This window comes from Shimia marina, from assembly GCF_001458175.1.
Taxonomy (GTDB): domain Bacteria; phylum Pseudomonadota; class Alphaproteobacteria; order Rhodobacterales; family Rhodobacteraceae; genus Shimia; species Shimia marina.
Map to the genome: position 1 here is coordinate 144,032 of NZ_CYPW01000032.1, position 57,671 is coordinate 201,702.

The following is a 57,671-nucleotide window of genomic DNA, read 5'->3' on the forward strand; positions in this document are numbered from 1 at the left end:
TTCCCACGCTGCGTCCGTCACGCGGCGATGAAAGATAGTGGTCCGAGGCACTTGAATTAGGACGCGTTGACCGCGTCGTACCAGGCGAGCAAGTCATCGATATTTGCAGGTACTTGAGTCGCCATACCGCCTGCAAACTCTTCAAACACCTCTGCATTGAGAGGGTTGGTGCCAGCAATCACTGTTGCGCCACTGTCGAGTGCCTCTGCAAGGAGATCGCGGAAACCACGGCCTTCTGCTTCTTGTTTGCCAAACTTGTTGAGCAAGAAAACATCATAGGGTTTGTTGAGTGTCTGAGACACTTCTGTGATGGCCGTGGCCATGGCGTCAGGATCAAGGCGGCAGCCACGCGCCTCTTTGCCCAAGTCTTGAGAAATGCGAATGACAGGCCCGTCTGGAAGCACCTGCACGTCCATATCACAGCGCTTGTCGGTATCGCAGCCTGTGTTGGTCTGCACGATACCACGTGTCTTGATATCTCGTTGTTCCAGCCGTGCTGCCAACTCTGAAAGCAGCAAGTCAAGTTCACCGCGCCGGTGAGCCATGGTGTAAGCAATTTTCATCATGAGCAAAGGATAAGGGGCGTTTGGACGATTTCAAGCTGCGATACTTTGAAAGCGTGTTTATTCAATGGAGCGCGGGAGCAATCGGCTGATCAGGGAAACAAGAAAGGCCGTTGAGATGCCAAAGCAGAGGATGCCCGTCACGCCGCCAAAGGCTCCAAAGACCCGAAACTCTACAGGTAAAACAACATCGCCGTAGCCCACTGTCGTGTATGTCACCAATGAGAAATACAGCGCGTTATAGAGGTAATCAAAGGCGCCCATGTGGATGAGAACATAGGCCCAGAGCCATACCTGAATGGTGTGAGAGCTCACAATCATGGCAAAGGCTGCACCGGTCAGAAGGGCAGTGCGCATGAACCGAGTGCGCCGTTCGACCCAGTCGCCCATCTTTGCCAAGGCTTCTACCATGATTGCCAAAAAACCGACGTGAATGATCGCACAAACGCTCAAGACAATCGTGCCCCAAATCAGCTGATGATGTTGGCTAATAAAGAGGTTTTCAGGTGTCATTACAGGCTTTCTGGGTGTGGGGAGAACGCTGACATGCTCTTAAAGAGCTGGCAAGTATGTGCACCCTGTGACGTTAAGGCGCTTACATCGTTTCAACGCAGTGGCGCCGGAAGGCGCGTTTGAGCATGTCGAGCTCGGCGCGTAGCAAGTCAATTTCCGCCCGCAGGTCATCTGCCAAGGCTTCTCCCGCGATGAAGCTTACAGCGTCCAGCCGATCACCTGTGGTGCGATCTGTGATAACGATGGTTTGCACCCCATCAGACAGGCTTTCGCTGGGGATCGGAAATTTTAATTGCCACGTGTTGGCGGCCTCAGCCGGTTGAACAGAGCCCCCTTCAACGGCTTCTCCAAGATAGGTTACCTCGATCTCAGGCGTGGGGCCGGAGTCCCCCGTGTAGGTAAGGGCGCCTTCCCACATGCCTTCAAAGAGACGGATTTTTGTCAGCGTCAATGCTCTCATGGTGTGCCCCTTTCAGGCTAAAGTCAGAAATCGGCGCGGAGCCGGCGCGAAAATGTCACATCGCGGAGCACGATTTGGTTCATCTCTGGGCCTTCGAAGATGAGATCAATCCACATCTTCTCGACACGCTTTTCATTGAGATTTGAGTAAGCCAGATCAAATTCGACACGTATATCTTCGGCCTTAAGCGGCAGTTCGCGCACGATTTGCTCCGTGTTTGGGCCATGACGTATGTTCAGGCGTGCAAAAATTTCGAGTGGTTTTTCCATTTCTACAATCGTGTCCATGCGTACCACATGATCGCGACGCAGGCCCGATACGGCCTCTGGCGGCATGTCGACCACGAGCGACAGAAAAGAGCCGTCAAATCTAAAAACATCCATGCGCAATCCAAAAGGCGCGAGATCCTTTTCACGGTGATTGCGCAATTGGCGCAGAGTGAGTTCGGAAATGCGGCAGTCGTGAAACAAGGTCACTTCGTCGCCCAGCATTTCTTTATTCTCTACGGCCGCTCGGCCCTTGGTTGGAATCGGTTCGCGCCACAGTTCCGGACGCCATGACCAGTCTGTGCCATGCGGCTTTGGAAAGGCGTTGGAGCCAATGATCGGAAGAGCCAAGCGGCTTTCTGCAACCGAAATGACGGTATCGAGATGTTGGCGCAGAGCGCGTGCGCGGCGGCGCTGGTTTCGCAGGGTCGCCAGATCTTGTTTCGCAGCGTTTCTCGCGTTGCGGGCCCAGAACCGGGATACTCCCGTTTGCAAAGCGTATTGAAAAAAGCGTGTGCTCAGTGCCATTGCGCTCAAGTTATCCTGCTTAGTGTTTCTGGTTGCGGAATTGTTCGCTCACAGCTTTAGAAATATTTACCTAATTGGTTGCGATGAGACAAACGCACTTTTGTGCTGACATAAACCATCTGTTGCACAACTTTAAAGTCGGCCATTGCCTTGGGATACTCTATGTGATGCGGAGACAACAGCCTGCCACGGTGGAAAATCCTCTGTTTCCCCTCCGCGATGCACGCCTGTTTGATTGCATTTCCTGACGCAGCGTCCTATTTCACTTCTGATTGGAAGCCAGAGGACCCTGATCACATGAACTGGATCACAAATTACGTCCGTCCGCGGATCAACTCGATCTTTTCGCGCCGTGAGGTGCCGGACAACCTGTGGACCAAATGTGACGAATGTGGAACCATGCTGTTTCACCGCGAGCTGAAGGGCAATCAGAACGTCTGTACGCAATGTGGTCATCACATGGCCATCACGGCGCGGGATCGGTTTGAGGCCTTGTTTGACGGTGGTGTGTTTGTCGAAGTTGCAGTGCCCGAGCCAGTGGCCGATCCACTGCAGTTTAAGGATCAGAAAAAATATCCTGAACGCATGAAGGCGGCTCAGAAAAAGACCAGCGAAAAAGAAGCCATGTTGGTGGCGGAAGGTGAGATAGGGCGCTCCCCGATTGTCGCAGCCTGTCAGGATTTCTCTTTTATGGGGGGCTCCATGGGCATGTATGTCGGCAATGCGATTATCGCAGCGGCCGAACGTGCGGTTGCGTTGAAGCGGCCTTTGGTGCTGTTTTCTGCGGCTGGCGGCGCACGCATGCAGGAAGGCATCCTCTCGCTGATGCAAATGCCGCGCACGACGGTGGCTGTGCAGATGCTGAAAGAGGCTGGCTTGCCGTATATCGTTGTGCTGACCCATCCAACAACAGGTGGTGTGACCGCGTCTTACGCCATGCTGGGCGATGTGCAGATCTCCGAACCAAACGCTCTGATCTGTTTTGCGGGCCCGCGTGTGATCCAACAAACCATTGGTGAGCAATTGCCTGAGGGATTCCAGCGTGCGGAGTATCTTCTGGATCATGGGATGTTGGACCGCGTGACCAAGCGAACCGAACTCAAGGAAGAGCTGGTCACCATTATCCGGATGCTGATGTCTATGCCACCCGCCGTCAAAGGCGATTTGCCTGCGCCGGTCGCGGAAGATGACGCTTCTGAAGAGGGAAAAGCCGCAGGCGACGCTGACACATAAGGCCGTAAGGGCGTAAAGTTTTGCGGGCTCCTGGTTGTTTGACCGGGAGCCCGCTTTGTTTTAGGGCGGGCCAGCTGAAAGGGAGCCACATATGACCCAAGTCGACACCACATCAGATGCCATTCTCGCTCGGATGCTGGCTTTGCATCCGAAGATCATCGATCTGACGCTGGATCGCATGTGGCGGTTGCTTAAGGTGCTTGGGAATCCACAGGAACAGCTGCCTGCCGTGGTGCATCTGGCTGGGACAAACGGCAAGGGCAGTACACAGGCGATGATCCGGGCCGGTTTGGAAGGGGCGGGGCACAGTGTGCATGCCTATACCAGCCCGCATCTCGCGCGCTTTCATGAGCGTATCCGTCTGGCCGGGTCTTTGATCGACGAGGCCTATCTGACCGAAGTGTTGGACGAATGCTGGGAAGCCAATCAGCGTGAAAATATAACGTATTTTGAAATCACGACCTGCGCTGCCTTGCTGGCTTTTGCCAGGGTGAAGGCCGATTTTACGCTGCTTGAAGTGGGACTCGGAGGCAGGTTGGATGCCACCAACGTGATTGAGGATCCAAAGATCACTGTCATCACGCCGATTTCCATCGATCATGAGCAGTTCCTGGGCAATACGCTGACCAAGATCGCCGGAGAGAAGGCGGGTATTATCAAGCGCGGTGTCCCAGTTGTGGTTGGGCCACAACCAGACGAGGCCATGGAAGTGATTGAAGCCACGGCCGCGCGTTTGGGGGCACCGGTTTTGGCTTATGGTCAGCACTGGCATGTCTACGAAGAACATGGGCGTCTGGTGTTTCAGGATGAGACAGGCCTTTTGGATCTGCCGCTGCCTGCTTTGCCCGGCGCACATCAAATTCAAAACGCAGGCGCGGCGCTTGCAGCACTTCGTTATCTAGGCTGCGATGCTGAGGCCTGTGAAGCCGCGATGCGGGAGGTTACATGGCCTGCGCGCATGCAGCGGCTTAAACAGGGGCCGCTTGTAGAAAACGCGTCAGAGGCAGAGCTTTGGCTGGATGGCGGACACAATCCTGCCGCAGGGGAAGCGATTGCCGCGTTGATCCGCACGATGCCGAAGCGGCCCACACATTTGATTTGTGGGATGCTGAACACGAAGGATGTGTCAGGTTATTTGAACCCGCTTGCAGAGGTGGCAGAGAGTTTGCATGCTGTCTCCATTCCGGGCGAGGCCAATACGCTGACCGCTGAAGAAACGGCCGGCCATGCCAAAGAGGCAGGGTTTGAAGCGCATGTTGCGCAGAGCGTGGCAGCGGCGCAGGCTGATATTCTGAAGCGTGATCCTAAGGCACGTGTTCTGATTTGCGGGTCGCTCTATCTGGCGGGCAACATTCTACGTGAGCATGGTTAGCGGGCAAACTTCAGGCGATGATAACGCCTGTTAAGCAGATCATGACAGTTTTCCGAATCGCTCTGTTGACTGATTCGAATCAGCGGCTCTATAGTTGATCCAACGCCCGATGCGCCTTTATTTTAGGGGGGCTGCGGGATCAGGGGACAGGCAGGCAGAAAAATGGGGGGCAGGGTGCCCCCCTTATAATTTCTGGCACGCGCTTTTGGCGATGGCGTTGGCAGGTTGAGCAATGCGTTGAAACTGACCGAAGTTATGGCGGCTGTGGTCAAACGGGATCAAAAACTGATCGCTCTTAACTATTTCGTTTTAAGAACGGGCCAAAAAACTTTGGTATTTGTCCGTTACCCTTAAAAATATATTGCCTCGCATCGCATAAGGCGCCTGTGAGGAAAGCGTAGACGCATGTGGAGTGCGAGTTTGGTTGACGAGTCAGGATTTGAGCAGTTCAGACCCAAAGTGCATGGGGTGTCCGTTCTCCTCAATGGTAGACCTTTGACGCTCCAGACAAAATCCAATTTGGCGGCGGCTCTTTTGGGAGTTGGTGTGACCCCATTTTGCCGAAATGCTTCATGTGATGAGTTTCGCGCCCCGTTTTGCATGACGGGCCACTGCTATGATTGTCGTGTTTTGATCAATGGGGTGGAACGGCGCGCCTGCTGTGAGAGTGTGCGAGAAGGCATGCGGATTGAGCTGGCATTTGGGCAAAGTGGGGACCCAAGTGACGCAATTTGATCTCGTGATTGTTGGCGGTGGAGCTGCGGGTCAAAGCGCTGCCTTGGAAGCTGTGACGCGAGGACTGAGCGTCGCCTTGTTGGTTGATCCAATGTTGGCGGAGAACCAGAGGCTCTACACCGAAGCGCTGCACAGCCCCTTTGAGGCGGACAGAGAACGGTATGACGCGTCGCAGGATCAGAGTGCGATCGCCAGGCTTCAGGATCGGCAAGTATATGTGGTGCCAGATGCGCAGTTGCGATCTGTCTCGGGCAATCTTGTTGGATATGATGCAAACGGTATGCGTGAGACACTACGTGCCGCTCATGTTCTATTGGAAACGGGTTTGATGGAGCGTCCGATGCCTTTGCCGGGCTGGACTTTGCCGGGCGTTATGACGATCGGAGCAGCACTGAGGCTGATGCAGCACGGCGGGCTTGCTGCAAAGGATGCCGTCTTGGTTGGGAGCGGCTTGCCGCTCTACTCTATGGCTGTGAGCCTTTTGCGGTTAGGATACCCGCCGGTGGCACTGGTAGAAACGCAAACTGCGTCTGATCTTTGGGGCGCATTGAAAAAGAATGTGGGAAGCGTGATTGCGGCGCATCGGCCAGCGCGCCGCATGATCCAAATGCTGATCGAAATTCGGAATGCAGGTGTGCCGCGATATGTTGGGGCGCATGACATTTCGCTTCTGGGGGACAGGGCGGTTGAGAGTGTACATTTTCGGCATGGGCGAAAATTGAGAGATATGCCCTGCACCAATGTGCTTTTGCACCACGGCGTCGTGAAGGATGTCAGCGTTTCTTCCGCAAGCGGGCTGACGCCAGATTGGAGCGCGGCAGAGCAGAGCTTTGATCTGAAGTCGGATGCATGGGGGCGTACTGTCGCCCCCAATATATGGCTGGTGGCTGGTGATTGTGTTCCGATCGGTATTCCTGCGCTACAGGACGCGGGGCGTGTTGCCGCGCTGACTATCGGATATGAACTCAGGAAGGTTTCAAAGTCCGTCCGAGATCGCGCTGCCATCGAGATGCGTTTAGCGCTTGCCTCTCATGGTCGGGCGACCGGCTTTGTAGATCAGGTTTTCCCGCCTTATCCTGCGGCGCTGAAGCCGCAGGATGGTGTCACAGTCTGTCGGTGCACGGGCGTCAAAGCTGCGAAAATTCGTCAGGCAGCAGCCTTGGGGGCTAGGACGATGTCAGACGTGCGCGCCTTTTCTTCGGCTGGCGACGGTTCTTGTGGGGGGGCAATGTGTGCTGCGGTCGTCGCACAAACGCTTGCGGAATTCTCACGTCAATCTGTGGAAGATGTCGGGAGCTTCACGCCGCAAACCGCTCCGGGATTGCAGCCTGTCGTCACGTTGCCGTATGATCTGAATATGGTGCTGCCCGGTGGCGGAAATGATGATTGAACCATGGCACGTCTTGAGAGATTGTGTGGCTTAAGGTGTTGCATGATGGGGGGCTGCCAGCTTCTCAAGAGGCCAAAGTATGGCGTGATGCCTGACTGATCATTCGCGATGGGAATTTTTCGTGGCATCTAAAGTTGTTTTTCATGTGCCCCAGAAATTCGTTGAAACCTATGCCGACTTGCCTCACCTCGTGCTCTTTAAGCGTATTCGGGACTTGCTCCAGGAAAGAGGTGGCAAGATCGAAGTGCGGCGTCGTGATGAAGCGCTGCGAGTGGGCTCGGCTATTGACCATGCAGAGCTGCTGGAACCTGAGAACCTGCACATTGTTGAAAATGGTGTGGTGAGACAGAACAATGCTCTGAATGCGGCTGTGGCCTATATCCCGCCCTACTATCACTTGGATGCTCATGGTGTGTTGGCAAGAAGTGCTGCGGCGCACGCTGTTTATGATCCAACATCTGTGAACCCGGTCATGGCGGCCGCGCATTTTGAAGGTCTGTACAATCGCTTGGTGCGACCAAGACGCTCCCGCTACAATCCAAAACAAGCGGTGTCTGAGTTGCCGCAAGAGTGTATTGCGGTTTTCTTGCAAGGAGATAACCCACATCGTCAGCAGACAGCCCATTGCAGCAATGAGCAGATGTTGCGGGCCGTTGCGGAAGCGGCAGAGGGGCGGCCTATTGTGGTCAAGACCCATCCACAGAGCCGACCTCTCAGAGATGTGCAGTTGATGCACGAACTCCTGCAAGAGGGTCTGCCTCTGCTGGCGACAGATGCGAATATTCATGACATTCTCTCCAAATGTGCGGCCACCGTGAGCTTCAACTCGGCTGTTGCGCTGGAAGGCTTTCTGCATGGGAAACCTGCCGTGTTGTTTGGGCAATCGGATTTCCATCACGTCTGTGAAACGGTGGTGGATCCGGATCAGTTTTCAGACGCTCTGAAGCAGGCGGTAAACAGTTCGCATGACTACGGTCGCTTTCTCTATTGGTATTTTTCCAATCACTGCGTGATGGTTGATGATCCTGTGTCGGATGAAAGAATTTTACAGGCTTTTGATGACGCGGGGTTTTCGTCGGAACGCCTTGGGCTGATGGGCTCTCACACCCTTGCGCAGAAACAGCAGCAAAAGCTCAGATTTGCCCAGCGAGAGGCCGCGCAATTGCTGCGACATAACCCCCAAACGTCATCCGTTTCGATACGGCGTTGTGTGCGCGCTGAGCCAGAACAGCAGAGGTTTATTGCAGACCGTGAGGGCGATAAGCTTCTGATCACGCGCTATCTTGATGCGCGCGGGGCGGAAACTGTCTTAGGGCGCCAGAAAGCCATGGAGGCGCTAAATGCGGTTTTGCTCGGGGGCGACTTGAAAGCCGCCCAATGTGTTATTGCGCGTCCGGACATCGGTTTGCTCGCCACCATGCAAGTGCGAGGGGAAACGCTTTCACAGAAGATGCTGAACGCCGACGCGCGCCAGCGACGTCGTTTCGTGAAACGCGCGGCTCAGTGGTTGAACGCAGTCAGTTCAGTTGGAACAGACAACGATGCAGACACGACCGAGGGATGGACGTCTGTGAGCTTGCCGCAAGCCATGCCGCAGGAAGATCGTGACATGGCCGCATCCTTGCAAGGCGCGTTGACCCAAATGTCCAATAATCAGCCGCAGCTGAGCTGGCGTTGGGTGCTCGGATATGAGGCGTTTTATCCATCAAATTTCAAACTGGGACGTGATGTGCTTTGCGCTGAGTATATTGGTCCGGAGAAAATCGTGCGGTTGGAAGATGAGATTGCGCGGTTTTTGATAGAGGCAGCGCGCTACGCGGACGTGTCCGTGGGCATGAGAACCCACGGAATGATGAAAGCAGACTGGGAGGCGTTTGTGGATGCAGGTTTGCTGCCGGATGCTGGCAGCGAAAAAGCGCTCCGCCTGTCAATCGGGCAAGAGCTGCTGTCGCAATTCTGTCAGCCAAATATCGATTATGAGATGCAAGAACCGCTGCGGGAAATAATCGCTGCCTATCTGGCGGACGTGACCTTGTGACGGGGATCATTCTGTGCGCTTGCATTTGGCAGAGCAGGCGAGCAGTGTTTGGCAGACTAATGAGGAGGTAAACCATGCAGATTGTTCGTGAATTTCCATTTGAGGTAGAAGAAAAACCTCATCTATGGATTCCCATGCCGGACGGCACACGCTTATCTGCACGGATGTGGAAGCCGGTTACTGATACGCCAGTCCCGGCTGTTCTTGAATTCCTCCCTTATCGAAAGCGTGATGGCACCGCAGAGCGGGATGCGCTGACCCATCCCTATATGGCAGGGCATGGGTATGTCTGCGTGCGAGTAGATATGCGTGGCTGTGGTGACAGTGAGGGGCTGTTTGATGATGAATACTCCCCTCAGGAACTAAGCGATGGCGTGGCTGTCGTAGAGTGGCTGGCCGCGCAGGAGTGGTGCAATGGCAACGTGGGGATGATGGGGATCAGTTGGGGTGGCTTCAATGGGTTGCAAATTGCAGCTTTGAAGCCCGAGCCCCTTAAAGCTGTGGTAAGTATCTGCTCAACCGTTGATCGATACGCGGATGATATCCACTACAAAGGGGGGACCATGCTGGGGGAGAACCCGGCTTGGGCGGCGACGGTTCTTGGGTGGTTTGCCTTGCCGCCTGATCCTGAAGTGGTCGGAGAAAATTGGCGCGCGATGTGGCTGGAACGACTGGAGAATACGCCCTTCTTGGCAGATACTTGGGTGACCAATCAGTTGAGGGATGATTATTGGCGCCATGGCAGTGTCTGTGAAGATTATTCTGCGATCAGCGCAGCGGTTTTGAGTGTTGGCGGATGGCATGACGGGTATCGCAACACAATTTCTCATCTCGTTGAGAACTTGGAGGCACCGGTCAAGGGCTTGATCGGACCTTGGATCCATAAATATCCGCATTTCGCCGTGCCGGGGCCGCGGATCGACTTTTTGGGGGAAATGCTGCGCTGGTGGGACCGTTGGCTGAAAGGCATCGACAATGGTGTGGAACATCTTCCGGATATGCGCCGATGGGTGATGGACAGCATGCCACCGCAAACCAGTTACGTAGAGCGCCCGGGGCGGTGGATTGCGGATGACAAGGCGGCGGTGCAATCGCCCTTGGAAAGCTGGCATCTTGTAGAAAACAGGTTGCAGGACGTGGCGGGGACTTGTGATCGTACCATCCACCCCGCGCTGTTCTGTGGTGAGGGGGCTGGTGAGTATTTCCCGTTTGGATTTGGTCCCGGAGAGTTGCCGGATGATCAGCGTACGGATGATGCGCTGTCTTGTTGTTTTGATACAGCGAAGCTCCCAGTGGCCAAAGATATCGTGGGGCGCCCCGTCGTGCGATTGAGCCTGGCGTCAGATAAGCCTGCGGCGCAGGTGGCCGTGCGGTTGAGCGATGTCCGGCCGGATGGCAAGAGTACATTGATCTCACACGGTGTTTTGAACCTGCGCCACCGCAATGGGCATGAGACACCAGAGGATCTGCCGATTGGTGGGGTGGTGGATGTTGAGGTGACATTGGATTCTTGCGCCTATCGGGTTCCGGAGGGGCATCAGCTGCGCGTGGCGATGTCATCGAGCTACTGGCCGTACATTTGGCCGGAAGCGGCACTGGCGACATTAAGCTTGGAAAGCGGCGTTTTGGAATTGCCAGTTCGGGAGAGCGATGTCTTGGCAGCTCCAGTGTTTGATGAGCCGCGTTCTGCGGAGCCCAGAAAAACACGGGTGCTCACCGAGCCGAAAGAAAGTAAGCGTGTTGTACGAGACCACAGCGCAAAGTCCGCCACCATGGAGATTTTTGGAGAAACCGGAAAAGTCGAAGATCTGGCCACTGGTCTGATCATGAGCTCATCGGTGACCGATTGTTTCACGATTGTGGATGGCGATCCTTGTTCGGCGGAAAGCGCCTCTGCGCGCAGGCGCACGATGCAGCGCGGGGATTGGCAGGTAGAGATTGACGCCAATATTCGCATGCGCACCGACGGCAGGAACTTCATCATGATAGCAGATTTGCTGGCGGTTGAAAATGGGGAAGAGGTCTTTCGCCGGGAATGGGAGAGCGTGATCCCACGTTTGTAGGACGTTTGCCGATCAGAAAGACAAAAGGCCCGCAGGTGTCTGCGGGCCTTATTGGTTTTATGTGTGTTTAGCGGATCACAAAAACAGACTGTTTGGCATGACGCGATATCCGCGCGGCGTTGGGGCCAATCAGGTAGTCTTTGAGTTGCGATTTATGCGCACCAACAATGATGGCATCCGCTTTCACCGCTTCAGCTTCTTTCAAGACCAGATCATACACTGTGCCCTGATCCACATGCAGACGCAGATCAGGCACATCTTTGAGCGTTTGCTGTGCCCAGCTTTCCAAAGCGGCCTTCGCCTCTTTGAGAATGGCTTTGTTGTGATCTTTGCTGAAATAGGCCCCCACAATGGACATGCCATAGTCAGGAACAACGTTCATCACATGCAGTTCTGCGCCATAGTCTAACGCCATGTGACGTGCCGCCTCTGCAGGCTTTTCAGAGCCTTTGAGGTCATTCACATCAACTGTCAGTAGGAGTGTTTTAAACATGTTCCTATCTCCTCAGAATGCTGGCTGAGTGGCGCGGCGGCGCTGAATGAGCATCAACCCGGCCAACAGCAAAAGGGCGGGAATGAAGAACAGCTCTTTCGGCATGCGCTCGTTTTCCACCTCGACTTGGGAGATCACCACAGGGGTGTCGCCGTAGTAGTCATACTCGGTTCCCAACTGACCAAAGTAAGGCGTGCCCGGGAAAGGCTCTTCCAGAACCAGCTTGCCGTCTTCCGCAAACACGGTGAGACCGTTGTCAGACATCGCCGCCTCCGGATCGCCACCGGGGTAGACCATTGTGACGGTCGTTTTGCGGTTATCCCCGGTGTCAAAGTCAGGTCCTTCCACGCGGAAGCGGACCAAGGCCCCTTCTGGCTGTTCGCCGACCACCTGCACAGCATCTGCGCCTGTCACGGTCTGATATTTTTCGGATACTTGATCGAGGAAGAAATCAGGGCGGAACAGCATGAAGGCGATGAAAAGGAGCGCGGCGCTTTCCCATTTTCGGGATTTCGCGATGAAGTAGCCCTGTGTTGCCGCGGCAAATATCAACATCGCGATCAGGGCGATGAAGAACACCAATACGGCCTTGCCAAAGCTCACATTAATCAACAGCAAGTCAGTGTTGAAGATGAACATGAAGGGCAACAGCGCGGTGCGAATGTCATAGGCGAAGCCCTGCACACCGGTTTTGATCGGATCGCCACGCGAGATTGCTGCCGCTGCGTAGGCTGCCAAGCCAACTGGCGGAGTATCATCGGCAAGAATGCCGAAATAGAAGACAAACATGTGCACGGCGATCAGCGGCACGACCAGTCCGGCTTGCGCACCAACGCCCACGATGACAGGGGCCATCAGGGAGCTGACCACGATGTAGTTTGCCGTTGTTGGCAGGCCCATGCCAAGAATCAGGCTGAGCACAGCGACGAGCAACAGCAGGATGATCAGATTGCCACCAGAGATCACTTCAATCACTTGACCAATCACCTGATGTGCGCCGGTGAGGCTGATGGTGCCGACAATGATACCTGCCGCACCCGTGGCGACGCCAATGCCGATCATGTTGCGCGCGCCCATGATCAGACCCTGCACAAAGTCTTCCCACCCGCGGGCAAACGCCGTGTTCAGAGCTGTTTCACCGCGAAAGAAGGCTTTGATTGGCCGATGCGTAACCGCGACAATGATCATAAAGACAGTTGCCCAGAAGGCTGAGAGTGCAGGAGACAGGCGATCCAGTTCTTCGGTCTTCACCATCAGGTTCCAGACGAGAATGAAGATTGGCAGAGCATAGTAAGCGCCGCCCAGCAATGTCGGTGTCAGTCGTGGCGCTTCCAGCGGTGCATTCGGATCGTCCATTGCGATGTCTGGATATTTGGATGCCAGATACAGCAGCCCAACGTACATCATGGCCACCAAGGCCACGGCGATATAGATGCTGTCTCCGACCATCGGCTCCAGCACGCTGCGAATGGCAATCATCAGAAATGTCAGTGCGCCGAGGCCGATGAAACCCGTGAGGAACAGCACGAGGATCATGATGGGGCCAATATGGCGCCCAGCTTTTTTTAGACCCTGCATCTGCATCTTCAGGGCTTCCAGATGCACAATGTAAAGCAGCGCTATGTAGGAAATCACAGCAGGCAAGAAGGCGTGTTTGACCACGTCGATGTAGGGAATGTTGACGTATTCCACCATGAGGAATGCCGCCGCCCCCATCACAGGCGGGGTGAGCTGTCCGTTGGTGGAAGAGGCCACTTCGACCGCACCCGCTTTTTCAGCAGGGAAGCCGATGCGTTTCATCAGTGGAATGGTGAACGTGCCGGTTGTCACCGTGTTCGCGATCGAGCTCCCGGAGATCATGCCGGTCATCATGGAGCTGAGAACGGAAGCTTTCGCCGGCCCACCACGAAGGGCGCCTAGCAGGGCAATCGCCACTTTGATGAACCAGTTGCCGCCGCCCGCGCGATCAAGCAGAGCGCCGAAGAGCACGAAAAGAAAGATCATGGAGGTGGATACGCCCAATGCGACGCCAAAGACGCCTTCGGTCTGCATCCAGTAATGGCCCAATGCTTTGGAGAGGGAGGCCCCACCATAGTTGGTGATTTCGCGTACCCATTCGGAATTGCCGCCGAAGAAGGCAAAGGCAACAAACGCACTGGCAATAATAACCAGTGGCAGGCCAAGGGCGCGGTATACGCAGATCATCAGGACAACCATGCCAATTGCGGACATGGTGATGTCTGTTGTGGTCCACAAGCCCGGTCGATCTGCAATCTGATATCGGAAAAAGACCAGATATAGCGACGCGCTGACACCGAGGATCAAAAGCACCCAGTCATAGATCGGAATGCGATCCCTTGGGGAGGTGCGAAACATCGGAAAGGCTAGGATCGCCAGCGTCATGGCAAATGCCAAGTGGATATAACGTGCCTGACCGACAACATTGGCAAAGTCCGAAACACCCGTGAGCTGGGCCATCATGCCCGGCAGTTTTGAGGCGATATAGAGCTGGAAGAGCGACCAGATGATACAAATCGCAATGATCAGCTTGCCTTGAAATCCGGTGGCATTGCGCGCGCCGGTGTCGACTTCTGCGACCATGGCATCTGCTGAGGCTGCGCCGTCCGTGAGATGATCTTGAGTCATTTTTGTCCCCGTGGATCCTATGCAACGAATGCGCCCTCATATCTGGGGCGCATTCGCAGTTTTTAGTTTGTCGCTGGAAGGCTTATTTCAGGCCGAGTTCCATGTAGGCTTTCTCAGCACCTGGGTGCAGAGGCGCGCTCAGGCCGTCCTTGATCATTTCTGCTGGGTCAAGGTTTGCAAATGCTGGGTGCAGCTTGCGGAAGTCTTCGATGTTCTCCATGACGGATTTGGCAACAACGTAGACAACATCGTCAGAGATCGCAGCGGAGGTTACGAAGGTTGCGCCCACACCAAAGGTGGTGGTGTCTTCGTCGGTGCCTTTGTACATGCCACCCGGAACAGTTGCGACACGGTAAAAGGCGTTTTCTTCAACCAGTTTGTCAATTTCGGGGCCTGTGATGTTCACCAGCTTTGCATCGCAGGTGGTTGTGGCTTCTTTGATGGCCGCAGCAGGGTGACCGATGGTGTAGATCATCACGTCGATGTTGCCATCGCAGAGCTGCTTGGCCATCTCGGAACCCTTATATTCGGTTGCCAGAGCGAAATCGTCCATGGTCATGCCATAGGCTTCCATCACAACTTCGGTGGTTGCGCGCAGGCCGGAACCTGGGTTGCCTACGTTGACGCGCTTGCCTTTCAGGTCGGCGAAGCTGTTCACGTCGACGTCAGAGCGTGCGATGACGGTGAACGGCTCTGGGTGTACAGAGAAGACAGCGCGTACGTCTGGGAATGGGTTGTCTGCGAATTTAGATGTGCCGTTGTAAGCGTGATACTGCCAGTCAGACTGCGCGACGCCGAATTCCAGCTCACCCGCTTTGATGGTGTTGATGTTGTATACGGACCCACCAGTGGATTCCACGGCGCAACGGATGCCGTGCTCCTTGCGGCCTTTGTTGACAAGACGGCAGATCGCGCCACCGGTCGGGTAGTATACGCCGGTCACGCCGCCGGTGCCGATGGAAATGAATTCCTGTGCAGAGGCACCTGCAGTAAAGCTCATGGAGGCGATAATTGCGGCTCCGGCCAGTTTCAGTTTAGAAATCATCTTAGGCTCCCTAGTTGATGATAGTTTGAAGTTGTGTCGTTTGTGGCTATCCCGCCCAGAAGTCTCCGAGGCGTTCATTGCGTGTTTCAACGTCTCTGATGCGTTGGCTGGCGGTCTCTCCGGACTGTGCAACCAACATTGCGATTATGGTTTCCATCAGAACTAAAGTCGCTGTGTAGGACGAGAAGAACTGTGGACTTTCTGACGGAACTATAAAGGGGAAATTTGCGTATTTCATAGCAGGACAGGCATGGCTGTCACTGATCAGGATCACAGTTGCTCCACAGTCTTGGGCTGCTTCTGCGGCGAGGACGGCGCGCGCAGCGTATGGGGCTTTGGTGACAATCAGCAGGACGTCGTCTGCTCCCAAGGTGGTCAGAGAAGCGCCAAGTGACGCGCCCATCCGTCCTGCCAATGTCCAAGTCGGCGAGAAATAGTTGGCCAGGTAGGCCATATATTCGACAATTCCTGTGGAACCGAATGCTCCAAAGAGAACCACCGTGCGGGCGTGATCCAGAGCGTCTACGGCTGCTTGGAGACGCTGTTTGTCCACCTCTTCTTCAAGCTTTGAGATGTTGAACATACAGGCGCTGGCTTGGCGCTCCAGCATGGGGCGCTGCGCGTCTGCATCCGAGGTGAGTTGTGCGGCGCGCTGTGCAAAGGATTGAGTTTGTCCCCCAACGGTCTCTCGGCAGAGCTCGCGCATGTCTTCGTAGCTGTCAAACCCCAGGGCACGGGCCAGACGTGAGAGTGTGGCTGGAGATACGCCGCTGGCGGAAGATACCGAGCGCAGAGAGCGCGCTGCGACATCTACTTGATTGGCAACGACAAAGTCCGCCGCATCCCTCAGCTTCGTGCTGAGGTCGGCATAACTTTCTGCAACCCTTTCTTGTAGACGGCTGGCGTTGCTCACGAATCTCTCCACTTGACTCGATTTATTCATTTGTTTTAGCAGGTGTCAATGTCTGGAACATTTGTTTCAAATTGTGTATTCACCCTTCAAGGCTTGTGGAGATCCATGACAGGTCACTTGCTTACTCATCACAACGTTGCGGATCGCGGCTTTACGCCACTCAAAATTACAGTTGCGCCCAACGGTGCACGACGTGGGCGCAAAGACCACCAAAAGCTGCCGATTGCAATCGATGAAATTGCCGTCACGGCGAAACAATGCGCGGATGCTGGGGCGGACGAAATTCACCTGCATGTGCGTGATGCCCAAGGGATGCATTCACTGGATTCTGGCCTGTATCGCGAAGCCATCGCTGCGATTGCGCAAACCAGTCCAGACATGACTGTGCAGATCACCACCGAGGCCGCCGGAGTTTTTTCGGTGACGCAACAGCTAGAGGTACTGGAGTGTCTGCGACCGCGGGCTGCCAGTGTTTCTGTGCGTGAGATTGCGCGGGATATCGATTTGGCACCGCGTCTGTATGGGGTCGCACGTGAGGCGGATATTGCGGTTCAGCACATTCTTTACGACCCTTCCGATGCCGCCTTGCTTGCGGAGTGGCAGGCAGAGGGCTTTATTGCACAAGAGGGCTGCGAGGTGCTTTTGGTCCTCGGGCGCTATGCACCACCTGAAGTTGCCCGTGTTGAGGATCTCTTCGCATTCGTTTCTGCGGTGGCACCTCTGTGTGAGAGTTGGACGGTTTGTGCGTTCGGAAAAACCGAACACGCCGTGGCTTGCGCTGCGATGCAAATGGGTGGGCACGTGCGCATTGGTTTCGAAAACAACCTTTGCCGCCCCGACGGCACACTGGCTGAAGACAACGCAGAGAACATCCGGCGGACCGTGAGCGCGGCATCGGCTATGGGCCGTTCCCTTTTGAAGAAAGCGTCGACAACATGAGCAAGATATTCCCACGTCATTGTTTAAAATCACTACCGGTTGCCACGCATGGAGAGGGGCCTTTTCTGTATGATCAGACGGGAAAATCCTATTTCGATGGCTCAGGCGGTGCGGCTGTCTCCTGCTTGGGGCATTCGGATCAGAAAGTGAAAGACGCGATCAAGGCGCAAGTGGATGCGGTTGCATTTGCGCACACGGGCTTTTTGACATCTGAACCCGCCGAACAACTGGCGGAGATGCTTGTCCAATATGCGCCCGAAGGGTTGGATCGGGTGTATCTCGTTTCCGGTGGCTCGGAAGCGGTGGAAAGTGCGTTGAAACTCGCGCGTCAATACGCGTTGGAAAGGGATGAGCCACAGCGCCGGCATGTGATTGCGCGCCGCCAGAGCTATCACGGCAACACGCTGGGGGCATTGGCCACAGGCGGCAACATGTGGCGACGTGAACCCTTTGCTCCGATGCTTATGCAGACCCATCATATTGCGCCCTGCTATGCCTATCGTGGTCAGTATGAAGGTGAGAGCGCTTTTGACTACGGTCAACGGGTGGCGCAAGAACTAGAAGACAAAATTCAGGATCTTGGTGCGGGGAATGTCTTGGCTTTTGTTGCGGAGCCAGTTGTCGGTGCCACCTCTGGTGCGGTGCCTCCGGTTGAAGGCTATTTCAAACGTGTCCGGCAGATTTGTGACCAATATGGCGTGTTGCTCATACTGGATGAGGTCATGTGCGGCATGGGGCGCACAGGCACGCTGTTTGCCTGTGAGCAGGATGATGTCGTACCAGATATTTGCGCTATCGCCAAAGGGCTGGGCGCCGGCTACCAGCCGATTGGTGCCATGCTGTGCAGCTCTGAAATCTACGAGACCATTCGTGATGGGTCTGGTTTTTTTCAGCATGGGCATACTTACAACGGCCACCCAACGGCCGCAGCGGCGGCATTGGCTGTGCTGACCCGCTTGACTGAAGATGGCGTTGCGGCACGGGTGGCCCCCATGGGCGCGCAGCTGAAGTCGGCTTTAAGCGATCGCTTTGGGGCGCATCCGCATGTCGGAGACATCCGGGGACGAGGGCTTTTCCTGGGGCTTGAACTGGTCGCTGATCGTAACACCAAGACCCCCTTTGATTCTGCTCTTGGGCTGGCGGCCAAGATCAAGGCAGCCGCCTTTGACACAGGTTTAATCTGCTATCCAATGGGAGGCACCATTGATGGCAAAACGGGGGCGCATGTGTTGCTTGCGCCACCGTTTATTATGGAGGAACCCCATATTGAGCTGATCTGTGATCGGTTGCAGACAGCGCTTGAGGCCAGTTTACCACGCTGACTCCTCAGTCTCTCGGCAAGAAAGGCGCAGCTTTCATTGTTTGCGGGATGTCGGCGCCCAGTCGGTTCAAAATCGTGGGCGCAAGCTGTAGCTGATCCAGCTCTGTTTCTGGCGCCGGACCTTGTGCATCGCCAAAATAGTAGAGTGCGAACTCCTGTTGCAGCGGGTCACGGCCACCGTGGTGCCCACGTGCATCCTGTCCGTGATCTGCTGTCACAATCACCTCATAGCCGAAGGCGCGCCATTTCGGAATAAAAGGCGCCAGCATTTCATCCATCACGAAACAGGCATGATCCATTTCGTGACTGTCGTGTTGGAAGCGATGGCCCATGCTGTCGAGCGTACAGGTGTGGAGCATCCCATAGTTCAAGTCACGTTTGAGGCAGAGATTTGAAAGGGTTGCAAAGAGATCCACATCACAAGGTGTCATCTGATTGGCCGCACCATATCCTGTCATCGTATGAAAGCGACCGTGGTTGATCGTAGGGCTGTCTTCTTCGTCATATTCGACGTCGCGGACATAGTCGAAGGGGTGACGATTGAAAAACTCTGACCAGAATGAATGCGCGACGGCTCCGGTGATGCCGCCGGATTTGCGTACCTGTGCGAATATATCGGGCTGTTTGATGCGGAACACATTTCCATTGCCGGTGCAGCCGTGCTCCTGTGGTGTGACACCCGTGTGGATGGAGGCATAGCAGCTTGCAGATGTCGATGGCAGAACAGAGCGCATTTTCCACTTCTGCGCTGTGCCATCGGCAACCCAACCCTCCAGATTGCCAAACAGGCGGTTCCAATTGCGCCATGGCACTCCGTCTAAAATGATCAAAAGCAGTTTACGGTCCATGTCGTGTTCCCGTCTTTGTTTTATTGAGAGAGGCGCTTTTTCAGCAGACTTCAGTTTGTGTTTAGGGGGCTTTAGACAGCAAAGGCGACGTCTGTGTGACGTCGCCTTTGCACGTGTTCCAGGATGAAAAGCTCAGTTGCCCGCGCTTTCCATTTTGCGATTGGCGATGACCTCTTCCAACCAGCCCAGCTTCATTTCTGGTACGGAGCTGAGCAGGAGATCTGTGTAATCGTCAAATGGCGGGCTCAAGACATCTGTCTTGCCGCCGTAGCGCACGACTTCGCCCTGATACATCACAGAAATGGAGTCCGCGATGGCTTTCACTGTCGCCAGATCATGCGTGATAAAGAGGTAAGCGACGTCCTCAACTTTCTGCAAATCCAGCAGCAGTTTGAGAATGCCATCGGCGACAAGCGGGTCCAGCGCGCTGGTCACTTCGTCACAAATGATCATCTTGGGTTTGGCGGCCAATGCGCGGGCAATACACACACGTTGTTTTTGCCCACCTGAAAGCTCTGCCGGATAGCGATCAATGAAGCTTTCGCCCATCTCGATTTCATCCAGAAGCTCCACAACCCGCTTGCGTTTTTCCGCGCCTTTCAGGCCGAAGTAAAATTCCAGCGGCCTGCCAATGATCGTGCCCACGGTTTGGCGGGGGTTCATGGCCACATCGGCCATCTGATAGATCATTTGCAGTTCGCGAAGATCCTCGCGACTGCGCCCGTCCAGGCTGGGAGACAAGTCGCGGCCAGCGAAATGGATGTTGCCCCGGCTTTGGGGCAGCAATCCGGTGATCACCCGTGCGAGTGTGGATTTGCCGGACCCGCTTTCGCCCACCACGGCCAATGTCTGACCGGGATGCAGCTCCACATTGATGTTTTTGAGGACATCGAAGTTCGTACCCTTATAGCGGGCGGTGATGTTCTCCACCTTCAAGACAGGTTCAGGCGTCGGAGCTTTCTCCGCATGGTCAATAGACCGCACAGAGACCAGAGCCTTGGTATAGTCTTCCTGTGGATTGTTGATGATCTGATCAACGGATCCGTATTCGACCATATCCCCCATTTTGAGCACAAGGATATCGTCGCTGACCTGCGCCACCACGGCGAGGTCATGGGTGATGTAAAGAGCGGCCACACCTGTGTCGCGAATGGCTTCTTTGATCGCCATCAAAACATCAATTTGTGTGGTCACATCCAGTGCGGTGGTCGGTTCGTCAAACACAACCAGATCGGGCTCGGGACAAAGCGCAAGAGCGGTCATGCAACGTTGCAGCTGCCCCCCTGACACTTGGTGCGGATAGCGATTTCCGATGTTTTCCGGATCAGGCAGGCCCAGTTTGCCAAACAGCTCTACCGCGCGGGCCTCTGCGTCGCGTTTGGAAAATTTGCCCTGTCCGACCGCTGCCTCGATCACCTGATCCATGATCTTCTTGGCAGGGTTGAATGACGCTGCTGCGGACTGGCTGACATAGGTCACCTCGCCGCCCCGCAGATTGCGCACGTCCCCTTGAGAGGTTTTCAGGATGTCACGTCCGTTCACCCAGACCTCACCACCAGTGATCTGCACGCCCCCTCGGCCATAAGCCATGGAGGCAAGACCAATGGTGGATTTCCCTGCACCGGATTCACCAATCAGACCAAGCACCTGACCTTTCGCCAATTCAAAGCTCACGCCATGGACAATTTCGATGTCATGAGGCTTTTCACCGGGAGGATATACGGTTGCACCGATTTTGAGATCGCGCACTTTCAGAAGCTTTTCGCTCATCCGCGGCCCCCTTTCAGTGATGTGGTGCGGTTCAGAACCCAGTCCGCCACGAGGTTTACGGAAATTGCGAGGGTCGCAATGGCCACGGCTGGATAGAGGGCCGCGCCGATACCGTAGACGATGCCGTCAGCGTTCTCTTTCACGATGCCGCCCCAATCTGCCTGTGGCGGTTGAACGCCCAAACCCAGGAATGAGAGTGTGGACACAAACAGCACCATGAAGATGAAACGCAGGCCCATTTCTGCCACCAAAGGAGACAGAGCATTGGGCAGGATTTCCCGGAAGATGATCCAGCTGCGGCCTTCGCCGCGAAGCTTCGCGGCCTCGACATAGTCCATGACGTTGATGTCCACAGCGACCGCGCGTGCCAGTCGGTATACGCGTGTGGAATCCAACAGTCCCATGACCACGATCAGCACAGGTACAGTGACAGGCATAACCGACAACACAACCAGCGCAAAAATGAGCGATGGGATCGACATGATCAGATCGACAAATCGGCTCATGGCCTGGTCGGCCCAACCACCCAGCACTGCGGCGAGAAAGCCGAGAATGGAGCCGGTTGTGAAGCTGAGTATGGTTGCTGCGGTTGCGATGAAGATGGTGGTGCGCCCACCGTAAATCATGCGGCTTAACAGATCACGTCCGAGGTTGTCCGTACCCAGCAGGAATTCGCTGGACGGCGGCAGCCAGACGTCGCGGCTCACAATTTCGGCCACGCCATATGGTGCGATCCATGGGGCGAAAATTGCCACAAGGAAATACAGTGAAGTGAAACACAGCCCGATCAGGGCGGCGATGGGTATTCTCATCAGAAAATCCTCCCTATTTCGGATGCCGCAAACGCGGGTTTGAGATGATCGAGACGATGTCCGCGACAAGATTGAGGCCGATGTAGACACCAGCAAAGATCAGGCCGCAGGCTTGCACAACGGGTAGGTCGCGTTTGGAAACGTGATCCACCAGATACTGGCCCATGCCGGGATAGGTGAAGACCACTTCGATGACGACAACGCCAACCACTAGGTACGCCATGTTCAGCATGACCACATTCACAACGGGTGCCACCGCATTTGGCAGCGCGTGTTTCCAGATGATCGTGAACATGCGCAGACCTTTAAGCTCAGCAGTTTCCACATAAGCGGATTGCATCACGTTCAGGATGGCCGCGCGCGTCATGCGCATCATGTGTGCGAGCACGACAAGGGTGAGAACCGTGATGGGTAGCGAGATTGTGTGCAGTTTTTCGCCCAGACTCATGCTGTCGTTGATGGTGGTGACCGAAGGGGCCCACCTCAAGCGCACGGAGACAAAGAAGATCGCAACATAGGCAATCAGAAACTCAGGAACTGAAATGGAGGCCAGTGTGACAGCCGAAATCAGCTTGTCCGGCCAGCGTTCACGATAGCGCACGGCAATCAGGCCGAGCAGGATCGCGAGAGGCACGGAGATAAGAGCGGCCCAGAAAGCGAGGAAAAAAGTGTTTCCAAGGCGTTTGCCTATGGCGGAAGCAATGTCCTGTCCGCTTGTAAGGGACGTGCCAAGATCGCCCTGAAGCAAACCACCCAACCAGTCAAAATAGCGCCCAACTGCGGGTTCGTTGAGGCCCAACTCTTCGCGCAGGTTGGCGAGAGCTTCTGGGGTGGCGGATTGGCCAAGTATGGATTGAGCCACGTCTCCTGGCAGGATCAGAGTACCGCCAAAGATCAGAATGGAGACGAGGAAGAGCAGGAGCAGACCCAGCGCAATGCGCTGGGCCAACATTTTTAAAAGGAGCGACATATCAGCCTGTCACCCACATCCGCTGCGCTGCGTAACCATGCATCAGGGAGAAACCGGCCACACCTTCGACCCAGCCACCAACGCGATCATTGTAGGCATCGACGAAGTCGTTGAACATTGGACAGATCAGGCCGCTTTGGTTGCGCAGGATCTCGCCCATGTCGGCATACATCTGTTTGCGCTTTCCGGTGTCGAGTTCGGCACGGGCTGCGAGCAGCATCTGGTCGAATTTTTCGTTGCTGAAACGTGTGTCATTCCAGTCAGCCGTCGACAGATAAGCTGTGGTGAACATCTGATCCTGTGTCGGCCGTCCGCCCCAATAGCTGGTGCAGAAGGGCTTGTTGTTCCAGACTTCAGACCAGTAACCGTCATTTGGCTCACGCTTGATTTCAAGCTCGATGCCAGCAGCTTTCAGAGATTGCTGGAAAAGGGCTGCCGCATCAGGAGCGCCCGGGAAAGAGTTATCCGAGGTACGCAGCAGGATTGGGCCGGAGTGACCAGATTTTTTGAAGTAGGCAGCGGCCTTTTCTGGATCATACTCGCGCTGTTCCATTTCCGAATACATCGGATAAGAGGCGTTGATCGGGCTGTCGTTGCCAACGGTGCCGTAGCCGAACAGGATTTTGTCGACCATTTCCTGACGGTTGATGCCGTATTTCAGGGCCATCATCAGGTCTTGGTTATCAAACGGTGCGGTGTTGGTGTGCGCGATGAACACATAGTGACCCGGGCCTGCAGTGGAGGCCACTGTGATGCCGGGTGCACGCGCCACAAGACCGGCGGTGCGCGGCGGCACACGGTCGATGATGTCGACCTGGCCAGATTGCAGTGCAGCGACACGTGCGGTGTTGTCGTTGATCACCAGCAGTTCGATGGTCTCAGCATGGCCGAGGTCACCCCAATAGTTCGGGTTTTTCTCAGCCACGAAGCGCACACCCATATCAATTTCTTTCATGATATAGGGGCCTGTACCGATGGCCGCATCCGGTGCATCTTTGCCGCCGTTTGGCTGAATGATGAGGTGATAGTCGCTCATCAGATATGGCAGGTCAGCGTTACCTGTGTTCAGCGAGATGATCACATTGCGGCCATCAACACGCACATCTTTGATGTCACGCAGCAGCCCCAGCGCACCGGATTTTGTGTCTTCGCCAGAGTGACGTTCAATGGTTGCCGCCACATCAGCAGCTGTCACCTCTTGCCCGTTGGAGAATGTGATGCCCTTGCGAACTGTGAAAGTCCAAGCGGTCGCGTCAGCAGAAGCTTCAAAGCTCTCGGCGACTTTGCCCTGAATGCCGCCATCGTCTGTCAGTTCAACCAGAGGCTCCCCCCACATGCGGATCAGGTTGACCGCAGTGGTGTTGGCTGCGAGCGCAGGATCCATGCTGTCGGTGGTGGAGCCGCCTTGAAGGCCGATGCGCAGGGTGCCGCCTTTTTGCGGACCTGCGGCATGTACAGCAGAAGACAGCATTGTGTTTGCCGCTGCGGCGGAGACACCAAGGGCACCTGCACGACCGAGGAATTTGCGGCGGGACAGGGCCCCCACAGCCGTTTGGCGACTCAGGTACTTCAGTTCATCGTTCATAAGGATACTCCCATGTTGTCTATTTAGTTTTTCCACATGCTGCGGCTCTGGTACGCGTCAAAGCAAGTAAAATTTTGAATACGCATACAAAGTTTTTGGTTTTCAGGTGCGCGGAACGTGCGGCGATTTGAATGGAAGGTGTAAACCGTCACTTCGTGATTGAAAACCGACAAAAATGTCGTTTCCGGATTGCTGGGAGGAATCACAACAGAGGGGGGCATTGGCGCGTTGCCAGCCACTTTGTCGCTGATGCACACGAAAAGATGGTGCCACGTCCCACGATCTTAGGGCCTTGGCACCATCCACCAATGCGGTTTGCAGGCTATAAATTTCAGTTTTTGAAAAGACGCCGGTTTTATTCGGCGGCTGTGCGTGCTAGTTTGGTGTTTAACAACGCGGCCAGCTCAGGCTTACAGGAGCCGCAGTTTGTGCCCGCGGCAAGCGCTGTACCAATTTCTTCAACAGTTACGAGGCTTTGGGCGTCAATCGCGTTGAGAATGGTATTCACGCCGACATTGAAACACGCGCAAACCGTTGCTCCGGGATCTGGCTGATTTGCGCCGGCTCGTCCCGCCAAGATGCCTTCCCCCCGCGAGTTCAGAAGCGAGGCCGCAAAGCTGCGGGACAAGGACACAGGGCGTGTGTCGGTGTAAAGCGCGCCAAGCAGTTTGTCGCCTTGATGGAGTGCAATCCGGGCTTTGCTCTGATTGGTGTCGATAACACTTGAAGCAAGGGCGTCCGGCGCTTCAAAAACGCCACGTGCAAAACTTTCCCAGCAGTCCGGCATCTCGTCGTGGGCTATTTCATACTGCCATCCATGTGAGGTGCGGGATTTGGCCCAATAGGCTGTTTTGGGTGCGATTTCTTGTGCGCTGACCACAAAGCCGTACCATTTTGGCAGGAAAGGCCGAATGGCCACATAAGAGGATTTGCTGTCAGGTTGTCCTGATACCGGGTCAAACACGGGATGTACCACGTCTGACACGCAGCCCTCAGACGCCGTTTGCATGGTCCAGTGGATGGGAGCAAAGGGCGCGCCGCGCGCGACGCGATCTGTGACCAGTACGCGCATAACAGCCCGGCCGTAGTGGTTTTCCAAAACCGCAAGCTCTGCAGGACGTAGGCCAAGTTGCAGCGCGTCCTCGGGGTGTATTTCGACAAATGGCTCGCCATAGTGTTGATTAAGTCTGGCCGCCCGACCGGTCCGCGTCGTGGTATGCCACTGGTCACGGATACGTCCGGTGTTGAGCCGGAAGGTGGTATTCGCTTCTGGCGTTTTATGGTCTGGTTGGCGAACTGCGATCATATTGGCGCGGCGACTGGGGGTGAAAAAGCCACCCTCAGCAAAGAACCGCGCATTGGCGGTGTTTTCTGCCGGATAAGGCCAGCGGGTTGGAGATAGTGCGTCATAGTCATCTGGGGAAATCTGAGCAAAGCCGGAGATGTCAAAATCGACGCCCAGCTGCGCGGCTTTGCCTGAGAGCTCCGCGTACTCCTTGAAGATGTCTGCAGGACTGTCAAAAGCAAATCCATCCTCGAAGCCAAGACGTTTGGCCACATCGCAGATAATCTGCCAGTCATGGCGGGATTGCCCGGCGGGTGGCAGAAAGCCGCGCTGGCGACTGATGGTGCGGTCCGAATTGGTCACTGTGCCGGTTTTTTCCCCCCATCCCGTCGCAGGTAACACGACGTCGGCCAGTTGCGCCGTCTCTGTGGTGTCAAACATATCGGACACAACGACAAAATCGCAGCTGGCAATCGCCGCGCGCACCTCTGATGCGTTTGGCATGCTGACGGCCGGGTTGGTACACATCACCCAAAGTGCTTTGATTTTACCGCCCTTTACGGCCTTGAAAAGATCGCCAGCTTTGAGGCCCTGAGAGGTCACTATGGTGGGGGAGGCCCAGAAATCCTGAACCAGCGCGCGGTGGCTGGGCTCAGCAATCTCCAAATGGTTGGCGAGCATGTTGGCAAGCCCGCCGACTTCTCGTCCGCCCATGGCATTGGGCTGTCCTGTCACAGAGAGCGGCCCCATGCCCTCTTTACCAATGCGACCGCTGGCAAGGTGACAGTTGATGATTGCGTTGACCTTGTCTGTGCCATGATCTGACTGGTTCACCCCCTGACTGAACACGGTGACGGTTTTTTCGGTTGTGGCCCACCACGACACAAAGGTCGAAAGGTCTTTGTGTGATAGACCGGTGACCTGAACATCCGTGCCGCTTGCCGCATCTAACGCGGCATCAAAGCCCGCGACATGCGCGCTGACGTATGTGCTGTCGATGACACCTAATTCATGCAGTTGACACAGGAGGTGGTTGAACAATGCGATATCCGTGCCGGGGCGCAGCGCAAGGTGCAGGTCTGCAATGTCACAGGTAGCGGTGCGGCGCGGATCTACAACAACCACTTTCATCGAAGGACGCGCGGCTTTTGCCGCTGCGAGCCTTTGATAGAGCACCGGATGGCACCACGCCAAGTTAGAGCCTGTCAGCACCACCAGATCTGCGGCTTCCAGATCCTCATAGGTGCCGGGCACGGTGTCTGTGCCAAAGGCCCGCTTGTGGCCCGCGACTGTAGAGGCCATGCACAGGCGCGAATTTGTGTCGATATTCGCGGTGCCGATGTAGCCTTTGATCAGCTTATTGGCGACATAGTAGTCTTCTGTCAGCAATTGGCCGGAAACGTAAAAGGCCACCGAGTCCGGGCCATAAGTATCAATGGCATGTTGAAAGCCTTCTGCCACGACATCAAGAGCCTCATCCCATGCGGCAGGTCGTTGTCCTATCTTGGGAGCCAACAAGCGTCCTTCGGTGGAGACGGTTTCGCCAAGAGCAGAGCCTTTTGAGCACAAACGCCCAAAGTTTGCCGGATGATCCGGGTCACCGCTGATCTCTACACTGCCATCGGTTTGAAGCGCGGCGCGCACGCCACATCCGGTGCCACAATATGGGCAAGTGGTGCAGGTGACGGTGCTCATTCTGCTGCCAAAGCTGTCATGATGTTTGTGGCGTCGAGGAGCACGCGCCCGTCCACGACCTGTGTCGCAAAGGTTGCGATTTGGCCTTCATCGGCGCCCTGTGCTGCTCCGGTCTCCAGATCAAACACCCAATTGTGCAATGGACATGTGACGCTTTTGCCGTGAACGATGCCCTCGCTGAGCGGGCCTCCCTTGTGCGGGCAGCGGTCTGAGGTGGCGAAGACTTCGTCTTCCGTGGTGCGAAACACTGCGACGCAGCCCATGGAAGATTTTACAATCCGCGCGCCGCGCAGGGGAATGTCGGTGATGTCACAAATGTCGATCCAGTTCATTCTGCTGCCTCCAGCGTCAGGTTGGCCACCGGTTGATAGGTTTCCGCTTTCTGCGTGGCATGCTCTGCCCAGGGATCCGTGCGGTAGATGGATTGAGAAATTTCGAAACGCTCTGCCAAGGCTTTGCGATTTGGGAGATCATCGACAATCTGTTCTTTGACCCAGTCCAATCCAACCTTGGCGACCCATTTGAAAATGCGATCCAGATATTTTGCGTTTTCACGATAGATCTGCGTCATCGCTGAGATGACCTCCATGGCCTCCTCTTCGGTGGCCACTTTGCACAGCAGTTCGGTCTCTTTCACTTCCATGCCGGCCGCGCCGGCGATGGAGATTTCATAGCCTGAATCCACGCAGATCACGCCGATATCTTTGCAGGTCGCCTCCGCACAATTGCGTGGGCAACCAGACACGCCGAGCTTGAGCTTGTGTGGCGTCCAAGAGCCCCAGAGGTGTTTTTCAAGCTTGATGCCCAGACCGGTGCTGTCTTGTGTGCCAAAGCGGCAATGATCTGTGCCCACACAGGTTTTGACCGTGCGCAACCCCTTAGAATAGGCGTGTCCAGAGACGAGCCCAGCCTGATTCAAGTCAAACCAGATTGCAGGCAAATCTTCTTTCTTAACGCCAAGCAGGTCGATACGCTGCCCGCCTGTGACCTTCACAGTGGGCACATCGTATTTGTCGGCGGCATTGGCAATCGCCCGCAGTTCATCCGGTGTTGTGATGCCGCCCCACATGCGTGGCACAACGGAATATGTCCCGTCTTTCTGAATATTGGCGTGGTTGCGTTCATTAACAAAACGGCTTTGCGGATCATCTGCGTATTCCAGCGGCCAATCTGCCAGAAGATAGTAGTTGATGGCCGGGCGACAGACATGGCAGCCGTTAGGCGTGCTCCAACCCAGTTCCTGCCAAACAGCGGGCTGAGATTTCAGCTCGCGTGATTTGATCAGGCGTCGCACATCCTCATGAGTGAGGTCGGTGCATCCGCATACGGATTTGGCGGCGGGCATGACAAAATCATCGCCCAGAGTGACGGCCAGAACCTGTTCCACCAATCCGGTGCAGGTGCCACAAGACCCGGAGGCCTTTGTGGTGGCTTTCACGTCTTCCAATGTGGTCGCGCCATTGCCAATGGCCTCCACGATCTGACCTTTGCAAACGCCGTTACAGCCGCAGATTTCTGCGTCAGCCGGTAAGGCTGCAACGGCCGCCATAGGGTCCACGGGGTCTCCCCCCTGGTAGGCAGGTCCAAAGATCAAAGTGTCACGCATTTCAGAGATGTCTTCCCGCTCTTTGATCAAGCCAAAGAACCAGTTGCCATCTGCGGTGTCGCCATACATCACGGCACCGATAATGCGGTCGTTCTCGAGCACCAAACGCTTGTAGACGCCGCGCGCCGGATCGCGATAGACGATGTCTTCGCGGCCTTCGCCTTCGGCAAAATCGCCTGCTGAAAAGAGATCACACCCGGTCACCTTCAGTTTGGTGGCCACGTCTTTATTCACAAAGGCCGCCTCTTCCCCAAGCAGGGTTTTGGCAAGCACTTTGGCCTGATCAAAGATTGGCGCCACCAGACCAAAGATATCGCCGTTGTGCTCAACACATTCCCCAAGCGAGAGAATATCCTCGTCAGAGGTGATCATCTGATCATCCACATGGATGCCACGCCCTGTTGCGAGACCTGCGTCAGAGGCCAGTGCAACAGAGGGGCGGATGCCCACAGCCATCACCAAGAGATCACAGGGCAATTCGGTGCCATCGTCCAAAAGCAGCGCTTTGACTTTGCCGTTCTCTCCAAGAATTTCCTTGGAGTTGGCGGAGCATTTGACGGTAATGCCTTTGTCCACCAACGCCTTGCGCAGCAAGTAGCCTGCGGCCTCATCAAGTTGACGCTCCATCAGGTGGCCCATGATATGCACCACGGTCACATCTACACCCCGCAGGGCAAGACCCGCGGCGGCTTCAAGGCCCAGCAGACCGCCACCAATCACCACAGCCTTGGCATCAGGCTTATCGCCCAAAGCAATCATGGTGTTGGTGTCTTCCAAATCGCGGTAAGCAATCACGCCCTCCAAATCATGTCCGGGGAGTGGGATGATAAATGGGTTTGAACCTGTGGCGATGACCAGCTTGTCATACGACAGCATATCGCCGGTGTCGGAGGTGACAGTCTTGGCTGTACGGTCAATGTTCACGACCTTTTCACCAAAGCGGCAGGTCACGCTGTTGTCTTCATACCATTCGGCAGTATGGGTGACGATGTCTTCAAAGCTCTTGTCCCCTGATAGGACAGGAGAAAGCATAATGCGGTTATACGTTCCGCGCGGTTCTGCGTTGAACAAGGTGACGTCATAGGCGTCTGGCGCTTGTTCAAACAGGTGCTCAAGAGCGCGGCCAGCGGCCATGCCTGCACCAATTATGATAAGTTTCTGGGTCATGTTCACTCCGCAGCGATGGCTTTGGCGGCTTTGGGTTTTGGCTTGGCGCCGTGTTCATATTCCTCAAGGAAATCAAGCACGTCCTGGCGATACCGGTAATAATCTGGATGCTCGAGCAAGGCCTGACGGGTGCGTGGGCGGGGCAGATCCACATCGACGATCTTACCGATGGTGGCCTGTGGGCCGTTGGTCATCATCACCACACGATCCGCCAGCAGGATGGCTTCGTCCACATCATGGGTCACGCAGATGGCGGTCACCTTGGTGCGGTCCCAGACTTCCATCAAAACCTCTTGCAGCTCCCAGCGGGTGAGGCTGTCAAGCATCCCGAAAGGCTCATCCAAAAGCAGCAGTTTGGGGGAGAGAGCAAAGGCACGGGCGATGCCGACACGTTGCTTCATGCCATTGGACATGGAATGCGCCGGGCGGTCCATGGCATCCGCGAGGCCAACACGCTCCAGATAGTATTCCACCACGTCCTGACGTTCGCCCTGGCTGGCTTTGGGATAGACTTTATCCACACCAATCGCGACGTTCTCTTTGGCGGAGAGCCAAGGGAAGAGGTTGGGGGATTGGAACACCACAGCGCGTTCTGGATCTGCGCCTTCGACATGGCGACCGTCCAGACGGATGCCGCCTTTGGAAATGGCGTTCAGACCCGCAGCCATGGTCAGAACGGTGGACTTGCCACAGCCTGAGTGGCCAATCAGCGAAATAAACTCACCGCGTTGAATTTTAAGGTCAAAATCTTCCACCACGGTTAGGGGGCCTTTGGGGGTCGGATAGATTTTATGCAGCTTGGAGAAGTCGAGGAAGTTGTGATCGATCATACCCTTCTGCGCATCTTTGACCGCCGCAGGCACTCCGTGGATCGGGGTCACGTCTGGCAAGACTTTGGTGCCTTCCGCTTTTGCCGCGATGCCCACGTCCATCAGATATTTGGTGACCTTGGCCCGCAGTTTTTTGAAGCCGTCGTGATGGTTCATTTCCATCCGGTCGCGGCGGCGTGGAATGTCCACTTTGAACTCTTCCCCCAAAGTGCCGTCGGGGTTGAGGGCAATGATGCGGTCGGCGAGGATGATAGCCTCGTCTACATCGTTGGTGATCAGCACACAGGTCTTTCTTTCTGCGGACCAGATGGCTTCAATCTCATCGGCCAGATTGGCACGTGTGAGGGCGTCCAACGCGCTAAGCGGTTCATCCAGAAGTAAAACTTCAGGATTCATGGCCAGCGCACGCGCAACATTCACACGTTGTCGCATACCTCCAGAGAGTTCGGCCGGGCGGCGGCCGGTGGCGTGAGAGAGACCAACCATTTTGATATAGTGGTCCACCTTCTCTTCTTTTTCGGCCTTGGGCATGTTGGGAAACACACTGTCGAGGGCAAGGCGCACGTTGCCGTTCACTGTCAGCCAGGGCATCAAAGAGTAGCTTTGAAAGATCACGCCACGCTCTGGGCCGGGGCCTGAGATCGGTTGGCCCTTGAAAGTCACGCTGCCAGCGGAGGGTGTTTCAAGGCCCGCCATCAGGTTGATCAGTGTGGTTTTCCCGGTGCCGGAGAAGCCAAGCAGCACGAGGAACTCGCCCTCCTCAACTTCGAGATTGATGTTTTTCAGAACGTCGGTTTTGGCGGTGCCTTCGCCGAAGCTCTTGGAGACATTGTCAAATTTCAGAACACTCATGGGGATCACCGGTTTGCGCTAAAGGTGAAGAGCGATTGGATCGCATACATCAGGCGGTCGAGCAGGAAGCCGATGATGCCGATGGTGAAGACCGCGACCATGATCTTGGCGAGTGAGCTGGAGGAGCCGTTTTGGAACTCATCCCAGACAAATTTGCCGAGACCCGGGTTCTGGGCGAGCATCTCTGCGGCGATCAGGACCATCCAGCCAACACCGAGCGACAGGCGCAGACCAGTGAAGATCAGCGGCAGAGCGGACGGCAGCACCAGCTTGGTGATCTTGGTCCATGTGTTCATCTTCAGAACTTTGGAAACATTCACCAGATCCCTGTCGATTGAGGCCACGCCGAGTGAGGTGTTGATCAGAGTTGGCCATAGAGAACAAAGGGTTACGGTGATCGCGGAGGTCAGGAAGCTCTTGGAGAACAGACCATCTTCAACGGTGTAGGTGGCGGAGACCACCATGGTGACGATGGGGAGCCATGCCAGCGGCGAGACCGGTTTAAAGATCTGGATCAGCGGGTTGATCGCGGCATTGGCATAGGGAGAGAGGCCGGCCATGATGCCCAGAGGGATCGCGACGATGGCGCCGATCAGGAAGCCAAAGAAGACCGTTTTGATCGAAGTCCAGATCTGATTGTAGTAGCTGGGGCTGCCTGTGTATTTGATATTTTTGACTTTTTCGGGCTGGCCTTTTTCGATGAACTTCTGGTTGCGGGCTTCTACCCGCTCGTAGAATTTCGCTTCTTTGGCCGCCTTTGCCTGCGCGTCCTCATGCAGAAGTACAGCTTCGGACCAGACGTCTTTCGGGCCGGGAATGGCGCCGAGTGAGGTTTGTACTTTGGGCGCGAGGTTGGCCCAGAGCATCAGGAAAACACAGATGGCGAGGAGGGGAACTCCTAAAAGTCGCCATATTTCAGTGGCTTGTGATTTGGGGTTGTCGCCTGCGGCGGCTTTGAGAATAGGCGTGATGAAGCTGAGGCCGAGAACCTGAAACCAGGCGTCGGCCTTGTTGATGCGGGTGAAGAGGCGCGCGCGACGGGCTTCGCGCTCTTCATCTGCCAAGTTTTGGGGGTCGATTGTGGTCATGGATCTGTCCGTGGCTTGGGGGCTCTGGGAGCGCTGTTGCGCGTTTGGGAGAAAGGCTAACGGTGAAATGGCGCGTCGGTATTGCGTCGGTTTTCCGTCCGTAGGGCGGCGGTGTTTTTTGACGGCCGTGGGTTTCTTAAGGCGGCGGGCGTTGCTGCGATTTTGAAGATGGTGTGGGAGGGCAGGGACGCTTCTTGCCAGATTGGCAAGCTCGCCCCACCCGCCCTCCCACGGGGAGTGTTCAAAATCGGCTGCCGCTTAACCCTGTACCTCGGTGCCTACGACGCGCTGATCGCCTTTCAGGCCGATGGGCAGGCTTTCCAGATAGGCGTTGGGCGTGCGCCCGTCGTAGGGAATGCCATCAATGATGTCTTCCGCCGGTGTGGGCGCTTTGTAGCCATCGCTGTCCCATGGGAAGTCCGCTTCGTTTGCCAGACCTTCGTCCACCAGCAGACGGGCGGCTTCGAGGTAGATCGCAGGCTTGTAGACCGATTTGGCCACCTCGTCATACCAGCTGTCTGGCTTGGCCTCCGCAATCTGGCCCCAGCGGCGCATCTGAGTCAGATACCAGACCGCGTCGGAATAGAAAGGGTAGGTTGCGTTGTAGCGGAAGAACACGTTGAAGTCCGGAACCTCGCGTTTGTCACCCTTTTCATATTCAAATGTGCCGGTCATGGAGTTGGCGATCACGTCGTAATCCGCGCCGACATATTCTGGCTGGCTTAGAATGCGCACGGCTTCTTCGCGGTTGGCGTTGTCGTTTTCATCCAGCCACATGGCGGCGCGGATCAGGGCTTTGGTCACGGCCAATGTGGTGTTTGGATATTTCTCGGCAAACTCGGCGTTCAGACCGAAGACTTTCTCCGGGTTGTTCTTCCAGAGTTCATAGTCGGTGATCACCGGCACGCCGATGCCTTTGAACACGGCCTGTTGGTTCCAAGGCTCGCCTACGCAGTAGCCGTAGATGGTGCCAGCTTCCATGGTGGCGGGCATCTGTGGCGGAGGCGTCACGGAGAGCAGGACGTCTGCGCCGATCTGACCAGAGATGTTTTCAGGAGAATAGAAGCCTGGCTCCAGACCACCGGCGGCCAGCCAGTAGCGCAGTTCGTAGTTGTGGGTGGAGACGGGGAAGACCATGCCCATGTTAAACGGCTTGCCTTCCGAGGTGTATTTCTCAACCACCGGTTTGAGCGACGCGGCGGAGATTGGATGTTGTGGGCGTCCATCCTCCATCAGCGGCACATGCGGTTTCATTTCTTCCCAGATCTGGTTGGAAACGGTGATGCCATTGCCGTTCAGATCCATGGAGAAAGGCGTGATGATATGGGCCTCGGTGCCGTAGCCGATGGTGGCGGCCAGCGGCTGACCGGCGAGCATGTGCGCGCCGTCCAGTTGGCCATCAATCACACCGTCCAGCAGGACTTTCCAGTTCGCCTGTGCTTCGAGGGTTACGAAGAGACCTTCGTCATCAAAATATCCCTGCTCATAGGCCACGGCCAGTGGCGCCATGTCTGTCAGTTTGATGAAGCCGAAGGTCAGCTCGTCTTTTTCCAGTTCCAATTCTGCCATGGCAGGGGTCACGAAGACGGTCGTGGCTGCCAGGATCGAAGCAATGCGTTTCATATTGCAGTCCCTGTGTTGTGCCCGGTGGATGGAGGAAGGGCGTAAAAATAAAAAAGCCGCGCGACACGCACCGGAAGGGAGATCCAGCGGGGTCGAGCGGCTTTGCTCAGAAGTTTCCCCGGTCATTCGGGGTGGGAGGCGTGAAGCGTCCTTGCTTCACCTTGAGGTCATCTTGGAAAATCCGGCGGGAGTCGCTCAAGTAAGATTTGGTGAATCACGCTGCGCCGCCGCGTCATTTTCTGCGATTGCATGTTTTTTCATCACTCTGGCTGGGCCGGGTCGAAAATACGCCCATCAAAGAATCGATCTGGGCCCAGAACCAACGTGCCATTGGTGGCTTTATGCACTGTGGGCGCATCCAGTGCCCCTTCGCATTTTTCCGAAGCCAGGGGCATCACGGCTCCCAGATTCGCCAGATGGCGGCGGTAGAGATCGCTGCGAAAGACCTTGGAGGCGGTTTGAGCAGATTGCACCCGGTCCAGTCCAAAGCGGGCGGCCATGCGGGTGCCTATCCAGGCAGCTTGACTGCGCCAGGGGAAGGTGGCCGCGCTGTCGAAGAATTCCAGCATCCGGGGCACGGTGGTCAATGTGCCGCGCGCCTGTGTCAGCATTTGTCCGCTGAGCGCGCGTTCCAGAATGTCCGGGGAGACATCCAGATATTCCGGCCAGCCGAGAATGTCAGAGGCGGTGGAACGTTTGGACGGATCAGACAGCCAGCGCCCGGCTTTCCAGACCGCACGGATCAGGCGGCCGGTGAGATCATCTTCAGCCTGTGCCCAGTCGCGGCGCACGGCCAGTACTTTTTCCGGGGTGAAGTTCCAGATGGCGGCGCTGGCGACCAGAAGCTGACCACCGCCCTGTTCCACGGTGATGCTGCCCCATGGCTCGCCAACACAGAAGGCGTCGATTTCATCTGCGGCGATGGCCTCTGCCATGAGGGGGGGCGGGATAATGCGCATGTCCAGCGTTTCGGGCGTGTTCAGGCCGGAACTGGCCAGCCAATAGTGCAGCAGCTCGGCATGCATGGAGAAGGGAAAGGGCACGCCCACACGCAGGGTGCGGCCAAGATTGGCCAACGCCTGTCCCGTGGCGGTGGCATCCAGAAAGCCGGGCAGCGGGGCTTTGGCCGCGATTTCATCCGCTAGGGCGTTGGAAATGCCGATGGCGTTGCCATTCACCGAGAGCACACAAAGCGCATCCAGTTGCGTGGGCACACCGCCCAGTCCCAGCGCCATGGCCACGGGCACGGGGGCGAGCATATGGGCGGCTTCGATCTGGCCCAGCACCAGCCGGTCACGCAGGGTGGACCAGCTTGGCGCACTTTGCAGATGCAGGGCGAGGCCCTCTTCTTCGGCAAAGCCCAACTCATGGGCGATGATCAGCGGGGCGGCATCCACAAGCGGCATAAAGCCAACGGCAAGGGGCAGGGTTCTCATGACAGCAGTTCCGAGGCAGTGACCAGCGCCTGCGCGACATCGGCGATCTTTTTGCCCTGTCCCATGGCGGTTTTGCGGATGAGCGCATAGGCCTCATCCTCTGAGAGGTTACGGGCGCGCATCAGGATGCCTTTGGCGCGGTCGATGATCTTGCGCTCTTCGAGGGCGCGTTTGGTGGCGGCCAGTTCATTGCGCATGCGGGCGAACATGTGAAAGCGGGCGATGGCGGCATCGAGCACGGGTTTGACCCGATCCGGATGCATGCCATCCACCACATAGGCGGAGACACCCGCTTCAATCGCGGCCTTGGTCAGCCCGTCATCTGAGCGGTCCACAAACATCGCCACCGGGCGCTCCAGTGGGGAGGAGGCCAGTGCCAACGCATCAATGGCGTCACGGCTGGGGTTGGCGACATCGACCAGCACAAGATCGGGGTTGAGTTCGGCCACAGAGCGGGCGAGGCCTGTGGATTCAGCGAGCACGCGGATATGGTGATCTCCGGTGGCCACGAGGCTGTCGATGATGGCATCCGCGCGGGTTTTGTCGGGTTCGACAATGAGGATGGTAAGCTTGGCGGTCACGGCTGACACTGGCTCCGCTGGCGGTGGATCGCCTGTTGGTAGCGCTGCAGTGCGGCGCGAGGCCAGAGCGGTAGGGGGGCTGTGTGGGCCTGAGAGGAGGGTATTTGCCTGTATTTTGGGCTGTTAAGGGTGTTGCGCCTCAAAGATGGGCGGTTTAGATGCAGCGTCCGCCATCGACCTCCATCAATGTACCGGTGATCATGGAGGCCTCATCAGAGCAGAGGAAAGCGGCGGCGTTGCCCATGTCTTCGGGCTGGGAGAAACGGCCGAGCGGGATGGTGGAGAGGAATTTGGCTCGGATTTCTGGCGTGTCTTCACCCATGAAGGATTTCAGTAGCGGGGTTTCGCCCGCCACCGGGTTGAGTGCGTTGACGCGGATGCCGTGGGGCGCAAGTTCGACAGCCATGGCTTTGGTGGCGGTGTTCACCCAGCCTTTGGAGGCGTTGTACCAGTTGAGGTTGGGGCGTGGGGACAGCCCGGCGGTGGAGGAGATGTTGAGGATCGCGCCGGCCGCGCGGGATTTCATATGGGGGATGAGCGTCTGGGCGATCAGGTAGATGGATTTGCAGTTCACGGCAAACACCCGGTCAAAATCGCTCTCGGTCACAGTCTCCATCGGGGCAGGCAGATGGGTGACGCCGGCGTTGTTTACCAGAATGTCGATCTGCTCCCAAGCGCCAAGTGCTGTGTCGATCATGCTCTGCACGCTGGTGGCATCAGAGACATCCACGGTGCAGGGGGTGGCGTTTTCATGCGCGGCGGCTTTGGTGGCGGCGGCCTCGCCGTTGATGTCCGCGACCAGCACTTTTGCGCCCTCAGTGAGGAATTTGTCAACGATGCCCGCGCCAAAGCCCTGAGCGCCGCCGGTGATGATGGCTGTTTTGTTTGCAAGACGCATGTGTCTGCTCCTTTGGCTTAACCGTGCAGCGCGGCGACGGTTTTGAGTTGGGAGAAGTGGAAGAGGGCTTCAAAGCCCTTTTCGCGGCCGTGGCCGGAGTGGCCGGTGCCGCCGAAGGGCAGCTCGACCCCGCCGCCTGCGCCGTAGTTGTTGAGGAAGACCTGACCGGCGTTGAGTTGTTTGGCCAGACGCATCTGGCGCGCGCCGTTTTGGGACCAGACCGAGGCGACAAGGCCGTATCTGGTGCTGTTGGCGATCTGCAGTGCCTCTTCTTCGCTGTCAAAGGGGATGAGCACCTGCACCGGACCGAAGATTTCCTCCTGCGCGAGGGGGTGATCGGGGGGGACATCGGCAAAGAGCGTGGGGGGCACGTAGTGGCCGGGGGCGTGGGTGGCGATTTCGCCTTGGGCAGCGATGGTCAGGTCTGCGCCTTTGGTGAGGAAGTCTGACACGATGTCTTTTTGTCGTGCGGAGATCAGCGGGCCGAGGGTGGCGTCTTCCATGGCAGGGGCGGCGCGCATCGCTTTGTAGGCGGCGCTCATGCGGGATTTGACCTCTTCATAGACACTGCGCTCCACCAGTATGCGGGAGGAGGCAGAGCAGGTCTGGCCCGCGTTCTGGATGCCAGCGTTCACAAGGAAGGGCAGGGCGGTGTCCAGATCGGCATCCGCAAAGACCAGTTGCGGGGATTTGCCGCCCAGTTCCAGCGTGACCGGCACGACGTTTTCTGCGGCGGCGGTTTGCACAAGGCGGCCGGTGTTCACCGAGCCGGTGAAGGATATGTGGTTCACATCCGGGTGGGCGGCGAGCGCGGCCCCGGCCTCGGGCCCCAGACCGGGCACCACATTGAGCGCGCCATCCGGCAGGCCTGCCTGTTGGGCGAGGTGGGCAAAGGCCAGCGCGGTGAGGCAGGCCTCTTCGGCGGGTTTGAGCACACAGGCGTTGCCCATGGCCAGCGCGGCCCCGACCGAGCGGCCAATGATCTGCATCGGGTAGTTCCATGGCACGATATGGCCGGTCACGCCGAAAGGTTCGCGCAGGGTGTAGACGGTGTAGCCCTCCAGATAGGGGATGGTTTCGCCATGCACTTTATCGGCTGCGCCGCCGTAAAACTCCATATAGCGCGCCAGAGCGGTGACATCATTGCGGGCCTGTGTGAGCGGTTTGCCCACGTCCTGCGCCTCAAGCCGTGCCAGTGTCTCGGCGTGCTCCATCACGAGCTGGCCGATGCGGGTGAGAATGCGGCCGCGTTCCACTGCGGTGGCGCGGCCCCAGTCGCTGTTGCGCGCTGCCTGCGCGGCGGCCACAGCGGCGTCGATGTCTGCTTTGGTGCCGCGTGCGATGGTGGCGAGGGGGCTGCCGTCTGAAGGGTTGGTCAGCGCCAGTGTGTCGCCAGACAGGGCTGGCTGCCATGTGCCGCCGATGAGGCATTTGGAGGGGTCAAAAAACAGATCAGGCAGGGTCATATATTGTCTCGGTTTTGGAAGTCAGTGCGACCAAGTCTGGCAAAACAGGGGCCGCGGCGATCAGGCTTTGGGTGTAGCTGTGCTGCGGGGTGGCAAAGACCGCTTCGGTCGCGCCTTCCTCGACGATTTCGCCGTTTTGCATGACCAGCACGCGGTCTGTGACGGTGCGCACCACAGAAAGGTCGTGGGAGATGAAGAGATAGGCGAGGCTGTGTCGCCGGGAGAGATCGGCGATCAGATCGAGAATTTGCGCGCGGATGGAGACATCCAGCGCGGAGACCGCCTCGTCAAAGATGATCAGCTCGGGGCGGGTGATGAGGGCGCGGGCGATGGCGATGCGCTGGCGCTGGCCGCCGGAGAATTCGTGGATGTATTTTTGTGCGTCCTGAGGTGTGAGGCCGACATCGGTGAGGACCTCGCCGATGAGGCTCTGCAGGGCTGCGCCTTTGGGTGGGTTTTGCACCAGATGGAAGGGTTCTGTCAGAATGCTGGCAACGCGGTGGCGCGGGTTGAAGCTGCTGTAGGGGTCTTGGAACACCACCTGCGTTTTGAGACGCAGCGCGGCTGGCATGGCTGCGCCGACCGGGTGCTCAAAGGCGGTGATCTGGCCGCTTTGCACCGGCTCCAGCCCCAGAATGGCCCGTGTTAGGGTCGATTTTCCGCAACCGGATTCGCCGACCAGCCCGACACGTTCACCTTGGTGAATGGTGAAGGACACATCGTTGACGGCGCGGTGGAAGGCGCGGGGGGCAAAGAGTTGGGTGCGGGGCAGCGCGTAGTCCCTGACGGCGTTTTGCACCGTGAGGATCGGGGCTGGCGTGCCTTGCAGCGCAGGCAGATCGACGGTGTGGCCTGAGGCTTCAAAGAGCGCGCGCGTATAGGGGTGCTGCATATTGGAGAGCAGCTGTTGGGTGGCGCCTTGTTCGACAATCTCGCCTTTGCGCATGACCAGGATGCGGTCGGCCATATCAGCCACCACGGCGAGATCGTGGGTGATCATCAGCAGGCCCATGTCAAACTCGGCAACGAGATCTTTCAGCAAATCGAGGATGCGGGCCTGCGTGGTGACATCCAGAGCAGTGGTCGGCTCATCGGCGATCAGTAGGCGCGGGCGGCGGGCGATGGCCATGGCGATGACCACGCGCTGACGCTGGCCGCCGGAAAGCTCATGCGGGTAGCGGCTGAGCGGGAAGCGGTCTTGCGGTAGGCCGACGCGAGTGAGCATGGCGGCGGCCTGCGCCATGGCCTCGGCTTTGGGGGCTTTGGCGTGGATGCGGATGGTTTCGGCCACCTGCGTGCCGATGGTCTGCAGCGGGTTGAGCGCGGTCATCGGCTCCTGAAACACCATGCCGATGTCATTGCCGCGCAGGGTGCAGAGGTTGGCCTCGGGCTGGGTCAGCAGATCTGAGTCGTTTAACAGGATCTGGCCGCAGGTTTCGGTTGTATCGGGCAGCAGCTGCATCACCGCGAGGGCAGTCATGGATTTGCCGGAGCCGCTTTCGCCGGTGACCGCGAGGATTTCGCCCGGCGCGATGGTGAAGCTGATGTCTTTCAGGATCGGGGTGGGGCAGATGGAGAGGGAGAGGTTTTGCACGGAAAGCAGGGTCATGTGCGCACCACGCGGATTTTGGGATCCAGCCAGTCGCGCAACCCGTCGCCTAAGAGGTTGAGGCCAAGGACAGCGCTGATGATGGCGAGGCCGGGGATCAGTGCGAGGTGAGGCGCGAAGGAGACCATGGTTTGCGCATCTGCGAGCATGCGGCCCCATGAGGGCGTGGGCGGCTGTGCGCCAAGGCCCACATAGGAGAGGCCAGCCTCTGCCAGAATGCCGAGGGAGAACTGGATGGTGCCCTGCACGATCAGCAGGTTGGCGACATTGGGCAGGATGTGCTCAACGCTGATCAGGGCGCGGGATTTGCCTGCGACGCGGGCGGCGAGGATGAAATCGCGTTGCCAGAGCGGCAGCGCGCCGGCGCGGGTGAGGCGGGCAAAGACCGGCACGTTGAAGATGCCGATGGCGAGGATGGCGTTGAGCGCACCGGGGCCGAGGATGGCGGTGATCAGGATGGCGATCACGAGGCTGGGGAAGGCAAAGATCAGGTCGTTGCCGCGCATGATCAACTCGTCCGCCCAACCGCCTTGGCGCGCGGCGGCCCAGAGGCCAAGCGGCACGCCAAGGCCCATGCCGATGCCCACCGCCACCAGCGCCACCGCGAGCGAGGTGCGTGCGCCCACCATGATCATCGAAAAGATGTCACGCCCGAAATGATCGGTGCCAAACCAATGCGTGGCGCTGGGCGTTTGCAGCTTGTTGGGGATGTCCATCGTGGTGATGTCATAAGGCGTCCAGACAAAGCTCAGGAGCGCGGTGCTGACCACGATCAGGCAGAGCAGACCGCCAATCAGGATATTGCGCGACAGGCTCATGTGCGGGCCCTCAGGCGGGGATCAATCGCGGCGTAGGCGAGATCAACAAGGAAGGTGACGAGAATCACGAGGAACACCAAGAGCATGACCACGCTTTCCACCACAATGAGGTCACGGGCTGAGATCGACTGAAAGATCAGGCGGCCGAGACCGGGCAGGAAGAAGACCTGTTCGATGATGATGGCGCCTGCGAGCAGGAAGGAGAACTGCATGCCGATGATGGTGAGCACCGGGATCATGGCGTTGCGCAACCCGTGGCGCAGCAGCGCCTGACGGCGGGAGAGGCCTTTGGCGCGGGCGGTGCGCATGAAATCTTCGCCGAGCACATCCAGAAGGGCGGAACGCATGACGCGGGCGAGGATGGCGGATTGCGGCAGGGCAAGCGCAATGGCGGGCAGGGTGAGGGAGTGCATGGCGGCCCCAAAGCCTTTGTCCCAACCGACAAAGCCCCCCGCAGAGAACCAGCGCAGGTTGATGGCGAAGATCAGGACCAGCATCATGGCAAACCAGAAGTTAGGCACGGCGATGCCAAACTGGGTGGCGCCCATGACGGCCATGTCGCCCGCTTTGCCGCGGCGGGCGGCGGCGTAGATGCCAGCGGGGAAGGCGATCAGGGTGGAGAGCGTGAGCGCATAGAGCGCCAGTGGCAGGGAGACCCAGATGCGGTCGCCAATCATCTCTGTCACCGGGGTGCGGTAGGTATAAGAGAGACCAAAATCGCCCTGCAACATGCCACCCACCCATGTGAGGTAGCGCTCAAACTTGGGCACATCCAGACCCAGCTCTGCGCGTAGGGCCGCGATGGTGTCGGGCTGGGCATTGAGACCCAGCATAAAGCTCGCCGGATCGCCGGGCACCACCTCGATCACAAAGAAGATCACGAGGGAGGCCACGATCAGGCTGAGCCCTAAAGAGAGCGCGCGTTTGAGGGTGTAGCGGAGCATAGGGTGGACAGAAACTTTGTGTGAGTGGGCAGAGGCCCCGCCTTGAGCGGAGTCAGAGTGGGCCTCTGCGTTTTGGATCAGTCAGACCAGCGCACGGCGGTCAGGTCGGTGGCCTGCGTGGGGGCATTCTCCCACAGGCCCTCGACGCCTGCTTTGGCGACGGTGTGAAAGGCGAGTTGGAACAGATAGCCGTTCACATAGTCCTCGGCGATGATGGTCTGTGCGACTTTCAGCAGCGCTTTACGCTCGGCGGGCAGAGTGGCGCGATTGAGAGTGTCCATGATCTGTTGGAACTGGGGATTGTTATATTGGAAGTAGTAGTCAGGCCGGGCATAGATGCCGATGTCAAACGGCTCTGTATGGCTGACGATGGTCAGGCCGTAGTCTTTGCCGCGAAAGACCTGCTCCAGCCATTGGGCCCATTCGAGATTGGAAATCTCGGTCTCAATGCCCACGGCGCGCAGCTGTGCGGCGATGATTTCACCGCCACGGCGGGCATAAGAGGGCGGGGGCAGTTTCAGCGTGGTGGTGAAGCCATCAGCAAAACCGGCTTCGGCCAGAAGTTTCTTGGACAGCTCCGGATCATACTGCGACAGGCCGGTCAGATCGACGTAATCCGGATTGTGTGGCGCAAAATGGGTGCCAATCGGGGTGCCAAGGCCAAACATGGCTCCGTCGATGATGGCGGAGCGGTCAATCGCATGGGCGATGGCCTTGCGCACACGTCGGTCATCCAGAGGTGGCATCATATTGTTGGTGGAGAGAATGGTTTCCCCTTCTGAGCTGCCGATGATCACCTGAAAACGCGGGTCTGCCTCAAATTGTGGCAGGGCCTCGGGTGTTGGAAAGCCAACAAAGGCGTCAATATCTTCGGCCATCATCGCAGCAAAGGCGGCGGTGGGATCAGAGATGAATTTGAAGGTCACATCCGTCAGTGCGGCGGGGGTTCCCCAGTAGGCTTCATTGCGCGACAGCGTGATCTGATCGCCCTGTACCCAGTTTTCGAATTTGAAGGCGCCTGTGCCGATGGGGGCGGTCTTGATGTTGGCAACGCTTTCAGGCGCCACGATCACCGCATCGCCCCAAGCCATGTTGAAGAGGAAACTGCCGTTGGGCGCCTCCAGCGTGACCTGAACGGTGAGCGGATCGAGTACGGTGACATCGGTGATCCCGGCAAAGAGGGCTTTCTGCGCATTGGCGCTGTCTTCGCCACGCGCGCGGTCGAGGGAGAATTTCACATCCTCCGCGTCCATGGTGCTGCCGTCATGGAAGGTCACGCCCTCGTTCAGCATGAAGGTGTAGGTGAGCCCATCCTCGGAAATGTCCCAGCTTTTGGATAGACCGGGGATCACCGCGCCATCGCTGGCAAAGCGGGTGAGCCCCTCAAAGACGTTGGCATAAAGCACGCTGTCAATCGCGCCGGCGGCGGCAGAGGTGGGATCAAGGTGGGGTGGCTCAAGTTGCAGGGCCACGGTGATATCGCTTTGTTCGGCTTGCGCCTGCAGGGGCAAGGCCAGCAGAGCTGTGCTGGCGAGGAGGGCCAGTCTTGAGGTGTTTTGCATCATGTGTTCACTCCCGTAACTATATGGCTTTATTCGTTGTTATTCTTATTGGCCGTTTTCTGGGCCATTTGCCTGAGGCAACAAAAGCTGCGTGAGGCTATGCGCCATGACCTTGGCGCTGTCGACCATATCGTCGATGCCGATGTATTCGTCAGGTTTGTGGGCCATTTCTAAAATGCCGGGCCCATAGGCGATACAGTTTCTGAGCTTGCCGATGCGATCAATATGTTTTTGGTCATATGTGCCGGGGCTGGCCACGTAGTCGGGGGATTTTCCAAGAATATCCTGAATGGCGCGATCAACCGTGGTGACAACCGGGGCGGCGCGGTCTGTCATGGAGGGGGCAACGTGGTTGAGTTCGCGCATTTCATAGCGGAAGTTTTCGCGCTGGGCGGAGAGATCATTGAGCAGGCCTTCAACTTCGCCTGAGACTTCGGCGTGGGACTCTTCGGCCAGATAGCGGCGGTCGATCACGATGCGGCAGCTGTCGGGCACGCAATGGGCGGGCAGGCCGGTGTAGTCCTTGGGTTGCTCAGGCTGGCCGCCATGGATCGAATTGATATTCATGGTGGATTGGCGCGCGCCTTCGGGCACTACGGGCATATCGGTGCGGCGTGAGGCCATGGCGGGGTAGAGGTCACTTTCAAACTTGTCGAGCACCGCGCCCATGTGGCGGACAGCACAGTCGCCTAAGAAAGGCATGGAACCATGGGCGATTTCGCCGAAGGTCTCTATTTCGGCCCACCAGCCGCCGCGATGGCCAAGGCAGATGCGGTCTTTGTGCAGGGGTTCGGGGATGATCACATGCTGCACCCGCTCTGGCGCAAAGAAGCCGCGCTCCGCCAGAAAGGCAACGCCGCCATAGCCGCCGCTTTCCTCATCTGCCGTGCCAGAAATTTCGATTGCCCCGTGGAAATCGGGGTATTCGGCGATGAAGGCTTCGGCGGCGATGATGGAGGCGGCGAGACCGCCTTTCATATCACAAGCGCCGCGACCGTAGATCTTGCCGTCTGAAATCTCCCCACCGAAGGGATCAAAGGTCCAGCCGTGGCCGAGCTCCACCACATCGGTGTGGCTGTTGAAATGCACACACTCGCCGGGGTGGTGGCCCTCTTTGCGGGCCAGAACGTTCCAGCGGGGGTATCTGTCGCTGTCTCCTGGCGCACCGTGGGCGCGGATCAGCTGGGTGTCAAAGCCGTGGCGGGTGAGGCGGGTGTCCAGATAGTCACAGATCTCGCGATAGCATTCGCCAGGCGGATTGAGTGTCGGGATGCGGATCAAATCCTGCGTGAGTGCGATCAGGTCGTCGCGCATGCTGTCAATGCGAGCGATCAGGCTGTCTGTGTCTAAGGGCATGAAATCACCTCGGGTGTGGCGCAGGTAGAGAGGGCGGGTGCCTCCGGCGGGGATATTTAAGGTCAAATGAAGTTTGGATGGGGACAGAGTGGCTTGCGGCAGTATACGGTATCAATACCGTAGGATTACGGTTTGTAGAGGAGCAGCCATGGATTGGGATCTGTTGGCCTATGACGCCGCGCCGGTGGGCATTGTTGTGACAGCACATCGCGTGATCCGGGGGTGCAACGCCAGTTTTGCACAGATGCTTGGCTATGAGCGGGAGGCGCTGATAGGGCAGTCTTTTCGCCTGCTATATAACACAACAGAAGAGTTTGAGCGGGTGCGTGACATCGGGTTGGCACCGCTCAGGGCAGAGCATGCCTATAGTGATGAGCGCATGGTGCGGCGTCGGGATGGGGCGCAGATCTGGTGCCGGTTTCGAGCGCAGACCCGCACGCCCGAAGAGCCGCTGGCGCAGCTGGTGATGAGTTTTGCAGTGATTCAGGACGGTCCTTCGGTTGCGCTTACACTGCGGCAGCGGCAGGTGGTGAGTGGTTTGGGGCGGGGGCTGACCAGTAAGGAAATCGCGCGGGAGCTGGGCCTGTCTCCGCGTACGGTGGAAGATGTGCGGGCACGGCTTTTGAAGCGATTTGAGGTGAAAAACGCCGCAGAATTGCTGGCGCATCTGACCATTGGCTGACGGGCATCGCCCCGCGCTTGTCGGTCACGTGGCGTCTCTGGTGAGTTTGGTGATGTTTTCGCAATTTCAGGAGGGTGTTTTCGGTAACAAAATTTCCGGTTTCGCTTGCATTTTGCCCCCTTGAATGGCACGCGTGCGGTTCAGACATGCAAAGGGCGCTACATAGGGCGCACAAGCCAATCTGCAGGAGTGCAACAGATGCCAGATCTTCGGTCCAAGACTTCCACATTCGGTCGCCGGATGGCGGCAGCGCGCGCGCTATGGCGGGCGACGGGTATGAAAACCGAGGATTTTGGCAAGCCGATTGTGGCTGTGGTGAACTCCTTTACCGAATTTGTGCCGGGTCACGTGCATCTCAAGGACATGGGCCAGCTGGTGGCGCGTGAGATTGAGAAAGCCGGTGGTGTCGCTAAAGAGATGAACACCATTGCGGTGGATGATGGCATTGCCATGGGGCATGATGGGATGCTCTATTCCCTGCCCTCGCGCGAAGTGATTGCGGATTCTGTGGAATATATGGCCAACGCCCATTGCGCGGATGCGCTGGTCTGTATTTCCAACTGTGACAAGATCACGCCGGGGATGTTGATGGCGGCAATGCGCCTGAACATTCCGGCGATCTTTGTGTCCGGTGGCCCGATGGAAGCGGGTAAGGTGATCCTGAAAGATGGCGAGCATAAGGCCGACCTCGTGACCGCGATTGTGGGCGCGACAGATGAAGACCGCAGCCAGGAAGAAGTGGACAAGCTGGAACGCTCTGCCTGCCCGACCTGTGGCTCCTGCTCCGGTATGTTCACTGCGAACTCGATGAACTGTCTGGCTGAAGCGCTGGGTCTTGCACTGCCGGGCAATGGCTCGCTGCTGGCGACCCACTCCAAGCGCCGTGGGCTGTTTGAAGAAGCCGGTCACAAGATCATCGAGCTCTGTGATCGTTGGTACAAAGAGGGCGATGAGACCGCGCTGCCCCGTGGCATTGCAAACTTCAAAGCCTTTGAAAACGCCATGGCGCTCGATATTGCCATGGGTGGCTCCACCAACACGGTTCTGCACCTTCTGGCGATTGCTCATGAGGGTGGCGTGGATTTCACCATGGCGGATATGGATCGTCTGAGCCGTGAGATCCCGCACCTGAGCAAAGTGGCCCCCTCAACGCCGAAGTATCACATGGAAGATGTGCACCGGGCAGGTGGCATTGCGCGAATTCTAGGCGAGCTGGAGCGTGAAGGCAAAATCCACCGGGATTGTGCCACCGTGCATGAGCGCACCGTGGGCGAGTTCATCGACAAATGGGATGTACGCCGCGAAACCGCAGGCAACGAAGCGCGCGATCTGTTCATCGCGGCCCCCGGCGGCGTGCGCACGACAGAGGCCTTCAGCCAGTCGCGGATGTACACCGAGCTTGATCTGGACGTGGAAGACGGCTGCGTGCGCGACTTTGCCAATGCCTATTCCGAGGAAGGTGGGCTGTGTGTGCTGTTTGGCAACATTGCGCAGCAGGGTTGTATCCTTAAGACTGCCGGTGTGATCAAACAGATGTATGAGTTTGAAGGCACTGCCAAAGTCTTTGAATCCATGGAAGATGCGATGCACGGCATTCTGCAGAATGAGGTTCAGCCTTATTCCGTGGTGGTGATCCGCTATGAAGGTCCGAAAGGCGGGCCGGGCATGCAGGAAATGCTCTATCCAACGGCGTATCTGAAATCCAAGAAACTGGATCACACCTGTGCGTTGCTGACCGATGGACGTTTCTCTGGCGGCACCGCGGGTCTGTCGATTGGCCACGCCTCGCCGGAAGCGGCAGAGAAGGGCGTGATTGGTCTGGTGGAAGATGGCGATAAGATCCGTATTTCCGTGCGCAACCGGACCATTCATCTGGATGTGAGCGACGAAGAGCTGCAACGTCGCCGCGAAAACCACCCGCAGGCCGATAAAAAGTTCTGGAAAGCGGAAGGGCGCCCACGCGCGGTGTCCAAAGCTCTGAAGGTCTATGCGCAGCACGTGTCCAACGCCTCGCTGGGTGCGGTGCGGATGCTGGATGATGAAGACGAGTAAGCGCGTCTGATATGAGATGAGAGACGGGGTCGCAGCGCGGCCCCGTTTTGGTTTTTCTTACAGGCGCGTGGACTGGAAGGCGGCGGTGAGACCTTGGCCGCCGCCGATCCCGATCATGGCCATGGCTCGTGCGTCTGCTGGGGCGTTTTGGCGGATGAGTTGGGTGAACAGGCGCACCACAAGGATGGCACCGGAGGCTCCGAAAGGGTGGCCAAGGGCGATGGCGCCGCCGTCTTGGTTGGGCAGGGTCTCGTCGATCCCAAGTGCATCAAGGCTGGCCAGCACCTGCGCGGCGAAGGCTTCGTTGAATTCCAGATGCGTCAGATCAGCGAGATGCAGGTCAGTGTGGTGTTTGAGCAGCTTTTGGGTGGAGGCGACGGGGCCAATACCCAGAATGTTGGGATCTACGCCCGCCGCTGCGCCACCGATATAGGCGAGAGCGTTTGTGTGACCCAAGCTGCGGGCCTTGGCGGCTGTAGTGATCAACAGGGCCGCTGCGCCGTCATTGAGCGGGCAGGCGTTGCCCACGGTGACGGTGCCGTCTTTGCTAAAGGCGGGGCGGAGGCGGGCAAGACGGGCTACGGTCATGGTCTCGCGGATGCATTCGTCGGTGGTTTGGCCTGCGACAGGGGTGATTTCGGCGGTGAAACGCCCAGCGGCCCGGGCTTCCGTTGCACGGTGCTGGGAGCGCAGGGCGAAGGCATCCTGACGGGTGCGGGAGATGTTGAACTGTTTGGCGACGGTGTCGGCGGCAGCGCCCATTTCTGGGTCGCCGATGGTGTCAGGGGAAAAGCGCGCGCGTGTGTAGCTGTGTGCGGGCAATGTGCCGCTGGCGGGCAGGCTGCGCAGAGGCGCGCGGCTCTGGCTTTCCACGCCGCCTGCAAGGTAGGTGGTGCCTGCACCCGCCATGATGAGGTGGCAGGCCATCATCACGGCCTCAAGACCTGAGCCGCATTGGCGATCCACTGTGACGCCGGGAATGGAGGGAGGAAAGCCCGCATGCAGGCTTGAAAGGCGGGCGACATTGCCACCGGGGCCAGCGGCATTGCCGAGGATCACATCGTCCAGTTGGTTCGGGCTGATCTGCGCCTCTGCCAGCACAGCCTGCATCACCGGCGCGGCGAGGTATTCCACATCCAGAGAGGCAAATATGCCGCCCGCGCGGCCGATGGCGCTGCGCTGTGCGGCGATGATCACCGGCTGGTGATCTGGGGGCAGATCACCCGGTAGCGGAGACAAGGCGGGGATCTTTCTCATGCAGCCAGGACATCAGGCGGCCACGATCTGGTTTGCCGGAGCTGGTCAGGGGCCATTCGGAGAGGCGGTAGATGTGGCGTGGCAGCTTGTAGCGGGGCAGGCGAATGGCGAGTTGTGATTTGAGTTCGTCCAGTGCGGCGTCGCCCTGAATGATCGCGATGAGCTCCTGCCCTCTGGAGGGATGTGCGAGGCCAAAGACCACGGCGGCGTCAATGCCAGCGATGTCTGCAAGGGCGGTTTCGATTTCCTGAGGGTAGACATTATGGCCTGCGGTGATGACCATGCCCCCTTCGCGCCCCAAGAGGCTGAGGCTGCCGTCGGAGTTGAGCTTGCCGACATCCCCAACCGTGGCCCAGGGGCCTTCGCGCCGAAAGCCGGAGGTGCGCCCGCCCCAGAGATAGCCATCAATCGCCAGATCACCGCGCACGAAGATGGTGCCGGCTGTGCCCTGAGCGACTTCTGCACCGTTTTGGCGCAGGGAGAGTTCCACATGGGGGAAGGGACGCCCTACGGAATAGGAAGGGGCGGAGGAGCTTTGTGGGCCGTGGGTGTTGAGGCTGACAAAGCCAAGCTCGGAGGCACCATAGTATTCATGCACACGGGCGCGGGGGAAATGCTGACGGGCCTTTGTCAGCAGCGCCGGGTCGAGCTTGGCCCCGGCGGTGGTGATTTCGACGATCTGTTCCTGTGGCGTATCGCGGCAGAGCGCGCCCAGCAGGCTGGGCACGGCGACGATACGGCGGGTCTCGGCCATGGCTTTGTGGGTGGCACTGAGATCAAATTTTGGCAGGGCGTGGAAGCTGGCCCCTAGGTCGAGCGTCTCGGCAAGCGCATAGAGCGTGATGCCGTGGGAGAGCGGGCCGGGCGCGAAGGTGTGGCTTTGATCGGTGAGCGCAAAGGCGAGGCGGCTGGCGTCCAGCGAGGCGCGCCAGCTGTGGCGCGCGCGGGCGAAGGCTTTGGGTTCAGAGGTGGTGCCGGAGGTGAAGCCCACCATGAAGATGTCGCGTGGGTGGGTGAAAGGGATGTCCTGTGGCGCTTGCAGAAAGGCCGCAAAGGCTGTGGTGTCAATCGCGATGGCAGGGATGCCCAGACGCGCAGCCGTGTCGATCAGACCGGTCTGGCTTGACAGGCAGAACAACACGTCAGGGGGCAGTTTGGCCAGAACGCGCTGATGCAACCGGTCGGGCCATTGCGGATCTAGCAGGGTGACCACATGTGGGGTGGCCAGAGCGGTGGCCAGAAGCGTGGGGGCTTCGGGGTGGTTGCCGATGGAGAGCGCAAAATTGCGTGCGCCGTCTGGCAGAGGGAGATCTGGGCGGGCCTGTTGTGGCAGGGCGCAGAGGGCCGCGTGCAGGCGCTTGATGCGATTATAGAGGGCGCCGTAGCTGAGACGGGTGTCAGACAGGGCAACCGCCAGCGCATCGGGGCGCTGGCGGGCGTGATGATCTAATGCATGGCGTAGGGGCAAACGCGTCCTCAGAGGTTGGGGTAGGCGCGGCGCAGGCCGCGGGCGATGAGTGTCGCCAGAACCACCTTTACCAGATCGCCGGGGACATAGGCCACCATGATGGAGAGAGATTTACCAAGGCCGAGTTTGCCGATGAAGGCCATCCACGGAATGCCAGCGGCATACATGAGAGCGATGCCCCCAAGTGCCACGTAGACACCGGTTTTCACAGGGCCTGCGGCAGAATCGTTTTCAATCAGGTAGCCGATGAGCGCGGCACAGAAGGGCCATGCCAGCAGGAAGCCGCCGGAGGTGCCCAGCAGGACACCAAAGCCACCGCGACCACCGGACAGCAGCGGCAGGCCGACCGCAACAAGGGCGATGAAGAGGAGCAGCGCAAAGCCGCCACGTTTGGCCCCCAGCACGGCACCAGCCAGCATAACACCAAGCGATTGGGCGGTGATGGGCGGCAGGGCCGCGCCTGCAAAATGGATCGGAGGCATCAGGCCCAGAGCGGCGGTGAGGGCGGCAAAAAGCGCGATGTAGACGATGTCTTTGGTGGTCATTTTGTGTTCCGTGAGCGAGGGTCTTGGATCTGAAATTTGAGGCTGGCTAGAAACCCTTCCGGCGCGGAGCAAGGCGACCGGGCGCTTTTGGGGGGAACTTAGGAACGATATCCTCTGGAATCGATGGCATCGGAAATATCGTCCGCTATCTTGATTGCGCGAATGGCCATGGGCATGGCCACGGCAATCACGGAGCGCTCCAACCCGCGCACTTTCTGGGCTTCGCGCACCTCAGTTGTGATTTGTGCCAGAACAGGAATGAAGCGCAGTGCGAGCGAGATGGCGAGGCTGACTTTTTCGGGGTGCACGCCAAGGGGTTTCAGGTGGCGCAAGCCGCGTGTCATCGTGTCGATCATATCGCTGGATCGGGTGGTGAGGGTGACGAGGCTGGCCAGCAGGATCAAAGCGGCCAGACGCAGCACCACATAGGCGGCCAGCGTGAGGCTTTCAAAATACCACTGTACTGCAAAGAACAGCGCGAAGATCACCAGAAGCGGGCGCAGCTGGGCCGCTGCTTTCGTCAGGGGGAGTCGCGCTACGGGGTAGAGGGCGAGAATGCCGAGGGTTGCTGCGGCTGTGATCAGCAGGCTCTGGTTGAGAAACAACAGCGTGGCGCCCAGAGCCATGCTCAGCATTTTGACGCCTGGAGACAGGCGGTGCAGAACAGATGTGCCGGGAGAATAGAGGTCGAGCATCAGGCCATGAGCTCCTGATAGGCCGCGATCACCTCGGCGGGGGGACCATCGGCAAAAACGCCCCCGTCATCGATGACAATGACGCGGTCGTAATCGGTGATGAGGTCGAGATCATGGGTGACGGTGATGACCATCTGCGGCAGGGCGGCCACGGCGCGGGCGACGCGGCGTTTGTTGCGCAGATCCAGCAATGTGGTGGGCTCATCCATGACAACAATCGCGGGATCCATTACCAGCACGCCGGAGATGGCGATGAGCTGTTTCTGACCGCCCGACAGGAGATGCGCGGGATGTTCGCGCAGATCGCTCATGTTGTAGCGGGCCAGAATTTCGTCGGTTTTGGCGGCGATGTCGTCTTTGGAGAACCCGAGGTTTTTCATGCCGAAGGCGAGGTCTTCTTCCACCACGGGCATGACGATCTGATTGTCGGGATTTTGGAAGACAAAGCCCACCTTGCGGCGTAGCTCTCGGCCTTTCTTGGCGCTGTTGAGCCCATCTACAATGACCTCGCCAGAGGTGGGGAGGGCCAACCCGTTGAGCAGGCGGGCAAAGGTGGATTTGCCCGAGCCATTGGCGCCGATCACGGCAATGCGGCGCTCTGTCAGCGTCAGGGAGAGGCTGTTGAGAACGACACGCTCCCCGAAGGAGACAGAGACATTGTTGAGCGTGATCATAGAAAAGTCCGCCGGTTGCTTGTGCATCGCTCTTAGCGCCAATGGGGCGCGGGTTGAAGTGACGGGAGCCTCCGGCGGGGATATTTTGGTCAAGAGGAAGCGGGATTGCGGATTTTGCGGGAAAATTTCCTGATCAGACGCAGGCAGGCGCGGTGTGGCTGCGTTTCGGTTTCAGGTTTCCATCAAAGCCGGCACGCCGCCGATTTCGCCAATCAGGGGCAGCAGCGCCTCCAGCCCTTTGCCGTGGCGCAAGGACGTGAAGAGGAACGGGCGGGGGCCGCGCATTTTCTTTGCGTCGCGTTCCATGACCTCAAGGGAGGCACCCACGTAAGGCGCGAGGTCGGTTTTGTTGATGATGAGAATATCGGAACGGGTGATGGCGGGGCCGCCTTTGCGGGGGATCTCTTCGCCTGCGGCCGTGTCAATCACATAGAGGGTGAGATCTGCGAGCTCGGGGCTGAAGGTGGCGGAGAGATTGTCGCCGCCGGATTCAATCAGCACGATGTCGAGATCGGGGATCTCTTTGGTCAGCGCGTCAATGGCGGCGAGGTTGATGGAGGCATCTTCGCGGATGGCGGTGTGGGGACAGCCGCCGGTTTCCACGCCTTTGATACGCTCCAGCGGCAGCACCTGTTGGCGCATGAGCTCTTCGGCGTCTTCGCGGGTGTAGATGTCATTGGTGACCACGGCGATGGAAAGCTTGTCGCGCAGCGCGCGGCAGAGATTGGCGGTGAGCGTGGTTTTGCCAGCGCCGACCGGGCCGCCAATGCCGATGCGCAGCGGGCCGTTGGGCGAGGGAGCGGAAGAAGAGGTCATGAGCGAAACAGCCTTGAGTATTGGGTTTCATGACGCATGGAGGCGATGTCGCCGACAAAGCTTGATGCTGCGATGGCCTCCAGCGGTTGGGAAAGCGCCTGATCCGCGATCTGCTGGCAGAGGGGGGTCAGGGCGGTGAGGGCCGCCTGTGCCTCGGTCTGACCCAGCGGCACAAGGCGGGTGGCGGCAGAGGTGAGATTGGCGGCAAAGGCATGCAGAAACAGCCGCGCGGTGTCTGGCAGAGGCAAATTCTGCAGACGTGCGGCGCGGCCCACGGCGATGGGGTAGGTCATCGTGGTGAGGTCCAGATCATGAATGGCGGCAACGGTGCGCACAAAGGCCGCGCCCTGTTGCTCACTTTCCAGCAGGCGTTCGGCAGAGGGGGCCAGAGCGCGGGCCAGATCATCCAGCTCGGCCAGCGTGCTGAGGTCTTCGGCGCGGTGGGCATGGGCCAGCAGGATGGCATCATTCTGTCCTGCGCCAAAAGACAGGGTGTCTTGCAGCCAGGCGCGGAAGCTTGTTGCGTCGCAGACAATTCCGGCGTCTACCAGTGCCTCCAGCCCGTGGCTGTAGGTGAAGGCCCCGACCGGATAGGCCGGAGAGAGCCATTGGGCCAAGGTCAGAATGGGATCAGTGGTCATGAGCGTGGCTGTGTGCCCCATCATGATTGTGGCTGTGATCCTGTGCGTGGTCATGGGCGTGCGGGTGGCTGTGGTCATGGCCATGGGTACGCCCGTGCCCATATGCCCCGCCTTCGGGGGTGAAGGGTTCGCTCACCTCGGTCACTGTGGCACCAAGCAGCGTGAGCATTTGTTTGATCACGTGATCGGGCTGGATCAGCAGGCGGGTGTCTTCGATCTGGCAGGGGGTGTGGCGGTTGCCAATATGCCAGGCGATGCGGGGCAGATGCTCTGCCGTGACCTGCAACAACGGCTCGGCGGCTGCGATGACAGTGATTTCGCGCCCATCTTCCAGCAGCAGGACGCCGCCATGATCCAGTGACGTGGTTTTGGGCAGGTCGACCAGAATACGCGTACCCTCCTCCGTCAGGAGGGTTTTGCGGCGCAGGAAACGGTCTTCGTATGTCAGGGCCACGCGGCCAGAGGCGGCGGCGTGGCCATGGCTGTGATAGCGGTGTGCGGTGGGCAGCGTGGTCATGGCCGCGCCCCCAGCGTTTTGCTCAGACGTGCATCATGTCGCGGAAAACATGCGCTACGATGTCGTCGCGCTTCAGGCCACGTTCGGCCAGCTCGGCATCGCTCAGCGCGTTCAGGGCTTGAACATGCTGCACGCGGCTGTTGTTTTCCATCATGGCGACGAGAAAGTTGCCAATCGCCACAAAGGGAGCGGCGAGGATTTTGCCCAGCGAGAGCGGGGCGGATGAATGTGTGTCGGTCAGTGCCATTTTGAACCTCAGTTTGTTGTAAACCTTTGGTCCTCCCTTGGCGCTGAATATAGGTCAGTTGAGCTGACATTTGCAGGGGGTCTTTCGTCATATCGGTCTTGCGTATGCTGCAATGCAGCGCGTGTATAGGGGGCGTCATGGGCATGTGGGGGATCAGAACATGAAGTAGCGCTGGGCCATGGGCAGGACTTCGGCGGGCTGGCATGTGAGCAATTCGCCGTCTGCGCGCACCTCATAGGTCTCTGGATGCACTTCAATCTCCGGCGTGGCGGTATTGAGCTTGAGGTGGGATTTGCCGATGTTGCGGGTGTTCTGAACGGCGATGGTGTCTTTTGCCAGTCCCAGCGAGGCCCCGATGCCTTCGGCCTGTGCGGCCTCCGACACAAACACCACGGCGGCGTTTTCCACCGCGCGGCCATAGGCACCAAACATCGGGCGGGAATAGACTGGTTGTGGCGTTGGAATAGACGCGTTGGGATCGCCCATCTGGGCGCAGACAATAGAGCCGCCGATCAGCACCATTTCCGGTTTCACGCCAAAGAAGGCCGGGTTCCAGAGCACGAGATCAGCGCGTTTGCCCTCTTCAATAGAGCCGATCTGATGGGCGATGCCATGGGCGATGGCGGGGTTGATGGTATACTTCGCGATATATCGGCGGACGCGGAAGTTGTCGTTCTCGCCGGTCTCCTCAGCAAGGCGGCCGCGCTGTTTCTTCATTTTGTCTGCGGTCTGCCATGTGCGGATCAGCACTTCGCCGACGCGGCCCATGGCCTGACTGTCAGAGGCGATGATCGAAAACGCGCCCATGTCATGCAGGATGTCTTCTGCGGCGATGGTCTCGCGTCGGATGCGGCTCTCGGCGAAGGCCACATCCTCGGGAATGGATTTGTCCAAGTGGTGGCAGACCATGAGCATGTCGAGATGCTCATCCACGGTGTTCACGGTAAAGGGCCGTGTGGGGTTGGTGGAGGAGGGCAGCACATGCTCTTCGCCGCAGATCTTGATGATGTCCGGCGCGTGGCCGCCGCCTGCGCCCTCAGTATGGAAGGCGTGGATGGTGCGGCCTTTCATGGCGGCCACTGTATTCTCGACAAAGCCCGACTCATTGAGCGTGTCGGTGTGGATCATCACCTGCACGTCCATGGCGTCGGCCACCGAAAGGCAGCAATCAATGGCGGCAGGCGTGGTGCCCCAGTCTTCGTGCAGTTTGAGTGCGCAGGCGCCTGCCTTCACCTGTTCTTCGATGGCGGCAGGCAGGGAGGCGTTGCCCTTGCCCGCAAAGGCGAGGTTCATCGGGAAGGCATCGGCGGATTGCAGCATGCGGCCAATGTGCCATGGGCCGGGGGTGCAGGTGGTGGCCAGCGTGCCATGCGCAGGCCCGGTGCCGCCACCGAGCATAGTGGTAAGGCCGGAGTGTAGCGCATCCTCGATCTGCTGGGGGCAGATATAATGGATGTGGCTGTCAAAGCCGCCTGCGGTGAGGATTTTGCCCTCTCCTGCGATGGCCTCGGTGCCGGGGCCGACAATGATGTCGACGCCCGGCTGGGTGTCAGGGTTGCCTGCCTTGCCGATTTTGGCGATGCGCCCGTCCTTGAGGCCCACATCCGCCTTGTAGATGCCGGTGTGATCCACAATCAGCGCGTTGGTGATCACGGTGTCCACAGCGCCTTCGGCGCGGGTGGTCTGGGCCTGGCCCATGCCGTCGCGGATCACCTTGCCGCCACCGAATTTGACCTCTTCGCCGTAACTCAGCGCATTGCCGTTGCCCGCACGTTCGGCAGTCAGATCCCGCTCGATTTCAATGATCAGATCGGTGTCGGCAAGGCGCAGCTTGTCGCCCACGGTGGGGCCAAACATTGCGGCATAGTCAGAGCGGGAGATTTTCGCAGGCATCTGTTGAGGTCTCTTTGGTTGCGCTGAGGGCAGGAGGCGCGCTCAGGGGGTCTTTTTTGGTTTCGCGGCAGCGGGCATGGCCGGGGGCTTGGACGGCTGTCGCGTGGTTTTCTTGGCGGGGGCGTCTGTCTGAGCAGAGGCCGTGGGTGTTGCGGCTTTGGTCGTCTTGGTGGGCGCAGCTTTGGGCGGTGCGGCTTTTTTGGGAGCGGTGGTTTTGGCTTTGGCAGGCGCGGCCTTCTTGGGTGCACTTTCTGGAGCCGCAGGTGCGGCGGGGGCGGCGGGTTTTGTGACGGTTGCGTCTGCGGTCGCTGTTTTTGCCGTCGTGGGTGTCGCCGGTGTGTCCACTTTTACCGCCTTTGTTTGTGTTGCCTTGGGCTTGGAGGGCGATTTGGGCGCTGTTTTGGTTTTGGCGACAGTGGTTTTGGTCGCAGTGGTTTTGAACACCGGTTCGCTTACGGCAGGTTTGGCGGTGACGTTTGAAGCTGGTGCAGGCGGTTTTGGAGCGGATTTTCTGGTGGTCTTTGTCGTGGTTGTGCGGGCTGTCTTGGGGGCTTTGTTGCGGGACTTGCTCGGCGCTTTTGCAGGTGTTGTCGCAGATGGTTTGGCTGTGTTTGATTTGGCTGCGGGGGATTTAACTGGCGTGACGGGTTTGGCATCGACCGCTGTAGCGGCAGAAGACTGTGAGGACGCGAATTGCGGTGGCTGCGTGGCGGGCAGCATCATGGAGCGCATGAAAGCGCGCGTCATGGCATGGGATGTGCGCATCTGGCGCTCAACCATGCGAGACATAAAGAGGAACCCACTCAGCGAGGCTGTGATGGAGCTTGTTGCAATCGGCGTCATCGAAATCTCCTTGAGGTTATGT

General features: G+C 58.0%; 51 protein-coding genes (3 of these 51 only partly in view). 12 read left to right on the plus strand and 39 right to left on the minus strand.

The window, feature by feature from the left end; all coding sequences use genetic code 11:
* Positions 1-38 carry the end of an AI-2E family transporter gene (locus tag SHM7688_RS16940; protein WP_058241128.1) on the plus strand. Its footprint begins 1,057 nt before the window's first position, so 38 of the gene's 1,095 nt are visible here — the last part of the coding sequence; its start codon lies off the left edge, out of view; its stop codon occupies positions 36-38.
* An 18-nt stretch (positions 39-56) separates the two neighbouring features.
* On the opposite strand, the gene SHM7688_RS16945 is transcribed toward SHM7688_RS16940, so the two are convergent.
* The 4 genes from SHM7688_RS16945 to SHM7688_RS16960 form a co-directional block, all read right to left on the minus strand.
* A complete protein-coding gene (locus SHM7688_RS16945) occupies positions 57-566 on the minus strand; it encodes a DUF2478 domain-containing protein (protein ID WP_306341276.1) in 510 nt (169 codons plus the stop codon).
* A 57-nt stretch (positions 567-623) separates the two neighbouring features.
* The gene (locus SHM7688_RS16950; protein ID WP_058241129.1) at positions 624-1,076 is read right to left on the minus strand and encodes a potassium channel family protein; all 453 of its coding nucleotides are present in this window, start codon (positions 1,074-1,076) and stop codon (positions 624-626) included.
* 82 nt (positions 1,077-1,158) lie between these two features.
* Entirely contained in the window at positions 1,159-1,536 is a 378-nt protein-coding gene (locus SHM7688_RS16955; protein ID WP_058241130.1) for a hypothetical protein, read from the minus strand.
* Between the two features lie 23 nt (positions 1,537-1,559).
* Positions 1,560-2,330: a DUF6478 family protein gene (locus SHM7688_RS16960; RefSeq protein ID WP_058241131.1), complete on the minus strand. Its 771-nt coding sequence runs from the start codon at positions 2,328-2,330 to the stop codon at positions 1,560-1,562.
* Positions 2,331-2,627: 297 nt separating this feature from the next.
* Here SHM7688_RS16960 and accD point away from each other — a divergent pair, with 297 nt between their 5' ends.
* The 6 genes from accD to SHM7688_RS16985 all read left to right on the plus strand — a co-directional run bounded on the left by accD (position 2,628) and on the right by SHM7688_RS16985 (position 11,161).
* Positions 2,628-3,563: an acetyl-CoA carboxylase, carboxyltransferase subunit beta gene (accD, locus tag SHM7688_RS16965; RefSeq protein WP_058241203.1), complete on the plus strand. Its 936-nt coding sequence runs from the start codon at positions 2,628-2,630 to the stop codon at positions 3,561-3,563.
* 91 nt (positions 3,564-3,654) lie between these two features.
* On the plus strand, positions 3,655-4,935 hold the full coding sequence (locus SHM7688_RS16970) for a bifunctional folylpolyglutamate synthase/dihydrofolate synthase (protein WP_058241132.1): 1,281 nt from the start codon (positions 3,655-3,657) through the stop codon (positions 4,933-4,935).
* A gap of 405 nt (positions 4,936-5,340) precedes the next feature.
* Positions 5,341-5,670, plus strand: coding sequence for a 2Fe-2S iron-sulfur cluster-binding protein (locus SHM7688_RS19475; protein WP_083499094.1), 330 nt, complete (start codon positions 5,341-5,343; stop codon positions 5,668-5,670).
* Positions 5,624-7,060, plus strand: a complete 1,437-nt coding sequence (locus tag SHM7688_RS16975; RefSeq protein ID WP_058241133.1) for an FAD-dependent oxidoreductase — start codon at positions 5,624-5,626, stop codon at positions 7,058-7,060. The genes SHM7688_RS19475 and SHM7688_RS16975 overlap by 47 nt, the downstream gene beginning before the upstream one ends.
* Positions 7,061-7,181: 121 nt before the next feature.
* Positions 7,182-9,098, plus strand: a complete 1,917-nt coding sequence (locus tag SHM7688_RS16980) for a capsular polysaccharide export protein, LipB/KpsS family (RefSeq protein WP_058241134.1) — start codon at positions 7,182-7,184, stop codon at positions 9,096-9,098.
* 74 nt (positions 9,099-9,172) lie between these two features.
* On the plus strand, positions 9,173-11,161 hold the full coding sequence (locus SHM7688_RS16985) for a CocE/NonD family hydrolase (protein ID WP_058241135.1): 1,989 nt from the start codon (positions 9,173-9,175) through the stop codon (positions 11,159-11,161).
* Positions 11,162-11,228: 67 nt separating this feature from the next.
* Here SHM7688_RS16985 and SHM7688_RS16990 read toward each other — a convergent pair whose 3' ends face one another.
* The 4 genes from SHM7688_RS16990 to SHM7688_RS17005 all read right to left on the minus strand — a co-directional run bounded on the left by SHM7688_RS16990 (position 11,229) and on the right by SHM7688_RS17005 (position 16,258).
* The gene (locus tag SHM7688_RS16990) at positions 11,229-11,654 is read right to left on the minus strand and encodes a universal stress protein (RefSeq protein ID WP_058241136.1); all 426 of its coding nucleotides are present in this window, start codon (positions 11,652-11,654) and stop codon (positions 11,229-11,231) included.
* A 12-nt stretch (positions 11,655-11,666) separates the two neighbouring features.
* Entirely contained in the window at positions 11,667-14,300 is a 2,634-nt protein-coding gene (locus SHM7688_RS16995; protein WP_058241137.1) for a TRAP transporter permease, read from the minus strand.
* A gap of 82 nt (positions 14,301-14,382) precedes the next feature.
* A complete protein-coding gene (locus tag SHM7688_RS17000; RefSeq protein WP_058241138.1) occupies positions 14,383-15,345 on the minus strand; it encodes a TAXI family TRAP transporter solute-binding subunit in 963 nt (320 codons plus the stop codon).
* Positions 15,346-15,391: 46 nt separating this feature from the next.
* The gene (locus SHM7688_RS17005; protein ID WP_058241139.1) at positions 15,392-16,258 is read right to left on the minus strand and encodes a MurR/RpiR family transcriptional regulator; all 867 of its coding nucleotides are present in this window, start codon (positions 16,256-16,258) and stop codon (positions 15,392-15,394) included.
* Positions 16,259-16,363: 105 nt separating this feature from the next.
* On the opposite strand from SHM7688_RS17005, the gene SHM7688_RS17010 reads away from it, so the two are divergent.
* Together SHM7688_RS17010 and SHM7688_RS17015 are read left to right on the plus strand one after the other, a co-directional pair.
* Positions 16,364-17,197 (plus strand): beta-keto acid cleavage family enzyme, encoded by an 834-nt coding sequence (locus tag SHM7688_RS17010; RefSeq protein WP_083499097.1) that lies wholly within the window; start codon positions 16,364-16,366, stop codon positions 17,195-17,197.
* Positions 17,194-18,519: an aspartate aminotransferase family protein gene (locus tag SHM7688_RS17015; RefSeq protein ID WP_058241140.1), complete on the plus strand. Its 1,326-nt coding sequence runs from the start codon at positions 17,194-17,196 to the stop codon at positions 18,517-18,519. Before SHM7688_RS17010 ends, SHM7688_RS17015 begins: the two co-directional genes overlap by 4 nt.
* Positions 18,520-18,523: 4 nt before the next feature.
* Here the strand turns inward: SHM7688_RS17015 and SHM7688_RS17020 are convergent, their stop codons facing one another.
* From SHM7688_RS17020 to SHM7688_RS17115, 20 genes are all read right to left on the minus strand, one after another.
* The gene (locus SHM7688_RS17020) at positions 18,524-19,366 is read right to left on the minus strand and encodes an alkaline phosphatase family protein (RefSeq protein ID WP_058241141.1); all 843 of its coding nucleotides are present in this window, start codon (positions 19,364-19,366) and stop codon (positions 18,524-18,526) included.
* A 132-nt stretch (positions 19,367-19,498) separates the two neighbouring features.
* Complete coding sequence (locus tag SHM7688_RS17025; RefSeq protein WP_058241142.1) at positions 19,499-21,136, minus strand: ABC transporter ATP-binding protein; 1,638 nt, start codon at positions 21,134-21,136, stop codon at positions 19,499-19,501.
* Positions 21,133-21,951 (minus strand): ABC transporter permease, encoded by an 819-nt coding sequence (locus SHM7688_RS17030; protein WP_144432624.1) that lies wholly within the window; start codon positions 21,949-21,951, stop codon positions 21,133-21,135. The genes SHM7688_RS17025 and SHM7688_RS17030 overlap by 4 nt, the downstream gene beginning before the upstream one ends.
* A gap of 10 nt (positions 21,952-21,961) precedes the next feature.
* On the minus strand, positions 21,962-22,918 hold the full coding sequence (locus tag SHM7688_RS17035; protein WP_058241144.1) for an ABC transporter permease: 957 nt from the start codon (positions 22,916-22,918) through the stop codon (positions 21,962-21,964).
* Position 22,919: 1 nt separating this feature from the next.
* The gene (locus SHM7688_RS17040) at positions 22,920-24,503 is read right to left on the minus strand and encodes an ABC transporter substrate-binding protein (protein ID WP_058241145.1); all 1,584 of its coding nucleotides are present in this window, start codon (positions 24,501-24,503) and stop codon (positions 22,920-22,922) included.
* Positions 24,504-24,858: 355 nt separating this feature from the next.
* A complete protein-coding gene (locus tag SHM7688_RS17045) occupies positions 24,859-27,483 on the minus strand; it encodes a nitrate reductase (protein ID WP_058241146.1) in 2,625 nt (874 codons plus the stop codon).
* The gene (gene nirD / locus SHM7688_RS17050) at positions 27,480-27,815 is read right to left on the minus strand and encodes a nitrite reductase small subunit NirD (protein WP_058241147.1); all 336 of its coding nucleotides are present in this window, start codon (positions 27,813-27,815) and stop codon (positions 27,480-27,482) included. Before nirD ends, SHM7688_RS17045 begins: the two co-directional genes overlap by 4 nt.
* Complete coding sequence (gene nirB, locus SHM7688_RS17055) at positions 27,812-30,256, minus strand: nitrite reductase large subunit NirB (RefSeq protein ID WP_058241148.1); 2,445 nt, start codon at positions 30,254-30,256, stop codon at positions 27,812-27,814. The genes nirD and nirB overlap by 4 nt, the downstream gene beginning before the upstream one ends.
* Before the next feature lie 2 nt (positions 30,257-30,258).
* Positions 30,259-31,938, minus strand: coding sequence for an ABC transporter ATP-binding protein (locus SHM7688_RS17060; protein WP_058241149.1), 1,680 nt, complete (start codon positions 31,936-31,938; stop codon positions 30,259-30,261).
* A gap of 5 nt (positions 31,939-31,943) precedes the next feature.
* Positions 31,944-33,026 (minus strand): ABC transporter permease, encoded by a 1,083-nt coding sequence (locus SHM7688_RS17065; RefSeq protein ID WP_058241150.1) that lies wholly within the window; start codon positions 33,024-33,026, stop codon positions 31,944-31,946.
* 258 nt (positions 33,027-33,284) lie between these two features.
* Complete coding sequence (locus tag SHM7688_RS17070; protein ID WP_058241151.1) at positions 33,285-34,649, minus strand: CmpA/NrtA family ABC transporter substrate-binding protein; 1,365 nt, start codon at positions 34,647-34,649, stop codon at positions 33,285-33,287.
* Positions 34,650-34,909: 260 nt separating this feature from the next.
* Positions 34,910-36,085, minus strand: coding sequence for an ABC transporter substrate-binding protein (locus tag SHM7688_RS17075; protein ID WP_058241152.1), 1,176 nt, complete (start codon positions 36,083-36,085; stop codon positions 34,910-34,912).
* Positions 36,082-36,666 (minus strand): ANTAR domain-containing response regulator, encoded by a 585-nt coding sequence (locus SHM7688_RS17080; protein WP_058241205.1) that lies wholly within the window; start codon positions 36,664-36,666, stop codon positions 36,082-36,084. The genes SHM7688_RS17075 and SHM7688_RS17080 overlap by 4 nt, the downstream gene beginning before the upstream one ends.
* Before the next feature lie 154 nt (positions 36,667-36,820).
* Positions 36,821-37,564, minus strand: a complete 744-nt coding sequence (locus tag SHM7688_RS17085) for an SDR family oxidoreductase (RefSeq protein ID WP_058241153.1) — start codon at positions 37,562-37,564, stop codon at positions 36,821-36,823.
* 17 nt (positions 37,565-37,581) lie between these two features.
* Positions 37,582-39,030, minus strand: coding sequence for an aldehyde dehydrogenase family protein (locus SHM7688_RS17090; protein ID WP_058241154.1), 1,449 nt, complete (start codon positions 39,028-39,030; stop codon positions 37,582-37,584).
* A complete protein-coding gene (locus SHM7688_RS17095; protein WP_058241155.1) occupies positions 39,017-40,639 on the minus strand; it encodes an ABC transporter ATP-binding protein in 1,623 nt (540 codons plus the stop codon). The genes SHM7688_RS17090 and SHM7688_RS17095 overlap by 14 nt, the downstream gene beginning before the upstream one ends.
* Entirely contained in the window at positions 40,636-41,457 is an 822-nt protein-coding gene (locus tag SHM7688_RS17100; protein ID WP_370733597.1) for an ABC transporter permease, read from the minus strand. The genes SHM7688_RS17095 and SHM7688_RS17100 overlap by 4 nt, the downstream gene beginning before the upstream one ends.
* Positions 41,454-42,401: an ABC transporter permease gene (locus SHM7688_RS17105; RefSeq protein ID WP_058241156.1), complete on the minus strand. Its 948-nt coding sequence runs from the start codon at positions 42,399-42,401 to the stop codon at positions 41,454-41,456. Before SHM7688_RS17105 ends, SHM7688_RS17100 begins: the two co-directional genes overlap by 4 nt.
* 77 nt (positions 42,402-42,478) lie before the next feature.
* Positions 42,479-43,966: an ABC transporter substrate-binding protein gene (locus SHM7688_RS17110; RefSeq protein ID WP_058241157.1), complete on the minus strand. Its 1,488-nt coding sequence runs from the start codon at positions 43,964-43,966 to the stop codon at positions 42,479-42,481.
* Positions 43,967-44,008: 42 nt separating this feature from the next.
* A complete protein-coding gene (locus SHM7688_RS17115) occupies positions 44,009-45,319 on the minus strand; it encodes an acetylornithine deacetylase/succinyl-diaminopimelate desuccinylase family protein (protein WP_058241207.1) in 1,311 nt (436 codons plus the stop codon).
* 148 nt (positions 45,320-45,467) lie between these two features.
* Between SHM7688_RS17115 and SHM7688_RS17120 the strand changes: the two genes are divergently transcribed.
* A complete protein-coding gene (locus SHM7688_RS17120; RefSeq protein ID WP_058241158.1) occupies positions 45,468-46,001 on the plus strand; it encodes a PAS and helix-turn-helix domain-containing protein in 534 nt (177 codons plus the stop codon).
* Between the two features lie 198 nt (positions 46,002-46,199).
* Entirely contained in the window at positions 46,200-48,053 is a 1,854-nt protein-coding gene (ilvD, locus tag SHM7688_RS17125; protein ID WP_058241159.1) for a dihydroxy-acid dehydratase, read from the plus strand.
* A gap of 57 nt (positions 48,054-48,110) precedes the next feature.
* Here the strand turns inward: ilvD and SHM7688_RS17130 are convergent, their stop codons facing one another.
* The 10 genes from SHM7688_RS17130 to ureC form a co-directional block, all read right to left on the minus strand.
* Positions 48,111-49,292 (minus strand): thiolase family protein, encoded by a 1,182-nt coding sequence (locus SHM7688_RS17130; protein WP_233486625.1) that lies wholly within the window; start codon positions 49,290-49,292, stop codon positions 48,111-48,113.
* On the minus strand, positions 49,273-50,778 hold the full coding sequence (locus SHM7688_RS17135) for an AMP-binding protein (RefSeq protein WP_058241161.1): 1,506 nt from the start codon (positions 50,776-50,778) through the stop codon (positions 49,273-49,275). Before SHM7688_RS17135 ends, SHM7688_RS17130 begins: the two co-directional genes overlap by 20 nt.
* Before the next feature lie 8 nt (positions 50,779-50,786).
* Positions 50,787-51,323 carry a biotin transporter BioY gene (locus SHM7688_RS17140; protein ID WP_058241162.1) on the minus strand — a complete coding sequence of 179 codons (537 nt, stop codon included), beginning with the start codon at positions 51,321-51,323 and terminating at the stop codon, positions 50,787-50,789.
* A 98-nt stretch (positions 51,324-51,421) separates the two neighbouring features.
* Positions 51,422-52,018: an energy-coupling factor transporter transmembrane component T family protein gene (locus SHM7688_RS17145; RefSeq protein WP_058241163.1), complete on the minus strand. Its 597-nt coding sequence runs from the start codon at positions 52,016-52,018 to the stop codon at positions 51,422-51,424.
* Positions 52,018-52,692: an energy-coupling factor ABC transporter ATP-binding protein gene (locus SHM7688_RS17150; protein WP_058241164.1), complete on the minus strand. Its 675-nt coding sequence runs from the start codon at positions 52,690-52,692 to the stop codon at positions 52,018-52,020. The genes SHM7688_RS17145 and SHM7688_RS17150 overlap by 1 nt, the downstream gene beginning before the upstream one ends.
* Before the next feature lie 171 nt (positions 52,693-52,863).
* On the minus strand, positions 52,864-53,508 hold the full coding sequence (gene ureG, locus SHM7688_RS17155) for an urease accessory protein UreG (RefSeq protein ID WP_058241165.1): 645 nt from the start codon (positions 53,506-53,508) through the stop codon (positions 52,864-52,866).
* Positions 53,505-54,149, minus strand: coding sequence for an urease accessory protein UreF (locus tag SHM7688_RS17160; RefSeq protein ID WP_058241208.1), 645 nt, complete (start codon positions 54,147-54,149; stop codon positions 53,505-53,507). Before SHM7688_RS17160 ends, ureG begins: the two co-directional genes overlap by 4 nt.
* Positions 54,139-54,666, minus strand: coding sequence for an urease accessory protein UreE (ureE, locus tag SHM7688_RS17165; protein ID WP_058241166.1), 528 nt, complete (start codon positions 54,664-54,666; stop codon positions 54,139-54,141). Before ureE ends, SHM7688_RS17160 begins: the two co-directional genes overlap by 11 nt.
* Positions 54,667-54,688: 22 nt before the next feature.
* Positions 54,689-54,913 (minus strand): DUF1127 domain-containing protein, encoded by a 225-nt coding sequence (locus SHM7688_RS17170; protein ID WP_083499099.1) that lies wholly within the window; start codon positions 54,911-54,913, stop codon positions 54,689-54,691.
* Between the two features lie 153 nt (positions 54,914-55,066).
* Positions 55,067-56,806, minus strand: coding sequence for an urease subunit alpha (gene ureC / locus SHM7688_RS17175; RefSeq protein WP_058241167.1), 1,740 nt, complete (start codon positions 56,804-56,806; stop codon positions 55,067-55,069).
* A gap of 142 nt (positions 56,807-56,948) precedes the next feature.
* Here ureC and SHM7688_RS17180 point away from each other — a divergent pair, with 142 nt between their 5' ends.
* Positions 56,949-57,671, plus strand: partial view of a hypothetical protein gene (locus SHM7688_RS17180; RefSeq protein ID WP_058241168.1) — the 5' portion only. It continues 27 nt past the right edge of the window; 723 of the gene's 750 nt are visible here — the first part of the coding sequence; the start codon lies at positions 56,949-56,951; the stop codon falls past the right edge of the window.
* Position 57,671 carries a 1-nt sliver of an urease subunit beta gene (locus tag SHM7688_RS17185; protein WP_058241169.1) on the minus strand. The gene runs 308 nt beyond the window's last position, so just 1 of its 309 coding nucleotides falls inside the window; its start codon lies off the right edge, out of view; the stop codon is cut by the window's right edge — 1 of its three bases falls inside, at position 57,671. The genes SHM7688_RS17180 and SHM7688_RS17185 overlap by 28 nt on opposite strands.

What these genes read in the sequence shown, in the direction of transcription:
- SHM7688_RS16945 (WP_306341276.1), bottom strand. Translation starts at nt 566, where the DNA reads ATGATGAAAATTGCTTACACCATGGCTCACCGGCGCGGTGAACTTGAC.
- SHM7688_RS16950 (WP_058241129.1), bottom strand. Translation starts at nt 1,076, where the DNA reads ATGACACCTGAAAACCTCTTTATTAGCCAACATCATCAGCTGATTTGG.
- SHM7688_RS16955 (WP_058241130.1), bottom strand. Translation starts at nt 1,536, where the DNA reads ATGAGAGCATTGACGCTGACAAAAATCCGTCTCTTTGAAGGCATGTGG.
- SHM7688_RS16960 (WP_058241131.1), bottom strand. Translation starts at nt 2,330, where the DNA reads ATGGCACTGAGCACACGCTTTTTTCAATACGCTTTGCAAACGGGAGTA.
- accD (WP_058241203.1), top strand. Translation starts at nt 2,628, where the DNA reads ATGAACTGGATCACAAATTACGTCCGTCCGCGGATCAACTCGATCTTT.
- SHM7688_RS16970 (WP_058241132.1), top strand. Translation starts at nt 3,655, where the DNA reads ATGACCCAAGTCGACACCACATCAGATGCCATTCTCGCTCGGATGCTG.
- SHM7688_RS19475 (WP_083499094.1), top strand. Translation starts at nt 5,341, where the DNA reads ATGTGGAGTGCGAGTTTGGTTGACGAGTCAGGATTTGAGCAGTTCAGA.
- SHM7688_RS16985 (WP_058241135.1), top strand. Translation starts at nt 9,173, where the DNA reads ATGCAGATTGTTCGTGAATTTCCATTTGAGGTAGAAGAAAAACCTCAT.
- SHM7688_RS16990 (WP_058241136.1), bottom strand. Translation starts at nt 11,654, where the DNA reads ATGTTTAAAACACTCCTACTGACAGTTGATGTGAATGACCTCAAAGGC.
- SHM7688_RS16995 (WP_058241137.1), bottom strand. Translation starts at nt 14,300, where the DNA reads ATGACTCAAGATCATCTCACGGACGGCGCAGCCTCAGCAGATGCCATG.
- SHM7688_RS17000 (WP_058241138.1), bottom strand. Translation starts at nt 15,345, where the DNA reads ATGATTTCTAAACTGAAACTGGCCGGAGCCGCAATTATCGCCTCCATG.
- SHM7688_RS17010 (WP_083499097.1), top strand. Translation starts at nt 16,364, where the DNA reads ATGACAGGTCACTTGCTTACTCATCACAACGTTGCGGATCGCGGCTTT.
- SHM7688_RS17015 (WP_058241140.1), top strand. Translation starts at nt 17,194, where the DNA reads ATGAGCAAGATATTCCCACGTCATTGTTTAAAATCACTACCGGTTGCC.
- SHM7688_RS17020 (WP_058241141.1), bottom strand. Translation starts at nt 19,366, where the DNA reads ATGGACCGTAAACTGCTTTTGATCATTTTAGACGGAGTGCCATGGCGC.
- SHM7688_RS17025 (WP_058241142.1), bottom strand. Translation starts at nt 21,136, where the DNA reads ATGAGCGAAAAGCTTCTGAAAGTGCGCGATCTCAAAATCGGTGCAACC.
- SHM7688_RS17035 (WP_058241144.1), bottom strand. Translation starts at nt 22,918, where the DNA reads ATGTCGCTCCTTTTAAAAATGTTGGCCCAGCGCATTGCGCTGGGTCTG.
- SHM7688_RS17040 (WP_058241145.1), bottom strand. Translation starts at nt 24,503, where the DNA reads ATGAACGATGAACTGAAGTACCTGAGTCGCCAAACGGCTGTGGGGGCC.
- SHM7688_RS17045 (WP_058241146.1), bottom strand. Translation starts at nt 27,483, where the DNA reads ATGAGCACCGTCACCTGCACCACTTGCCCATATTGTGGCACCGGATGT.
- nirD (WP_058241147.1), bottom strand. Translation starts at nt 27,815, where the DNA reads ATGAACTGGATCGACATTTGTGACATCACCGACATTCCCCTGCGCGGC.
- nirB (WP_058241148.1), bottom strand. Translation starts at nt 30,256, where the DNA reads ATGACCCAGAAACTTATCATAATTGGTGCAGGCATGGCCGCTGGCCGC.
- SHM7688_RS17060 (WP_058241149.1), bottom strand. Translation starts at nt 31,938, where the DNA reads ATGAGTGTTCTGAAATTTGACAATGTCTCCAAGAGCTTCGGCGAAGGC.
- SHM7688_RS17065 (WP_058241150.1), bottom strand. Translation starts at nt 33,026, where the DNA reads ATGACCACAATCGACCCCCAAAACTTGGCAGATGAAGAGCGCGAAGCC.
- SHM7688_RS17070 (WP_058241151.1), bottom strand. Translation starts at nt 34,649, where the DNA reads ATGAAACGCATTGCTTCGATCCTGGCAGCCACGACCGTCTTCGTGACC.
- SHM7688_RS17075 (WP_058241152.1), bottom strand. Translation starts at nt 36,085, where the DNA reads ATGAGAACCCTGCCCCTTGCCGTTGGCTTTATGCCGCTTGTGGATGCC.
- SHM7688_RS17085 (WP_058241153.1), bottom strand. Translation starts at nt 37,564, where the DNA reads ATGCGTCTTGCAAACAAAACAGCCATCATCACCGGCGGCGCTCAGGGC.
- SHM7688_RS17090 (WP_058241154.1), bottom strand. Translation starts at nt 39,030, where the DNA reads ATGACCCTGCCTGATCTGTTTTTTGACCCCTCCAAATGCCTCATCGGC.
- SHM7688_RS17095 (WP_058241155.1), bottom strand. Translation starts at nt 40,639, where the DNA reads ATGACCCTGCTTTCCGTGCAAAACCTCTCCCTCTCCATCTGCCCCACC.
- SHM7688_RS17100 (WP_370733597.1), bottom strand. Translation starts at nt 41,457, where the DNA reads ATGAGCCTGTCGCGCAATATCCTGATTGGCGGTCTGCTCTGCCTGATC.
- SHM7688_RS17105 (WP_058241156.1), bottom strand. Translation starts at nt 42,401, where the DNA reads ATGCTCCGCTACACCCTCAAACGCGCGCTCTCTTTAGGGCTCAGCCTG.
- SHM7688_RS17110 (WP_058241157.1), bottom strand. Translation starts at nt 43,966, where the DNA reads ATGATGCAAAACACCTCAAGACTGGCCCTCCTCGCCAGCACAGCTCTG.
- SHM7688_RS17115 (WP_058241207.1), bottom strand. Translation starts at nt 45,319, where the DNA reads ATGCCCTTAGACACAGACAGCCTGATCGCTCGCATTGACAGCATGCGC.
- SHM7688_RS17120 (WP_058241158.1), top strand. Translation starts at nt 45,468, where the DNA reads ATGGATTGGGATCTGTTGGCCTATGACGCCGCGCCGGTGGGCATTGTT.
- ilvD (WP_058241159.1), top strand. Translation starts at nt 46,200, where the DNA reads ATGCCAGATCTTCGGTCCAAGACTTCCACATTCGGTCGCCGGATGGCG.
- SHM7688_RS17140 (WP_058241162.1), bottom strand. Translation starts at nt 51,323, where the DNA reads ATGACCACCAAAGACATCGTCTACATCGCGCTTTTTGCCGCCCTCACC.
- SHM7688_RS17145 (WP_058241163.1), bottom strand. Translation starts at nt 52,018, where the DNA reads ATGCTCGACCTCTATTCTCCCGGCACATCTGTTCTGCACCGCCTGTCT.
- SHM7688_RS17150 (WP_058241164.1), bottom strand. Translation starts at nt 52,692, where the DNA reads ATGATCACGCTCAACAATGTCTCTGTCTCCTTCGGGGAGCGTGTCGTT.
- ureG (WP_058241165.1), bottom strand. Translation starts at nt 53,508, where the DNA reads ATGACCTCTTCTTCCGCTCCCTCGCCCAACGGCCCGCTGCGCATCGGC.
- SHM7688_RS17160 (WP_058241208.1), bottom strand. Translation starts at nt 54,149, where the DNA reads ATGACCACTGATCCCATTCTGACCTTGGCCCAATGGCTCTCTCCGGCC.
- ureE (WP_058241166.1), bottom strand. Translation starts at nt 54,666, where the DNA reads ATGACCACGCTGCCCACCGCACACCGCTATCACAGCCATGGCCACGCC.
- SHM7688_RS17170 (WP_083499099.1), bottom strand. Translation starts at nt 54,913, where the DNA reads ATGGCACTGACCGACACACATTCATCCGCCCCGCTCTCGCTGGGCAAA.
- ureC (WP_058241167.1), bottom strand. Translation starts at nt 56,806, where the DNA reads ATGCCTGCGAAAATCTCCCGCTCTGACTATGCCGCAATGTTTGGCCCC.